This is a genomic window from Collinsella sp. AM23-17 (genome assembly GCF_003470945.1).
Classification (GTDB): domain Bacteria; phylum Actinomycetota; class Coriobacteriia; order Coriobacteriales; family Coriobacteriaceae; genus Collinsella; species Collinsella aerofaciens_O.
In genome coordinates, this window is the sequence record NZ_QRHU01000016.1 from 8,717 (window position 1) to 63,463 (window position 54,747).

The window sequence follows — 54,747 nt, forward strand, 5'->3', positions numbered from 1 at the left end:
TTGCTGCCCCGCAGCAGCAGCGCCCCGCCGCCATGCCCCAGCAGCAGCCGACGCCTCGCGCCGCCGCTCCCGACCCGCTTGCCGTGGCAGACCCCTTCGCGCCTAGCGTCCCCGACCCCGCCGCAGCACCCATCCCGGTGCCGCAGACCGTCTCGCGCGACGCGCTTGCCGGCATGGGCGGAGCCGCCGCGACCGGTGCCGCCGTGGGCCTAGGCGCCGCAGCCGGCATCGCCTCCAACATGGCGAGCACTCGCGCCCCGCAGCGCCCGCTCGCCCAGCTCGTCGACGTCGTGAGCGGCGAGAGCCATAGCATCACCTCCGCACAGGTGACTATCGGTCGCGAGCGCTCGGTTTCCGATATTGCCCTGCGCGACCCCAACGTGTCGCGCCGCCACGCCCAGCTCACCTTTACGGGCTCGGATTGGTCGATCGAGGACCTCAATTCCACCAACGGCACGCTCGTCAACAACCGCCGCATTACGCGCTGCCCGCTGCGCAACGGCGATCTGCTGACGTTTGGCCTGAGCACCTTTGAATTTAGGGGATAGTCGCTTATGAACATCGATATCGTCCTTTTTGCAGGCCGCATCGTCCTGGTCGCCCTGCTCTATATCTTCCTGTTCGCCGTCATGAAGACCGGCGTGGGACTTGTGCGCGGACAGCGCCGCGACTCGGCTATCTGGACGATCGATGTGGACAAGGGCCCGCGCGGCATCCGTGGCATCCACGTAGACATGCTCGGCCCCGTCATCGTCGGTCGCTCGCCATCTTCGGACATCTGCATCAACGAACCGTTCGTCTCGGCCTCGCATGCGCGCTTTTCGCTGCAGGGCCCGGCGCTCATCATCGAGGACCTCAACTCGCTTAACGGCACGCTCGTCAACGGCCGCCAGCTCGTGGAGCCCGCGACGCTGCGCGAGGGCGACGAAGTCCAGATTGGCGATGTGGTCATGAAGGTGAACCGTCGATGATCGACGAGGAGAACAAGTCCGCAACTATGACCGAGGCACCGGCCGCCGCCACAGCTGCGCCGGCCCACGCCGCTCCGGCGGGCTCCGCACCCGTGGAGCCCGAGGACACCGTGTTCTCCCTGCCTCTTTCGCATGTAACGCATGATATTTCGGATCTCGCCGATAACGAGGACGAAGAGGATGCCGTAGCGGCGCCCATCGGCGCACATGCTGCGGAACAGCCCACAGCGCCCGAAGCAGCCCCGGCGCCGGCTCACTTTGCAGAGCCCGTCGCCGCGGCAATTAACGAGAGCGCTGCGGTGTTTGCGGCACCCGAGCCCGCCGCGCCGGCGTTTCCCATAGCCCCGGCATCCGAGGTTGCGCCCGCGTCTACGCCGGCGCCCGAGCCTATAGACGTCAGCCCGCAAGACGACGAGTCGACCGCCCGCGTGTCCGAGGAGCCCGACTCCCCGGACACCGGCGATTCCGAATCAAACGCCGAGACCGACACCGTCTCTCCCGGTGACACAGCCGAAATCGACGTTGCCGCCGTTGAGGCCAAGCTCAAAGACCCCGGCTCGACCATGAGCTTTGAGCCCCTGACCGAGGAGCGCATCGAGACCGACTCGACCTATGATGCCGGCACCACCACGCAACTCATGTGGGGCGCCCGCTCCGACGTTGGCTGCGTACGCCCGCACAATGAGGATTCCTACCTGGTGCAGTCGCCGCTCTTTTGCGTATGCGACGGCATGGGTGGTCACGCTGCCGGCGAGGTGGCCTCTTCCATCGCCGTTGAGACTATTGCCAAGACGGCCCCGCAGTCCGCCGACGCAGCACGCCTGGCGGCAGCCGTCGAGGCAGCTAACGCCGCCGTAATCGAGGCGGCCCTGAACGGCCTAGGCAAGCCCGGCATGGGCTGCACAGCCACTTGCGCCTATATCGAAAACGACACGCTCGCCATCGCCCACGTGGGCGACTCTCGCGCCTACCTGCTCCACGAGGGCACGCTCATCCGCGTGACCCGCGACCACTCCTACGTGGAGGAGCTCGTGGACGCCGGCGAGATCACGGCAGACGAGGCTCGCGTCCACCCCAACCGTTCGGTCATCACCCGTGCGCTGGGCTCAGACCCCGCCATGTATGCCGACCACTTCACTCTGCATATCGAGGAAGGCGACCGCCTGATCCTGTGCTCTGACGGCCTTTCGAGCATGATTCCCGATAGCGATATCGAGAACATCGCCACGCAGTCCTCAACCGCGCAAATCTGCGTCGACAACCTAGTGGACGCGGCGCTTGCCGCCGGCGGCCACGACAACGTGACCGTAGTAGTCGTTGACCTGGTTGACGATGGCGTTATGCGCGAGGCGCAACGCGTGCGTCGCCGCAACATTACTATCGCCGCCATCCTGGCCCTCGTCTTTGTGCTGGCAGCTGGCATCTGGGCCTACACGGGTGTCACCGGCTCGTACTACCTGGGTACCCACCAGGGCAATGTCGCCGTCTGGCGCGGCCTGCCCGGCAAGCCGCTCGGACTCAAGCTTCACTGGCTCGAAAGCGAAACCAGTATTAAGCTGTCCGACCTGCCCGAAGACACGCAAAACCGCCTCAAGGCGGGCATTCCGCAAACAAGTGTCGACGATGCGCAGGACACGATATCCAAGTACCGCCACCAGATCGACGAGGAGCAGACCCGCCAGGTGATCGACGCGCAAACGATTCGCGACAACACCAATCAGGGATCGACCTCCGAATCAGATTCCGAGAAAACCGCCGAACAGTCCGCCGAGGCCGAAGCCTCCGAAAAGAACTAGAAAGGGAGTGCCGCTTATGAGTCGCCGCAACACCGAGCTGCTCTTGCTCATCGCCTCGGCGTTCCCCGTCATCCTACTGTATGCGATGTACGTCCTCACCGCGGGCGCTGCCATCTCCTTTGAGACGCTCGCCGTACCGATCGGCCTCTTTGCCGCCTTTGCCGCGGCCCACATTGCCGTGCGCATCTTGGCGCCCGGTGCCGACCCCGCTATCCTGCCCATTGTCTTTGTGCTTTCGGGCATCGGCATCACGTTCGTGACGCGTCTCGCCCCCGCTCTCGCCATCTCACAGCTCATCATCCTGTTTGTCTCGGTGGCGCTCATGGTGGGAACGCTCGCGTTGGTTAAGAACCTCGACGTAGTCATGCGCTACAAGTACACCTTTGGCATTATCGGCATCATTCTGCTGATGCTGCCTATCTTTATCGGCACCACGATCTCGGGCTCCAAGCTGTGGATTCGCATCGCGGGCTTTACCATCCAGCCCGGCGAGTTCGCCAAAGTCTTTATCGTGCTGTTCCTGGCCGGGTACCTGGCCGAGAACCGCGAGCTGCTCTCCATCTCCAACCGCAAGATCCTAGGCTTTAAGATCCCTCGCCTGCGACTGCTGCTGCCGCTGTTTGCCGTGTGGGGCGTGTGCCTACTCGTTGTCGTCTTCGAACGCGACCTGGGTTCGGCCGTGCTGTTCTACACCATCTTCTTGCTGATGCTCTACGTTGCCACGGGTCGATTCTCGTATGTCGTTATCGGCCTTGCGCTCTTGGCCGTCGGCGCCGTGGGCGCCTACAAGTTCCTGTCGCACGTTCAGGTGCGCTTCCAAGTTTGGGTCGATCCGTTTAAGGACGCCCAGGGCCAGGGCTACCAGATCGTCCAGTCGCTCTTCTCGCTTGCCGATGGCGGTCTGGTCGGTGTTGGCATCGGCAACGGCATGGCCAACAACATCCCTGTCGTCGAGTCCGACTTTATCTTCTCTGCCATCGGCGAGGAGATGGGCCTTTTGGGCGGCGGCGCCGTGCTCATCCTGTTTATGCTCTTTGCCGTGCGTGGCCTCACCACGGCTGCCCGCGCTAAATCCGACCTCGCCGCCTTTAGCGCCACGGGCCTTACGGCCGCCATCAGCTTCCAGGCCTTTTTGATCGTGGGCGGCGTTACCCGCCTGATCCCGCTGACCGGCGTCACCCTGCCCTTTATGAGCCAGGGCGGTTCCTCGCTGCTGGCGAGCTTTATCATCGTCGCGCTCCTGCTGCGCGCCGGTGACGAGGCGACCGGACGCGAGGCCGAGCTTACCGGCACCGGCACCATGGCTGCCATCACCGATGATCAGGTCGCATCTGCCGCCGCCCCGACGGGCACGCGCTTTGCCACCTCGTCTTCCTACGGCAGCGGCAGCCATTCCGTCGGCTCGCGCATGCGCCGTCGCCTGCTCGACACGCCTGAATCCGGTGTGCTCGGCCGCGTTGCGCTCGCCAACCGTCTAACCCGTGCGGTGCTCGCCTTTACGGCGCTGTTCGCCATCCTTATCGGCAACCTCACCTATGTCCAGGTCATCAAGGCCAAGGACTATCAGGATATGCCGACCAACAACCACACTATCGCCCGCTCCAAGTACATCCAGCGCGGTTCCATCATCACGTCCGACGGCGTGACGCTGGCCGAGTCGCTGCAGCAGGAGGACGGCACCTACGTACGCTCCTACCCCAACGGCAACCTGGCAGCGCACGTGGTTGGCTACGTGAGCCAGCAGTATGGCACCACCGCCATCGAGAGTGTCATGAACGACACGCTCACCGGTTCTAAGGACTACTCCAGCTGGAACAACGCCATCGCGTCGCTCGCGGGCCAGACCCAGCCGGGCAACACCGCCAAGCTCACCATCGACTCGCGCATCCAGACGGCGGCCGAGCAGGCACTCAAGGGCTTTAAGGGCGCTGTAGTGGTCATCGACCCGCGTACCGGCGCGGTGCTCGCATGTGCCAGCTCGCCCACCTACGACAACACCAACATCGACGCCCTACTGCAGACGGGCGGCGGCGAGGACGGCTCTATGTACAATCGCGCCATGGACGCGCTGTACACGCCGGGCTCCACGTTTAAGGTCGTTACGCTTTCCGCGGCACTCGAGACCGGCACCGCCAGCCTTACCAGCACCTACCAGGCGCCCGGCTCCATGGACATCGGCAACGCGCCGGTCACCAACTATGCCAACGAGAGCTACGGCACCATCAGCCTGCAGCAGGCCTTTGCCGTGTCCTCCAACGTCGTCTTTGGCCAGGTGGCAAACGAAGTTGGCGCAAACACGCTCGTGCAGTTTGCCAACGCCTTTGGCTACGGCCAAAAGCTCGGCCAGGACCTGACCTCCACAGCCTCCATCATGGCCGACCCGTCGCTCATGACCGAGTGGGAGACCGCCTGGGCCGGCGCCGGCCAGCCTGTCGGCATGGACCACACGCCCGGCCCGCAGACCACCGTCATGCAAAACGCCGTGATTGCCGCCGCCATCGCTAACAGTGGCGTGGTCATGGACCCGTACTTTGTAGCCCAGGTACTCGCCCCGGACGGAACTGTGGTCAAGACCACGCAGTCCCGCTCGCTGGGTCAGGCCGTCAGCTCCGCCACGGCCGACCAGGTCAAGCAGGCCATGCTCGCCGTCGTCCAGTCCGGTACCGGCACCGATGCCCAGGTCCCCGGCGTCAAGGTCGCCGGCAAGACCGGCTCGGCCGAGATCGGCGGCACCAACGTCAACTCGATGTTCGTTGGCTTTGCACCTTACGATTCACCCACGGTCGCCATCTCGGTGGCCTTGGAGGATTACGACAAACACGACGTCAAGGCGGCCAAGATTGCCGGCATCGTCCTGACCGCGGCGCTCGCCGCACAGGGAGCGTGATGCCCATGATCGAATCGGACACCCGAGGCGCGCCGCGGCCGAAGAGTTAGCGGCAACGCGCCACACGGCCCCAGCGGCCACATCGTAGGTACTACACACATCGTTGAGCGAATAGTTATGTTAGGAGCAGGAATGGAACAGAGGGTCCTCGGGGGAAGATACCTCCTCAAGGATAAGGTGGGGACAGGCGGCATGGCGACCGTCTACCGTGCACAGGACCAGGTCCTCGACCGCACGGTAGCCGTCAAGATCATGCTGCCGCAGTATGCTGGCGACGCAACCTTCGCCGCACGCTTTAAGCAGGAGGCCCAGGCAGCAGCCGGTCTCTCCTCCCCCTATATCGTGGGCGTCTACGATTGGGGCAAGGACGGCGACACCTATTACATCGTCATGGAGTACCTGCGCGGTACCGACCTTAAGAGCGGCATCAAGAGCCACGGCGCCCTCGACCCCAAGAAGGTCGCCCAGATCGGCTCGCAGATCAGCTCCGCGCTTTCGGTCGCTCACAAGCACGAGATCATCCACCGCGACATTAAGCCGCAGAACATCATGGTGCTGCCCGACGGCAACATCAAGGTGATGGACTTTGGCATCGCGCGCGCCAAGAACAGCCACCTCACGCAAGACAACAACGTGCTGGGAACCGCCCACTACGTCAGCCCCGAGCAGACCCGTGGTCAGGACCTCGGCCCCACCTCGGATATCTACTCGCTGGGCGTCGTGATGTATGAGTGCGCCACCGGCCGCGTTCCCTTTGACGGTGACGACGCTATCTCGGTCGCACTCAAGCAGGTCAACGAGCTGCCTATTCCGCCGAGCCAGATCAACTCCGGTGTCGACGCCGACCTTGAGCGCATCATCCTCAAGTGCATGGAGAAGGACCCGGCAAACCGCTTCCAGACCGCCGACGAGCTGCGTCAGGTGCTCAACAGCTACCTGTCGGGCCGTGCCGTCAACATCTCGGAGCCCACGCGCATCATCGGTGCCCCCGGTGAGCTGGGCGCCACCAAGACTCGCGAGCTTTCCGATCAGACGCGCGCCATGGTGCGTCCCGTCTCGGGCGTGAGCGGCCAGAATACCGCCCGTAGCTCGGTTTCGGGCTCCACCGGCTCCTACGAGGTCGAAAAGCCCAAATCCAACAAGAACAAGATCATCGCCGCCGTGGTGGCAGCCGTTGCCGTCATCGGTATCGTGGTGGCCTTTGCCACAGGACTCTTTGGCGGCGAGCAGGTCACCGTGCCCGATGTGCTAGGCAAGGACCAGCAGACTGCCGTCGAGCAGATCAAGGAAGCCGGCCTCGAGGTCGGCACCATCGACCAAAGCTACAACGACGATGTCGACGAGGGCAAGGTCGCCGAGCAGACGCCCAACGGCAACACCAAGAAGGCCAAGGGCACCAAGGTGAACCTGGTAATCTCCAAGGGCCCCAAGCCCTCCGAGAAGGTCGAGGTTCCCCGGCTGGTCGGCCTGACCAAGGACCAGGCAGAAGCCGCGCTGGCAAGCGTTGGCCTGAAGGGCAACGCCTCCGAGGAGGCCAACGAGGCCGATGAGGGCCAGGTCTTTGAGCAGGGCACCGAAGCCGGTAAGGAAGTCGAGAAGGGCACGACCATCTCGTACAAGGTCTCCAGCGGTCCTGACACCACCTCCGTCCCCGATCTGACCGACATGACCGAGGCCCAGGCGCGCAACGCCCTCGATATGGCAGGCTTTGGCGTCGACGTGAGCTACCAGGAGAACGATTCGGTTACCGAGGGCACCGTGATTAGCTGGAACCCCAGCGGCAAGCAGAAGCCTGGCGCCACGATTACCGTCGTCATTGCCAAGAAGTCCGGCAAGGCCAGCGTTCCGGGCAACCTGTACGGCAAGAGCATCTCCGCGGCCGTCACCGCGCTCAACAACGCCGGGTTCTACAACATCGCATTCTGCGATCAGAACGGCAACCCCGTGAGCGGCAATGAAAACGCCACCGTTACGGGCGTCTCCCCCACCGGCAAACAGTCCACCGACAGCACGATTACGCTGACGGTTGCACTTTCTGGCTCGGGTTCGGGTTCAGGCACGAGCACGGGCGACGATTCCGGTACGACCAACTAGTCGCAACCCAACCGCTCATTACGGCTCTCGCCGCAAACATATTCGCTCACAGGCGCCCGCTTGCTCCCCCAGCAAGCGGGCGCTTCGTTTTTGACATGGCATGAACCAGAAGAGCCCGGCACCGTGGCGGTGTACCGGGCTCGACAAATCTCTGGTGCCCCCGGGCGGATTCGAACCGTCGACACCCGCTTTAGGAGAGCGGTGCTCTATCCCCTGAGCTACGGAGGCATGCTGTACTAGTGTAGCAGATTTACGCCGCTGTAATGCAACGTATAGCCACTCTTCGAAGTTGCGGTGGAACAGCCCTCCGGAAAGTGCGTCCCACTATCCAGGCAAATTCTGGGTCAGACTTTCCCCATGAGACCTCGCTGGGAAACTGTGACCCAGAATTTCGGCTCGAAACGGGACACGGTTTCCCAAACGACCCCGTTCCGGAAACTACATCCCGGAATCGACGCTCGAACTGGGATGCACTTTCCCGATCGAGCCACATGGGAGACTGCGCCCCACTTTGAGGGGGCGCTCTTTAATGACTACTTGCCTTTGTGGAAAAGGTTTTTGATAACGGAGGGGATGCTCTTGGCGCCCTTGGCCGTCACATCGATAAAGTCGGGCGAACGAACGAGCTTGTCCTCGTCAATGTACTTACGCACCGCGCGAAGCGTTTCCTTGTCATTGCGCGTCGAAAACGTAAAGTGGCCATTCTCTTTGGTAAAGATGGCAAAACGCGTAATCTTCTTGGTGCCGCGCAAAACCTCGGCGGCAATATAGTCGACCTCGTCCCACGGGATTTGGATATAATCCTCGGGATTACGCTCGTTATAGTACTCAAACGCCTTATTGCCCACCATCACGTTACCGTGACTGGTAAGCCCCATCAGGCAGGTTGCCGGCGTTGCCAGATCGACCGTGCTGTTCTGAGATTGCGCCATACGCGCCTCGCCCTCCAATAAAAACAATCGGACCGCATCCAGTGTACCCACCGGGTGCGGTCCGTTTCAATGGCTCAAAAGCCCATGCCTAGCAACTCTCGGTCTTAAGCCGAAGCGTGCTTACATGAAGCCGCAGACGCGACCGATGATGCCGACGGCGAAGAGAGCCAGGATGATGACGATCGGGCTGACCTTCTTCTTGAGGAGCTTGCAGACCAGAAGGGTCAGGCACACGGCGGCAAGGCCGGGGATGAGCTGATCGAGGTTGGCCTGAAGCGTGGTGACCTTCACCGGGTCGAGTGCGTTGGCACCGACAGAGCTGTACATCGTCAATGCCTGCTTGATGCCCTCAGAACCGGCGGGCAGGTTGGCCCAGTCGATATAGGCGCCAGCGGACTGCGTGACCTTGGAGACGACCGGGGTGAAGGAGATGGACACCCAGCGCTCGACCAGGGCGCCGATGATGAACATACCCAGGATGGAAGCACCCTCGGTGACCTTGCCCATCAGACCGCCGGAGAGGTCCTTGGCGATGGAGGAGCCGACCTTGTAGCCAAACTCCTGCGTGTACCACAGGAAGGCGTAACGGATGATGTTCCACGCGAAGAAGAACAGCAGCGGACCGGCGATGCTGCCGGACAGGGCCAGGGAAGCGCCCAGTGCACCCAGAATCGGGCGAAGGGTGAACCAGAAGGCGGGGTCGCCGACGCCGGCGAGCGGGCCCATCATACCGACCTTGACGCCCTGAATGGCGACGTCGTCAATCGGAGCACCGTTGGCGCGCTCCTCCTCGAGGGCGAGGGTAACGCCAATGACGGGGGCGGAAACATAGGGGTGGGTGTTATAGAACTCCAGGTGGCGCTTAAGAGCGGCAATCTGGTCATCCTTGCTGGTGTAGAGCTTCTTGATCGCAGGGATCATTGCGAAGCACCAGCCGCCGTTCTGCATACGCTCGTAGTTCCACGAGCCCTGAAGGAACTGATGACGGAAGCAAACCTTCTTACGGTCAGCCTTGGTGAGCTGAATCTTGTTCTCTGCCATATGTATCACTCCCCTCCTACTCGTAATCGTTCAGAATGTCGCCGAGCGGGTCACCGGAGCCACCGCCCATGCCGCCACCCTGCTTGGCCAGATCCTTAAGGCCAAGGTAGATGAGGGCAAGGGAGATGCCGATGAGGCCAAGGGCGATCAGCGTGAGCTGAGGGATGGCAGCAAGGACAAAGCCGAGGATGAAGAACGGCCAGGTCTCCTTGGTGGCCATCATGTTGATGACCATGGCGTAACCGACGGAAGCGACCATGCCGCCGCCGACAGCCATGCCGCCGGACAGCCAATCGGGCATAGCGTTAAGCGCGTTGGTAACGGCCTCGGCCGGGATGATGCACAGAAGTACTGCCGGGATGGCGATACGAACACCCTGCATGAGGATGCCGGCGTACTGCCAACGCTCGATGCCGGCGAAGTCGCCCTTCTCGGCGCAGGCGTCCATGCCGTGAACCATAGCGGTAGCCAGGGTACGGCAGATCATGGTCAGGAACAGACCAGCTACCGACAGCGGGACGGCGACGGCGATGGCGGCGGTAACGGCCTTGGCCGAATCGGTGGCGCCGCCGTTGAGGGCGAGCACCATGATGATCGAAGAAGCGACCGAGGCCAGAGCGGCGTCAGGCGCGACGGCGGCGCCGACGTTAGCCCAGCCAAGGGCCATCATCTGGAGCGAACCGCCCAGGAGGATGCCCTCCTGAAGGTGACCGGTTACGAGACCGATAAGCGTGCATGCCACGAGCGGCTGATGGAACTGGAACTCATCCAGAATGCCTTCCATACCGGCAAGCAACGCGACAATCGCAACAAGCAGAATAGTGATTGCAGACATGTATCGGACCCTCCTTTACTATGCTTGAGCGGCCAGTTCGGCCTTAGCTTTCTTCAACATGGCGTCGAGATCCTCGGAGGAATCCGAAGGAACCTTGCGGACCTCGAACTTGACGCCCTTGGCCTTGAGAGCCTCGATGGTCTTGACATCGTCATCGCCCATAGCGACAGCGTTAGTGACGACGACCTTGCCCTTGGAGTGGGCCATGGAACCGATGTTGGCTTCCTTGATGTCGACGCCGGCCTCGATGGCCCTGAGCAGATCCTGCGGGTTCTCGAACAGCAGCATCGCCTTGGTGTCGCCAAAGCGCGTGTCCTTGACGACCTCGGCCATCTTCTTGATAGGCACGACGTTGGCGTGGACTCCCGGAGGGGCAGCCTGCTCGATCATGGTCTTGCGGAGCTCGTCGTGAGCAACGCCGTCGGAGACCACGATGATGCGGTTGGGGTTGATCTGCTTGGTCCACGTGGTGGCCACCTGACCATGCAGCAGGCGCGTGTCGATACGGACGTGGGCGATCTTGATGTGCCCGTCGCCGATCACCGTTCCCGGAGGAATGGCACCCGCAGGAGCAGCGGCGGCCGCAGCCGGCTTCTTCTCCTCGGGCTCCAGAGACTCGGGCTTGACGCGCACGCCGGCCTTAGCCTCAGTCACGAGATGTTTTGCGATCGCATGTGCAGTGTTCTTTGCGTCAAAGCGCTGCGAATATGCCTCGATGAGCATAGGCAGGTTGACACCGGTGACGATAGCCCAGGAATCGTGGCCCTCGATGAGCCCGCTGATCTGGTTGAACGGCGTGCCGCCCCACAGATCAACGAGGAAGAGCACCTGCTCCTGGTCCTCGAAGGAAGCGATTGCCTCCTCGACCTTGGCACGGAAGTCGTCGGGGCCCATGCTCGGCTCGAGCGAGACCACGGCAACAGACGGCTGATCGCCAAAGACCATCGAGCCCGTCTGCTTGATTCCAGCCGCCAAGTCACCATGGCTAGCAAGAACAATACTTACCATCACATAACCTCCTTTTTGTCTACGTAATTCCTACACGACAGTTATGGAGTATAGCTGCAAATACAGCAGAATTGTTTGAAAAACTGTAAAAGGTAGCATTATTTGTTTAAACGTCTTGTTTTGTTACAAGCTGATTACATTCCAGTATTTTGGCTGATTTGCTGCTGAGAATTGATAGCTGATCTATTTACATGACCGAATTGAGCACGCTGTTCATTATTGCCGGTTTTAAACAGACACAAATGTGCTCGGGTTGAGGCTATTTCGTTTAAACAGATGGTGCTTGACTAATGGTAAGGAATATGCTCTAGGAAAGTAGTCGTTGGGGACGTTCTTTAATGACTAGTCGTTTAAGAACGTCCCCAACGACTAAGTTAGGCGATGTGGAGGGGGTTGGCGGCGTCGACGGCATCGGGGGCATCGGATAGGCCGTCGGGGGCAGCGTCTGTCGGGTCCTCGTCGGGGGTCTCGATCTGCTTGATCATGACCTCCTGGCCCTGCAGCAGATAGGTCTCGCCGCTACCGCAATGGGGGCAGGTCTTGCCGTGCTCGACCGTCGCGTAGTCGCAGCCGCACGCCTCGCAATGCGTCACGGCCTCGACAGGCTCCACAATAAGCTCCGCGCCCTGCGTGATAGGCTTTTTATCTGCCGCCCAGCGCCAAGCATCAAGCAGCAGATCGGGAACGACGCCCGAGACCTCGCCCAGGAGCAGCGTCACGCTCGAAACGCGACTCACGCCATTGGCGCGCGCCACATTCTCGACATCGCGAATGATGTGATAGACGATTCCTAATTCATGCACTTTTTCTTCCGCCGTTCTAACGAACGGCGGTCGACTTGACGCTGCGCGAGCCCCAGACGGACGATCTGCCTTTCAATCGTCGGGCATGGGCAAAAGCCCTATGCCCTCCTCTTTCAAGGCACCTCGCCACGCCTGGGACTCGCTCACTGTCCAACCGTTCTCTACGCCGTTCTCTTGTTTGTTGCGTTTTTTATTTCTTCCCAAATTTGATTTTGATCGCACGCTTCAAAGCGTACTTACCCAGGCTTGGGAGCTTTTGCTCGTATTTGACCATCGTGGAGCACTCGGGGCGATCGCGATCCAGGTGGATGGCATCGAACGCGCACTTGGTGGTGCACAAGCCGCAGCCGATGCACTTGTTGGGGTCGACGATCGAGGCACCGCAGCCCAGGCAGCGGGCGGTCTCGGCGCGCACCTGCTCCTCGGTAAAGGTCTCGACGTACTCGCTAAAGGGTGCAGCCTTCTCGCGCTCGCGGTCGACATGCGCCACCTCGCGGCTCGCGTTGTCGTAGCTCTCGATCACGACATCGTCGCGGTCGAGCGCGGTGTAGTGGCGCTGGTTGCGGCCGATGGTGAGCGTGGATCCCGGCTGCACAAAGCGATGGATGGACACGGCGGCCTCGTGACCGGCGGCGATGGCGTCGATGGCAAAGCTCGGACCGGTGTAGACGTCGCCGCCCACAAAGATGTCGGGCTCAGCGGTCTGATAGGTCTGGGGGTCGGCAAGAGCACCCTGGCCGCGGCCGAGCTCCACCTTGGAGCCAGCCAGCAGGTCGCCCCACACAATGGACTGGCCAATCGACATGACCACGCGGTCGGCATCGACGCGGCGCAGATCGTTCTCGTCGTACTCGGGCGCAAACCGGCCCTCGTCGTCAAAGACACGCGTGCAGCGCTTGAAGGTGATACCGCACACACGACCGGCCTCGTCCAGGTGAACCTCCTTGGGGCCCCAGCCGCAGCTGATGTGAGCGCCGTCCTCAACGGCCTCGCGACGCTCCTCCTCGCTGGCGGGCATCTGGGCCTCGCTCTCCAGGCAGAACATCTCAACGTGCTCGGAACCCAGACGGCAGGCGTTGCGCGCGACGTCGATGGCCACGTTGCCGCCGCCCACCACGATGGTGCGGCCGGGCAGCGCGTCGATCTTGCCACTGTTGACCTCGCGCAAAAAGTCGACGGCCACGGTCACGTCCTCGGCATCCTCGCCCGGAATACCGGCGAAGCGGCCGCCCTGGCAGCCGATGGCAACATAAAAGGCCTTAAAACCCTGCTCGCGCAGCTCGTCGAGCGTCACGTCGCGACCGACCTCCACGCCATAGCGGAACTCGGCGCCCATCAGGCGAATGACCTCGACCTCGGCCTCGATAACATCCTTCTGCAGCTTAAAGCTGGGAATGCCGTAGGTGAGCATACCGCCCGGGCGCTCGTTTTTCTCGAACACGACGGGCTTGTAGCCCTTCTCGGCCAGATAGAAGGCGCAGGACAGACCGGCCGGGCCGGCACCGATAATGGCGATCTTCTGATCGAAGCCGCCAGCGCGCGTCGGCGTCACCACGGGCGGGACATAGCGGGTCGCGGCATCCAGATCGCGCTGGGCGATGAACTTCTTGACCTCGTCGATAGCCACGGCGGCATCCACGCGACCACGGGTGCAGGCGTCCTCGCAGCGGCGGTTGCACACGCGGCCGCAGATAGCGGGCAGCGGGTTCTCGCGCTTGATGAGCGCCAGCGCCTCGTCATAGCGGCCCTGCGCCGCGAGCTTTAAGTAGCCCTGAACGGCAACGTGCGCGGGGCAAGCCGTCTTGCAGGGCGCGGTGCCGGACTCGTGCGTCTCGATACGGTTATCGTTGCGGTAGTTGGGCGACCACTTGGTGTGGTCCCACTTGGTGGCATCGGGCAGCTCCTGGCGCGGATACTCGGGCACCTGTCCGCCGGCCTTTTTGCTGCAGAGCTTCTGGCCGAGCTTGGCGGCGCCGGCCGGGCACACCTCAACGCAGCGACCGCAGGCCACACACTTGTCCTTCTCGACCTTAGCGACATAGGCCGAGCGCGAAAGATTGGGCGTGTTGAACAGCTGCGAGGTGCGCAGGGCGTAGCACACGTTGACGTTGCAGTTGCAGATGGCGAAGATCTTGTTCTCGCCGTCAATGTTGGTGATCTGGTGCACAAAGCCGTTGTCCTCGGCCTGGCGCAGGATGTCGTAGACCTCGTCGCGGGTCACGTAATGACCACGATCGGTCTCGACCACGTAGTCGGCCATATCGCCCACGGCGATGCACCAATCGGCCGGGTCGTCGGCGCAGCCCTCTCCCATCACGCGACGGCTCGCGCGGCAGCTGCAGGTGCTAGCGGCATATTTGCCATCGTATTTGTCGAGCCAATGCTCGATATGCTCAATAGGCACCGAGGTGCTCGCGGCATCGATGGCCTTCTCGACCGGAATGACATGCATGCCGATGCCGGCACCTCCGGGCGGCACCATCGGCGTGGCCTTGGACAGCGGCCCCTTGGATGCCTGCTCAAAGAACTTGGCATAGACCGGATGCTCCTCGAGCTGGCTCACGCGCATGTTGAGGAACTCAGCAGAACCCGGCACCAGCATGGGCAGCACCCACTGCTTGGCTCGCTCGGGATTTTCCCAGTTGTACTCGAGCAGGCCCGTGTAGCTCATGTCGTCGAGCATCTTCTCGATCTGGGCCTCGGGCATGCCGGTGAGTTTGACCATCTCGGGCAGCGTGTAGGGACGGCGCATCTTCATCTTGCAGAGCACTTCGGCCTGCTCGTCAGTCGCGGCCTCGGCAAACGACCAGTACTCGTAGCCCAGCAGCTCGTCGCGATGCAGCAGGCGGTTGGTGCAGTGCTCGCACAGTTTGACGATGGCCTCGCGCGGATGCTCCGGCAGCGGCGGCACAAACTCCGCACCGATATCGGGCTCGGTGTAGCTAATCCCCGGTCCGTTGAGAATCATGGTCGTCCCTTCTCTTGCCACAGCCCGGCGAGACCGCGGCGCCCCTCTTTTTTTGCAGGCCGGGCATGCCCCCATGCCGTTCACCCGCCATTGTTGACATTGTGTCAAAAATAGTATTGACGAACCGTCAACAATATTCAAGACTGTTAGGCGAACGGTCAGGCAAAAGAGGATGAAAGGCGGCAAAACATGGGCAACAACGCAGCAGATACCTCTGTGGTCGATGCCGTCCCCGCATCCGATAGCGCGGCAAAGCGCCTGACAGGCGACGAACGCCGTCGCGAGATCCTCGATGCCGTGCGCACCGTAAGCTCCGAGCTGGGCGTGTCGCATCTTTCGGTATCGGCCGTGACCAAGCGAGCCGGCTGTACGCGCTCATTGTTCTACCACTACTTTGCCGATATGGACGCCGCCGTCACCGCCGTCATGGACGAGGCAATCGACGGTTTTATCTCCGAGCTCGAGCAGTGGAATGCCAGCCGCACGGTTGGCGACATCGAAGGCGCACTCGACACCGTCGCCCCGCTCTTCAAGCGTCTGGTCGTGAGCGGCCACGAGCTGCCGAGCACGCTCACCTCGAGCAGCGGTGCGCTCTACGGCGGCTTTTTGCACAACGTGGTCCAGCGCGTGGCGCAGTATATCTGCGACACCACCGTGGTGGATTTTGTCGCCCATCATGAGCTACGCATCGACCATGTCTACGAGACGTTCTACACCCTCATCATGGGACTGTTGATGTATATCCGCACGCACCCCGATGTGCCCGACGAGACGGTCAAGGAGATTATCGCCTCGACGCTCCACATCGAGGGCTATACCGCCAAGTATCCGGAGCGCAAGCCCCAGAACTGACGCCATTTGGCCAAACTGCCCGCGATCAGAAGAGGGGCCGCGGGCGTGTGAAAGGAGAGCAGCATGCTGTTCGATGTTTGGGGTAGCGATACCCTTATCCACTGGGCCGGCTGGGCCATGGTCTTTATTGGCCTGATCGTGCTCAACGAGGTCGGCCGCCGCACCAAGCTGGGCGCGGCAATCATCTTTGGCGTTGCTCCGCTGGCCATGACCATCTACTGCGTCGCCATCGCCGTCGGCGTTTCGCAGGGTGCCGAGTGGGCGCTCACCAACCCCACCCATGTGTACCAGAACAGCTGGTTCCACTACGCCAAGGTATACGCGGCGCTGGCCGGTTGCTGGGGCTTCATTGCCATTAAGTACCAGTGGGGCAAGATCGGCAAGGCGCATTGGTTCCGCGCATGGCCGTTTGTGATCGTCGCTATCAACATCATGATTGCCGTCGTGTCCGATTTCGAGAGTGCCTACCACTTCTTTGTCCTGGGCCAGTCCACCTGGGTCACCTCCGAGGGTGTCACGCAGCTTGCCGGCTGGAACAACGTGTTCAACGGCATCGCCGGTCTCATCAACATCTTCTGCATGACCGGCTGGTGGAGCGTCTACGCCTCCGAGGATCAGACCGATATGCTGTGGCCCGACATGACCTGGGTCTACATCATCGCCTACGATGTCTGGAACTTCTGCTACACCTACAACTGCCTGCCCACCCACTCCTGGTTCTGCGGCTTTGCGCTGCTGCTGGCGCCCACCGTCGCCGCCTTTATCTGGAACAAGGGCGGCTGGATTCAGAACCGCGCCTTTACACTTGCTATTTGGTGCATGTTTGCCCAGGTGTTCCCGTACTTCCAGGAGGAGTCCATCTTTGTGACCCACTCCACGCTCGACCCAGGCGCCGCCACCGCGGTCTCGATTGCCGCGCTGATCGCCAACGTCGCCGCGATCATCTACATCGCCTACCGCGCCAAGAAGCTCGGTCGCAATCCCTACAAGCAGGGTGTCTTTGAGGGCACCAGCGATTGGGAGAAGGCTACCGCTCGCCGCGCCAAGGTTGATTACGCGCACGCCGAGTAACGCGCCTGACGCAAACATCGCTTGAGTACGAAGCCGCATAACCGGCTCCGCGCAACTCAACGCATTGCAGGGCCCCCGGAATGTGATTCGTTCACGTTCCGGGGGCTTTTTGCTGCCGCGAGGATGCGGCTAAACGATGCACTCGGGTTAAATCGGATCTTATATTTCGCATGCGCTTTATATGGCTCCATTTTTGGGTACAGTGTTGAGCCGATATTGCATTGGGGGATATATGAGCGATGAGACGTATGGCCGCGAGGATGCGGCCCAGGATGCGGAAGCATGTGCCGAAGCCCTGGAGAGCCTTGACCGGATCGCGCTAGACGAGCTCTCGTTTAGCGATTCGGTCGTCGACGCGCAAGACGAGGTGCACGAAGACACTGAGGACGAAGGCGGCGACGCCAAAGACGCTCCTGACGAAGCCGAAGAGGACGATAGCGAGGCCGACGACCAGCCCGAATCCGACACGGGCGAGGAAACCGTCTTGCTCGACAGCTTACCGGCCGAAGATTCGCTGACTCGCGAGCTTCCTGGCCTGGGTTCCGCACCAGCCGTGGATGAGACCATCGCCATGGGCGATATTCCCCTGCCGTCCGTTCCCTCGGCACACGAAGCCGAGGTCCGCCATCGCAAGATGTCGCCCAAGCGCCGCAATCTGATGGTCGCCGGTGTCGTGGCCGTCGCGCTCGTCGCCGGCGGTGCAGGCTATGCTGCCTGGAACGGATATCAGCAAGAGCAGGCTGCCGCTGTCGCCGCCAATGCCCACACGATGATGTCGGTGCAGATTGGCGTGCATGCCGCGGGCCTCGACTGTTCCGCCGGCTCCAAGATTCCCGTACAAGTGAGTGGCCAGGATTCTGACGGATCCTCCGTGAGCGAAACACTCTATGTTGACGAGCACGGCCGTGGCATCAAACTGCTACCCGGTGACTACACGCTCTCCATCGCTGCCTCCCCCATCGCGTCCGACGGCACCGTCTATACCGTGCCGACCACCAAGGCGCAGGTCACGATCAAGAGCGACGGACAGGACCTAAGCAGCCAGGCCGCCTTTAAGCTCAAGGTGCCTTCGGCCGACACGGTAACCGACGACCAGATCGATGCCGCCGCCAAATATGCCGAGGAGGGAGGCGCGAGCTCCGCCGCCACCGCCAAGGTGCTCCAGCAGGCGGCAACCGCGCGGCGCGACGCCGCCGTCAATGCCGTGAGCGCGCAAAAGGCACAGGCAGCCCGCGATGCTGACGCTCGCCACAAGGCAACCGACCTCTACCAGCTCGATATCCCCGTCGAGTGGTACGGCAAGGTCGAGACTTGGCAAAATGGCAGCACGCTATGCATCTATCTTGCCGGCGACAGCGATACGCCGATTGTGACGCTCGTCGCGGTGCGCGAGGGCGAGAGCTTTACGCCCGATGAGGGCGATACGGTTTTGGGTGCGGCCAATCTAGGCAACGGTTATACCGTCTACGCCAGCGGCCCCGTCTATCCGTACGTGGTGCCCCAGACCATCAACGGACGGACGCAGAATCCCGTGTCAACCTACCCCATGGACACGGCCATTGAGCTTGTCGAGCTCACGACCGGTAACCGCTACACCTATAGCCAGATCAAGAACGTACTGGTCGGCAAAGACGGCAAGGCAGACGCCGCGACCAAACTCGAGACCGACTACCTCGCCCAGATTCTCCTGCCGAGCATCAAGGCCCAGGACTAGCGGACCATGACACCTGAGTCCTGGCCTCGCAAATCCATAGACGATTAGGAAAGGAGCCACTTCCATGCGGGCACAGCATGTACCACGCCGTGTTTGCATGGAATATCGGCCTGCTCATCCATGGTAACGATTACCGACTCGCCAAGATCAAACTGGGCCATCGCGGCATCGAGCGCGGCAATTTCGCGCTCGCGCGTTTTCTCGCTTGTCATATCCACACTTACCTGAATCAGGCCGTAAGCCTGCATGAGCAGTGCATCCCCAGCCACAAAGTCCACCTCATGGCTTTTATTCTTATCTTTAATCAGCAGGCGGCAAACCGAACCGGGCCGCACGGCGGGGGTCCTTCTTCTGAGCGCATTGAACACCGCGGTCTCGAGCCTCTGACCATGATCCAATGCCGATGCGGGGGAGAACGCTCCGAACATCGCAGGATCGACGGCGTAGACCTTAGACGCAGACCGCGTATTATTTGCAAGCGAACGCGTGAACTCCGGCACCGAAAACAGCAGGTAGGCGTCCTCGTAATACTCAAGTAAGTCGCTGAGCGTATTTCGACTGACGGATATCTGTCTGCTCTTGAACTCGTTGTACACTTTGTTCACTGACAGCTCTCGTCCCGAAGATGCCATGCACCGCGCCAGAAACAGCGAGGCCAAACGGGGGTTCTTGACGTCGTAACGTTCAACGACGTCCATGGCGACCGTTCGCGACGCATATTCCTGTAGCAGCTGAATCGCGTCTGCGGGCGTCTGCTCAAGTGTCGCGATGAATCCCCCTCGCTCGAGATATCCGACCAGATGGTGTCGGAGCAACGCTGCAGCGCTTGAGGAGAAGGGCGCGTTCGACTCAGGAACGCCCCCCGTCTTATATCGGACGTATTCCGAAAAACTCAACGGAAAAAGCTCTCGCACAAGAGAACGGCCCCTGAACTCGCTCTTAAGTTCTGAGGACAGCATCTTAGAAGAAGATCCCGTCACGTAAACGGTCGCCTTCTCCGTATCGACCACGCGTCGCAGAAACGCACCCCATTCGGGTATTTCCTGGATCTCGTCAAAGAAAAGGTAGGCGCCCTCGCCTCGAGCAGCAGGATATAGTGCATAGAATGTATCGAGCACGTCCGCTAGTAGCGATGGCTCATACGGACGCAAGCGCTCATCCTCAAAATTGAAATATAGCATCCGGTCAAGCTCGACGCCTTGGCCCTGAAGCCGCCGTATCTCCTGATACAGGCGATACGTCTTTCCACAACGACGGGCGCCCACAATCACATATACGATGTTGTCGCGCTTTGGCTCCTGCGGGTTGCCCAGATCAAGGTCGCGCTCAAAGACCTGCGGAATCCCCTGTTGCTCAAAGTCCTTTATTTTTTGAGCCACCAAGTCGTTGAATGCCATAATTCTCCAATCTTGCTCTCCTGCTAATCAAGATTATAACGATTCTTGATTAGCAGGAGAGCAAGATTATGCGTATCTTGATTAATGGATAAGCAAGTTTTCTATTAGTGGCCCCTCCCGGAGGATATCGAGCGGCCGAGGGGGCAGGCATGAACGCCTCTAGCCGAAAACAAAGTAGCTAAAAAAGCCCCGTCCCAAATGAGCTACTTAACGCCAGGGGTCGGCTTCGAAGAGGGGCTCGCGCTCGGGGCGACGATCGCTATAAGGATCGTAGCCGTCGTCATCCTCGTTCTCGGCACGGATATAGGGGTCGCGCGGCTTGGGCGCCGGTTTAGGCGCAGGCTTAGGTGCGGCGGGTGCGGCATCGGTCGCCGGCGTGTTCGTCTTGTTCTTGTCTGTCATCTGCATAGCTCCTTGCCATGTACTCACGTTCAACACCATCGATTGTCGCACGAAAAAGGGCGGCGGACCCGATTGGATCCGCCGCCCTTGGCGTTTTGCGATGAGGGGCGGTTTTAAAGCCGGCCCAAAATCTACTCGGCGTCGGGGACTTCGTAGGTGGCCGCCGGCGTGTTGTCGCACACGACGGTAAAGCCGCCGTCCTTGTCGACATCGACCGTCACCTGATCGCCCTCGCGCACCGTGCCGTCGATGATAGCGGCGGCAATGGCATCCACGACCTCGCGCTGCACGAGACGCTTGAGCGGACGGGCACCAAAGACCGGGTCCAGGCCGCCCACGGCGAGCATCTGCTTGGCCGCCGGGGTGATGGCCAGCGTCATGCGCTCCTTGGCCAGACGCGCGCGGACGTCGGCGAGCTGGATGTCGACGATCTTCTCGATCTGCGCCATGCCGAGCGGATGGAACACCACGATATCGTCGATACGGTTGAGGAACTCGGGGCGGAAGGTTTGAGCCATGGCCCCGTCAACCTGATGGCGCATCTCCTCCTCGTCCTTGCCGGACAGATCGGCGATAGCCTTGGAGCCCACGTTGGACGTCATGATGATAATCGTGTTCTTGAAGGACACTTGGCGACCCTGACCGTCGGTCAAACGGCCGTCGTCGAGCACCTGCAGCAGCACGTTAAAGACATCCGGATGAGCCTTCTCCATCTCGTCGAGCAAGATCACGGAGTAGGGACGACGGCGCACGGCCTCGGTGAGCTGGCCGCCCTCGTCATAGCCCACGTATCCCGGGGGCGCACCGATCAGACGCTGGACGCTGAACTTCTCCATATACTCGGACATGTCGATACGCACGAGCGCGCGCTCGTCATCGAACAGGCACTCGGCCAGCGCCTTGGCGAGCTCGGTCTTGCCTACGCCGGTGGGGCCCAGGAAGAAGAAGCTGCCGATGGGCTTGTCTGGGTCGGAGAGACCCGCACGGCTGCGACGCACGGCCGCGGCTACAGCGGAGACGGCCTCGTCCTGACCGATAACGCGCTTATGCAGCTCGCCCTCCAAGCCCTTCAACTTGTCGAGCTCGCCCTGCATCATCTTGGACACGGGCACACCGGTCCAGGCGCTCACGACCTCGGCGATCTCGTCGGAGGTCACCTGTTCGTTGAGGCCCTCGCCGTCCTGCTGCTTTTGCGCCTCGAGCGCAGCCTCGGAATCCTGAATCTGCTGCTGCAGACCCGGGATCACAGAATAGCGAAGCTCGGACGCACGGCCCAGATCGCCGTTGCGCGTCGCGCGCTCCTCTTCGCTCTTGGCCGCGTCAAGCTGGCCCTTAAGCTCCTGCACGTGGTCGATGGCGTTCTTTTGGTTGAGCCAGCCGGCCTTTTGCACGTTGAGCTTTTCCTGGACTTCGGCAATCTCTTGGCGCAGAGCCTCCAAACGCTCCTTAGAGGCGTCGTCGGTCTCTTTCATGAGCGCCTGTTCCTCGATCTGCAGCTGGGTGAGCTGACGCGTGGTGGCGTCGATCTCGACCGGCATGCTGTCGAGTTCCATGCGCAGGCGGCTCGCGGCCTCATCGACCAGGTCGATAGCCTTGTCGGGCAGGAAGCGGTCGGCGATGTAGCGGTCGGAGAGGTCGGCGGCAGCCACGAGCGCGCTATCGGTGATGTGTACGCCGTGGAAGATCTCGTACTTCTCCTTCAGGCCACGCAGGATTGAAATGGTGTCCTCGACGGTAGGCTCGCTGACCATCACGGTCTGGAAACGACGGGCGAGCGCCGCGTCCTTCTCGATGTACTTGCGGTACTCGTCGAGCGTGGTCGCGCCGATCGCGTGCAGGTCGCCACGAGCGAGCGCCGGTTTGAGGATGTTGCCGGCGTCCATGGAGCCCTCGGTGGCACCCGCGCCCACGATGGTATGGAGCTCATCGATGAACAGGATGACCTTGCCTTCGGATTTTTGCACTTCCTTGAGCACGGCCTTCAAGCGGTCCTCGAACTCGCCGCGGTACTTGGCGCCGGCGACCAGCGCGCTCATGTCGAGCTCGATGAGGTCGCGGTCGCGCAGGGTGCTCGGTACGTCGCCGGCCACGATTCGCTGAGCAATGCCCTCGACGATGGCCGTCTTGCCGACGCCCGGCTCGCCGATAAGCACGGGGTTGTTCTTGGTGCGGCGGGACAGAACCTGAATAGTACGACGGATCTCGTCGGTACGGCCGATGACCGGGTCGAGCTTGCCGGCGCGAGCCAGATCGCAGATGTTGCGACCGTACTGCTCCAACGCCTCAAACTGCGTCTTGTCCTCGGCAGACGTCACGCGGTCATCGCCGCGCAGTTCCTCGTAGACTTGCTCGATGCGCTCCTTGGTCACGCCGGCGTCACGCAGCACGCGACCCGCCTCACCCTTGTCCTCGGCAAGTGCCATCAGCAGATGCTCGGTCACCACAAAGCTGTCGCCCATCTTGGTGGCCTTTTTCTCGGCCTTCTCGATCACGCGAACGAGCTCGTTGGACAGGCCCATCTGCTGACCCTCGCCCGACACCTTGGGCGCATGGTCGATGGCATCTTGTGTGGAGCGTGCGAGCTGAGCCGGGTCGGCACCGATGCGCTCGATGATCACGGAGATATTGCGCTCGCCGGCACCGAGCAGGGCAGACAGCAGGTGGATCGGCTCCACCGCGCCGGCCTGTGCATCGGCAGCCGTGCTCATGGCGGTCTGCAGCGCCTCGCGCGACGTCATTGCTAGCTTATCGATTCTCATGGAATCACCTCTCTTGGGGCGGCCGCCCTACGGGGCGGCTTCACGTTGTTCGAGAAGTATTGTTGCCAGCTTTACGCGATCTTATACACAAATCTAAGTCTCTATATATAAGATTTTCTGAGTGAATTACGGATAGGGTACTGAGATGTCAGCCCGCCGCTGCCCAGGCGCGCTACCGTCTCGATCTGTAACATCTAGCAGCCATTTTTGATCCTAGATGTTACAGATCGAGACAGACCGAAAACCACCACAAAGAGGACAGGCACCTTTGTGGTGGTCGCGGTCTCTACTCCTTCGCCGAACCCGTACTTCCCGATTCGACGGTCCAGGGCATCTCATCCTCGAACAGCCATGTACGGGCAGACCCACTATCGCGTGCAGTCTGCGGGTCAGGCAAGCAGGTCTGTTTATAGGCATCTTGGATACACTGACCCATAAAATCGTTGAGCTCGGTCTGGTCGCCCTCCATGACATAGGCGACATCGCCGTCCATGATGTAGATGCCCGGACCCTCATTGCCCTCGTAGCCCGGATCGTACGAGACATCACATAACTTTGCGCCGTTTGCAGTGTCCAGCTCGATGGACGAGTGGCATCCGCCAACCATGTCGTTCGCTTTTGCCCGATAGGACGCATATCCGTACCAACGCTTAAATGTTTTGCCCTTGAGTAGCTCGGACGCCCTATCGATCAGGCTTGTATCCGTGGTATAGCGCATGGCCCCAAGCTGAATACGCGGATAATTGCTAATACCCAGCACAGCCGGCTGCTCATCAAAATCAACGGTAATGGTCTCGGGCTTGTCGTCGCCGGTCAGAAGTTCGACAGATTGAGTCACAGGCTTGACCACCGGCTCCGTCACCGCAGCAGGTAGAAATGCCATACCGACAGCGCCCGCGCCAACCACAGCGATCGCAAGCGCCAAGACAATCAATCCAATACGGGCAGAACGGCTCACGGCAAAACACCCCACAATGCAAACCTTCGCCACCTGCACTAATGATACCGCCAGCTAACACTATTACCAAAAGAAGCCGCGCGCTCCTCACCACCACAAAGGGGACAGGCACCTTTGTGGTGGTTTTCGACGCTAACGGTCGACCATCTCGCGCAATGAGATTAAACTTGAATTGCTCTCTGAACATATCCATTTCTGCCTATCCTCAACAGATCTTTGTCTCGAGGAGCGCATATGAAGCCGCCTCATTCCACCGGTCGCAACGTCATCGCCATTCTCGCCATACCCATCGTGATGCTCTTCCTTATCGTCATCACGCCCTTTTCCCTTGGTATCACCTCGCCCTTCGATTTATGCGGAATGGTCGACGCCGGCTCGCGTGCCACCTCGCTCTCCTTTATCTGTCGCGGCGTGTTTTACGAAGATGGAATTCCCACCGGAAGTTGGCAGTCAAAGTTGCCACTGCTCGGTCAGATCGACGGATGCTCCCCCTATTTCTGCCTTGGACCTCAGACGCTAAACTATCTAATCGACGACCAGCCACTCGACTTCATCACCCTCGCCTACGACTACGCACCAAACACCGATGAGCGCCACATGAACCAAGTCCTCGACAAGATGCTTGGACAGTGCGGGCTCACCGAGGAGGCCGGTCGAACCATCTATAGCAACCAGAAATTAAAGCGAACAGAACTCCGCCGTGTCGGAAAAATCAAAGGGCGAAACGGGGCCGCCTACTGGGATGCCTGGGCAAACACGCGACAAGGGCGAATTCGGACACAGCACCTATATGGTCACTGTCTACACCAAAGACGGAATTAAGGACAATGTTGACGATTTCGCGTCATCCAAACTCGGCATCCCCAAAACAACCAAACCCGCCAGCCCAGATGAAATTCTGTAGAGCCGCCCATTAACATGCCGCTCAACGATCACAACAACATCGAGCTCGTCCCCACCACCACAAAGGTGCCTGCCCCCTTTGTGGTGGTTTTCAACAAAAAGAAGCCGCCCCGATAACAGAGGCGGCATCAAGCAAGTCTATTTATTAGCGTCCCTCAAGACCCAACGAGAACGCAGAAATGTAGCCCGGGGCTTACCCTTTCCCGAACGCGGCCCTCGCGAAGCGCGTGAGCGGGCGGGAAAGGGTAAGCCCCGGGCGGACAATTAAGTGCGCTACTCGGCAGCGGCCTTGAACTTGTTGTAGTTGATCAGGCAGCCGGCCTTGACGATGGCACGCTCCTCTGCCGTCATATCGGCAATGTAGAGCTCAATCTGCTCGACCGCACCATCGGCGCGCACCACGTAGGCGGCGATGTCCTTCAGGTCGCCATCGAGCGCGGCACGGATACCCGGCACAAAGACGTAATCGCCCACCTCAAAGTTGGGCTCGGCCTCCATCTGGAAGGGCACCATGCCCCAGTTCATCACGTTGGAGCGATAGCGCTTGGTGGCGTACTCGTGGACGATGTTGGCCAGGCCGCCAATTACGCGCTGGCAGCTCGCGGCCTGCTCGCGGGCGCTGCCGTCGCCAGGCTTCTTGGCGTAAATCATGGAACCGAACTCGGTCGCCTTGGCATCGGCCGCGACACCCGCGCCGGCCAGCGCCTCAAACACACCGGCAAGCTCGGCATCGAACGCCGCCAGGTCGCCCGCGGACTCGCCGGCAACGCGACGCTTCTCCACAGCGTCGACCTCCTTGGAGCGACCCACGTAGGCCGGGTCGCGGCGGCTCAGCGTAAACTCAGCCAGGCCCAGCGGGTTGGAGCGGAAGGAGCTCGTCTCGCCCGAGGGAATGAGCTCGTCGGTCGTGGTGACCGGGTCCATGATCTTGGAGCAAACCTTGAGCAGGATGTCGTCGCCGAGCGGCTCCATCGCGGGCCACGGCTTGATGTTGGGGCCTTCGACCAGCTCGTCGGCAGGCTCCGCCTTGCCAAAGCCCCAGTACACGCGCTTCTTGTACGGCGCGTCGTCAAAGGTGTACTCGCAGGCCTCGTCCCAAGTGTCCTCGGGCAGGTCGGTCGCCGGCGTCAGGACGCCGCCGTTGGCAGCCGTTGCCGCAATGGAGCGGGCGTCCATCAGGGCCACGGCGCTCAGCTGGCCATTACCCGGCTTGGAACCCTCGCGGTTGGGGAAGTTGCGCGTGGTGTGACGGATCGAAAGGCCGTTGTTGGCGGGCGTGTCGCCGGCGCCGAAGCACGGGCCGCAGAATGCCGTGCGCACGATTGCGCCGGCCTCCATGAGGTCGTAGATGTAGCCGCGGCGTGTAAGTTCGAGCGCCACGGGCTGGCTCGTGGGATAGACCGACAGCGAGAACTCGCCGCAGCCGGTATTGGCGCCCTTGAGCACGCGGGCAGCCTGGACCACGGAGTCATAGTTGCCGCCCGAGCAGCCGGCGATAACGCCCTGCTGCACGTGCAGCTTGCCGTCGACGATCTTGTCGAGCAGGCTAAAGTGCGTCTTGCCCTCGCCGATCTTGGCGGCCTCGAGCTCCACCTCGTGCAGGATGTCCTCGAGGTTCTCGTTGAGCTCGTCGATCTCAAAGCCGTTGGAAGGATGGAACGGCAGTGCGATCATGGGCTTGATGCTCGACAGGTCGACCTCGACGCAACCGTCGTAGTAGGCGACATCGGCGGGCTTGAGCTCGCGATAGTCGTCGCCGCGGCCGTGCATGGTCAAAAACGCGTGCGTGTCCTCGTCGGTGGCCCAGATGCTCGACAGGCAGGTGGTCTCGGTGGTCATGACGTCAACGCCGTTGCGGTAGTCGGTCGTCATGCTCGCGATGCCCGGGCCCACAAACTCCATGACATTGTTCTTGACGTAGCCCTTGGCAAAGACGGCGCGAATGATGGCGAGCGCCACGTCGTGCGGGCCGACGCCGGGGCGCGGGGCGCCCGTGAGGTAGATGGCCACGACGCCGGGATAGGCGACATCGTAGGTGTCGCGCAGCAGCTGCTTTGCCAACTCGCCGCCGCCCTCGCCCACGGCTATGGTACCCAGGGCACCATAGCGGGTGTGCGAGTCGGAACCCAGGATCATCTTGCCGCAACCGGCGAAGTTCTCGCGCATAAAGGAGTGGATGACGGCGATGTGCGGCGGAACGAAGATGCCGCCGTACTTCTTGGCTGCGGAAAGGCCAAAGACGTGGTCGTCCTCATTGATGGTGCCGCCCACGGCGCACAGCGAGTTATGGCAGTTGGTGAGCACGTAAGGCAGCGGGAACTGCTCCATGCCCGAAGCGCGCGCCGTCTGGATGATGCCGACAAAGGTGATGTCGTGGCTCGCCATGGCATCGAAGCGAATCTTGAGTGCCTCGGGGTCGCCCGACGTATTGTGTGCCTGGAGGATCGAATACGCGATGGTGCCGCGCTTGGCATCCTCGGGTGTCTGCGTAATACCGCGCTCGGCAGCCTCGGCCGCAGGCACAACCTCGCTGCCGCCGCGCAGGTAGATGCCGTCCTCGTACAGCTTGACCATACTGTCTCCCACTCTGCCCAAAAGATTTGGGCGCATAGCATACATTCGTTCAATATCGTGCCATAGAACGGTTGCGAGTGGGTTACGAATCTCTGCGTTCACTTTATCTCAGTAAAGCAGAGGACGAGTTAGGTCCTGGGGAGGCAGACTTAGACGCTCAAATGACGAGAGTGGATAATCTCCCACTTTGAGCCTGCAAACAGGCAAAAAACGGGAGATTATCCACTCTCATTCTGCAGGTACTCATTTAAGTCTGTCCCCAATGAGTGCCTACAGGTCGCCGCCCGTGCCCAGCAGTTTGCGCATGACTTGCTCGGGGTTGACCGAGCCGTCGCGCGGGGCCAGGGCGGTGATCTTCTTCTGCATCTTATACTCGTGCAGCTCGTCCTCGAGCTGGCGCACGCGGGCACGGAGTTTTTCGTTCTCGCGCTCACGCTCCTCGGCACGCTCCTTCATATCGAGGATGCGCACCACGCCGGCAAGGTTGATGCCCTCGTCGGTCAGCTGGTTGATGAGCTCCAAGCGCTCGATATCGGCACGCGAATACAGGCGCGTGTTGCCGCCCGAGCGCTGGGGGTTCACCAGGCCCTTGGACTCGTAGACGCGCAGAGTCTGCGGATGCATGCCGGTCAGCTCGGCCGCCACGCTGATCATGTACAGCGGTTTGTTCCTATTGTCCTCGGCCATGCTACCTGACCCCTTTCCGTCTCGTTATCGTCCATCATAAGCCCGCGGGCGTGGTCGTGCGCCGCGACCGCCCTAGTACGTCGCCTTGTAACGATTGACCTTCTCGCGATAGTCGCGCGTGTCGGCCTCGCGCAGCTTGGTCATGGCATCGCGCTCGTCATCAGACAGGTTCGTGGGAACCTGCACCTTGATCTCGACGAGCAGCGCGCCCGTACGGCCACGGTGCTTAACGTCGGGCGCGCCCATCTCCTTAAAGCGGAACTTCTTGCCCGTCTGGGTACCCGCGGGCACCTTCAGACGAACCGTCGCACCGCCGGGCGTCGGCACGTCCACCGTGCAGCCGAGCGCCGCCTCATAGACCGAGACCGGTACCTCCATGGTCACGTCGGCGCCTTTGCGCTTGAACAGCGGGTGCTCCTCCACATGCGTGGTCACGACCAGGTCGCCGCGCTCGCCACCCGCAACGCCATACTCGCCGCGACGCTTGTAGCGTAGCTTGCCGCCATCGACCGCGCCCGCGGGCACCGAGACCGTGATGGTCTGCTGCTCGCCTGTCGAGGGAATGCGATAGGTGACCTTGTGCGTCACGCCGCGAAACGCGTCCTCGGCCGTCACATCGACGGTCAGCGATAGGTCGCCGCCCTTGCGAGCGCGGCTGCGACCCGCGCCGGCACCGGCAGCGCCCGCAGCCCCGGCAAAGCCCGAGCCCCAATCGCTACCCCAGGCGCCGTTGCCGCTAAAGATGCTGTCGAAGATATCGCCCCAGCCGCTGGCGCCCGCGCCGGCACCGTAGCCGCCGCCATACGCGCCACCCGCGCCCGGCATGCCGCCAAACATGAGCATCTGGTCGTATTCTTTGCGCTTCTTCTCGTCCGAAAGCGTTTCGTAGGCCTCGCTGATCTCCTTGAACTTGGCCTCGTCGCCGCCGGCATCGGGGTGATATTTTTGCGCGAGCTTGCGAAACGCGCTCTTGATCTCTTTGTCGGAGGCGCTCTTGGATACGCCCAGGATGTCATAGAAGGTTTTGCCTGCAGCCATCGTAGCTCCTCTCCTGTTACATCCGTCGCCCCTGCGGACGGCGGCTCATGCTGTCATATGGCACTAGGCCAGAAAGGGCCCCGGGTGTTGCCCCGGGGCCCTTCTCAATTACTCCTCGGTGCTCTCGGCCGTATCGGCCGCAGCATCCTCGGGCGCCGCTTTGGGCTCCGGTGCGGGGCGCTTCTCGCCACCGTAGGTCACCGTCACCATCGCGGAGCGCAGGATGCGGTCCGCCATGCGGTAGCCCTTCTGGTACACGTCGTTGACGGTCTCGTCGTACTGCGATGCGTCCTCGACACGCCCCACGGCCTGGTGCTCGAGCGGATCGAACGCCTCGCCCTTGGGGTCGATGGGCTCAACGCCCTCGTGCGCAAACACATCGAGCAGCTTGGCATGCACCGCATCAACGCCATCGACGAACTGCTTAAAGTCGTCGGAAAGCTCCTGGCTACGGGCATGGTCGATTGCACGCTCGATATCGTCAACCACCGGCAACAGCGCGGTGACAAGCTTCTCGGTCGCGCGCTCGCGCTCGGCGATACGCTCGCTGGCGGTGCGGCGACGGAAGTTCTCCCAGTCGGCCTGCAGACGGGCGGTACGCTCGGTGGCGTCCTTTGCCTTGTCCTCGGCGGCCTTCTGGGCCTCTGCCGCAGCATCGAGCTCGCTGCGCACGTCGGCAAGCTCCTTTTGGGCCTGCTCGAACTTGAGCTTAAAGTCGTTGTCGGCGGCTTCCTCACCGGCGCGGATAGCGGCTTCCACCATCTCGTCCTCGGTCATCGTCGCCTCCTTGTTGGAATCCTCTACCTGGTTCTCGGCAGCCTCGGCGGCCTCGGCCTCGTTGGCCTCGGTATCGTCGACGGCCTCTACGGGAATCTTCACGTCCTTCTCCTCAGAGTCAACGGGGGCGGCGCCAGCGGCGGCCGCCTCCGTGCGAGCTTTACGGGCGGACATGATTACTTGTCCTCGTCGTCCACAACCTCGTAGTCGGCGTCGACGACGTCATCGTCGGCAGGCTGGGCACCGGCGGCGCCGTCGGTCTGCTGCTGAGCGTCGGCGTAGACAACCTGAGCCAGCTCGTAGGCTACGGACTGCAGGGACTCGCCAGCGGCCTTGATAGCCTCGACGTCAGAGCCCTCGAGCGCCTTCTTGGCGTCGGCGATAGCAGCCTCGGCCTTGGACTTCACGTCGGCGGAAACCTTATCGCCCAGCTCGTTGAGGGTCTGCTCGGTGGAGTAGCACAGGCTATCGGTCTGGTTGCGGACCTCGACCTCTTCCTTCTGCTTCTTGTCCTCCTCGGCATGAGCCTCGGCGTCCTTGACCATACGATCGACTTCGTCGTCGGACAGAGCGGTGGAACCGGAAATAGTGATCTGCTGCTCCTTGCCGGTGCCCTTGTCCTTAGCGGAGACCTTGACGATGCCGTTGGCGTCGATGTCGAAGGTGACCTCGATCTGCGGCACGCCGCGGCGGGCAGCCGGGATACCGGTCAGCTGGAACTTACCGAGCGACTTGTTGTCGCGGGCAAGCTCGCGCTCGCCCTGGAGCACGTTGATCTCGACGCTGGTCTGGTTGTCGGCAGCGGTGGAGTAGACCTCGGTCTTGGAGGTCGGGATCGTGGTGTTGCGGTCGATCATCTTGGTCATGATGCCGCCCATGGTCTCGACGCCCAGCGACAGCGGGGTAACGTCGAGCAGCAGGATGCCCTCGACGTCGCCGGTGAGCACGCCGCCCTGGACGGCAGCGCCGTCGGCAACGACCTCGTCGGGGTTCACGGACATGTTGGGCTGCTTGCCGGTCATGGTCTTGACCAGATCCTGGACGGCGGGCATACGGGTGGAGCCGCCGACGAGGATGACCTCGGTCAGATCGGAGAGCTTGAGCTTAGCGTCGCGCAGGGCGTTGGTGACAGGCTGCTTGCAGCGCTCGAGCAGGTCGCGGGTGATCTTCTCGAACTCAGCACGGGTCAGCGTGTAGTTGAGGTGCAGCGGGCCGGACTGGTTCATGGTGATGAACGGCAGGTTGATGGTGGACTGCTGGGCTGCGGAGAGCTCCTTCTTGGCGTTCTCGGCGGCCTCCTTCAGACGCTGCAGGGCCATGGGGTCCTGACGCAGGTCGACACCGTTCTCCTGCTGGAACTTATCGGCCATCCAGTCGATGACGCGCTGATCCCAGTCGTCGCCGCCCAGGTGGTTGTCGCCCGAGGTGGACAGAACCTCAAACACGCCGTCGGCGAGGTCGAGGATGGAGACGTCGAAGGTGCCGCCGCCCAGGTCGAAGACCAGGATGCGCTGGTCGGTGCCCTGCTTGTCCAGGCCATAGGCAAGAGCAGCAGCGGTCGGCTCGTTGACGATACGCTTGACGTTGAGGCCGGCGATCTTACCGGCGTCCTTGGTGGCCTGGCGCTGGGCGTCGTTGAAGTAGGCTGGGACGGTGATGACGGCGTCGGTGACGGTCTCGCCCAGGTACTTCTCGGCGTCGGCCTTCATCTTTGCGAGCGTCATGGCGCTCACCTGCTCGGCGGTGTAGTCCTTGCCCTCGATATCGACGACGGCACGGCCACCCTGGCCCTCCTTGACCTCATACGGCACGGTCTTGATCTCGGAGGTGCACTCGGAGTACTTGCGGCCCATGAAGCGCTTGATGGAGAACACGGTGTTCTTGGGGTTGGTGACAGCCTGGTTCTTAGCGGCCTTACCCACAACGCGGTCGCCGTCGGCACGGAAGCCCACGACGGACGGGGTGGTGCGGTCGCCCTCGGCGTTCACGATAATGGTCGGAGAACCGCCCTCGAGAACGGCCATGGCGGAGTTAGTAGTACCAAGGTCGATACCAAGAATCTTACTCATTAGAAATTCCCTCTCTCTTTTGCGTTCGCGTCGCCTCGACGGTCTGTCGCGCGGCGCTTCGGCTTGTCTTTCAGGATGTAGTGTATCCCCTTATGGGCTGGAATATACAAAATCTAAGTCAATTCATATAAGATTTCTTATCTCCGAGAGTTTAGGTTCGCAAAATCGCAGGTAGAAGCGCTATTTGAGTTCTCGGCAAATCTACTGAGATCTATGTAGAGATGACTGAGGTTTGCGTCCGGGGGCGCCTGGGGCTGCCTTGCGGAAAGCTCGTCCCGGTTTGAGCGTGGATTCCGGGACACAGTTTCCTCTTGAAGGCTCAGCCGGAAGCTACATCCCAGTTTGAGCACCGATTCCGGGACGCAGCTTCCGCCGGGCGGTCCAACCGGAAACTAGGGCCCGTTTTTCGGCAAATTTATGGGATGCGCTTTCCGCAAGCGCGCTCAATAGCTCAATATTTCAAGTCACCTTTAGCTAACATTTACGCAGCTCAGCGGCCCCACCTGCGTGTTTTTTAGTAAACCTTGGCATACTCGGCGAACGGTATGAAGATGCCGGCCAGAGGGTATTGCAAACGGTCGCTCCCGTGGTATGTTTTTGCCCGAATCAAACCGACGCGCATCGCCTGTAGCGTCGGTCAACAGAGAGGAAACTACCATGGCTCATCCCGTAATTGATGCCGACGAGTGCATCGCTTGTGGCGTTTGCGTCGACTCCTGCCCCGCTGGCGTTCTGGAGCTCCAGGACGTCGCCACCGTCGCTGACGAGGACTCCTGCGTCGCCTGTGGCGCTTGCCAGGACGCTTGCCCCGCTGGCGCGATCACCGAGATCGTCGAGGAGTAACAACTCCCGCACTTGCACACTCAAAAGTACACCGTGCACAAAAAAGGAGGCCTCCGCATCGCCGCGGAGGCCTCCTTTTTTGCATTCGTGGGCAGCTAATTGGGGACGGTGTCGGGCTAGGACAAATCATCCTCGTAGGGCATTAAATCGGCAAGGTAGCCCTTCTCCTTGAGTATGGCCTCGATCTCGTCGAGGGTCTGCTCGTCCTCCGCCGCGATGCGATGGAAGTGGTAGCCGCTCGTCACCGTTAGTAGTGGAAAGCTCTTGCCGCTCTCGATATCGTGCAGGTAGCGCTCAACATCGCGACGATTGCGGATGTCCAGGTCGGCCGTGATCTTGCCGTACACACGATGGTTGACGATCACGTTGAGCACGGCGCCACCCGCGTCGACGATACTCGTAAGCTCGTCGCCCGCCTGCTCCACGCCGTGGCGCACCTTAACAAGACGCGTGGGCACGGCGGGGCTACTCGCGGCTTCCTGCAGCACGTAGCCGCGGTTGGTCGCCACGATATCGTGCCCATCGGCACGCAACAGGGCAATATCCTGAACCACGACCTGACGGCTCACGCCAACCTCGCGGGCAAGTGCGCTGCCCGAAACGGGCTCCTTGGCTCCTTCGAGCACGGCCATGATGGCACGGCGACGCTCGCGGGCGTTCATTATTTACCGTCCAGCAGACGCAGGTGCTTAAGCGAGAGGTCGAGGATCGGCGCAGAGTGCGTCAGGGCGCCCGAGCTAATATAGTCGACACCCAGATCGGCCAGGGCGCGAATGTTGCTGGCGTCCACGTTGCCCGAGCACTCGGTCTTGGCGCGGCCATCGATAAGCTCGATGGCGGCAGCCATGTCGTCGTGGGTCATGTTGTCGAACATGATGATGTCGGCGCCGGCTTCCACGGCCTCGCGCACCATGTCCAGGTTCTCGCACTCGATCTCGACCGTCGTGGTAAACGATGCATGGGCGCGCGCCATCTCGATCGCACGCATCACGCCGCCGGCGGCGTCGATGTGGTTGTCCTTGAGCATGACGGCCGTCGACAGGTTGTAACGGTGGTTGCTGCCGCCGCCGATCTCGACCGCGGCCTTCTCGAAGACGCGCATGCCCGGCGTGGTCTTGCGCGTGTCGACGAGCACGGTCTTGGTGCCCTCGAGCACCGCAGCCATTCTGTGTGTATAGGTAGCGATACCGCTCATGCGCTGCAGGTAGTTGAGCGCCACGCGCTCGCCCGAAAGCAGCACGCGCGCATCGCCGCGCACCTGGCCCACGTGGTCGCCGGCGTGCACCTCGTCACCGTCGGCAACATCAAACAGCACCGAGCTCTGCGAATCCAGCAGCTCAAAGGTGCGAGCGAACACATCCAGGCCGGCGATGATGCCATCGGCCTTGGCGATAAGCTCCACCGTGGCGGGACGCGCCGTGGGGCACACGCTCGCCGTGCTCACGTCCTCAAAGGTAATGTCCTCGCGCAGAGCCTGCAGAATCAGATCATCGACGACGAGTTTCATGGTAATGGGATTCATGGTCTACTCCTCCACGGCCTGCGTGCCGGCGGCACGGGCCAAATCATCGATTGCCAGGGTGTCGGCGCTCAGGGCGCGATGACGGCCATCGAGCACGGGATCGCCCGCCTGCTCCACGGCCAGCGACTCGCCGGTACGCATGTACCACGCGGCGCGACGACCCCAGACCAGCGCCTCGAGCAGGCTGTTTGATGCAAGGCGGTTCTTGCCGTGAACGCCGTTGCAAGCCGTCTCGCCCGCGGCGTAGAGCTCGGGCATCGAGGTGCGGCCGTCCTTGTCGACCCACACGCCGCCCATAAAGTAGTGCTGTGTGGGCGTAACGGGGATGGGCTCGTCCAAGATATCGCGGCCGTCCTCCAGGCAGCGTGCGCGAATGTTGGCAAAGTGCCCGGTCACCACATCGCGCTCGACGGGGGCAAAGCTCAGCCACTCGTGCTCGGTGCCGTCCTGCTTCATCTGCTCGCGAATAGCGGCGGCGACCACATCGCGCGGCTGAAGCTCATCGGTAAAGCGCTCGCCGGCGGCGTTGAGCAAAATCGCGCCTTCGCCGCGGCAGCTCTCGCTGATCAGGAAGGTGCGGCCCGGCTGCGGCGAGAACAGTCCCGTGGGATGGATCTGCACGTAGTCCAGGTGCTCCATCTTAATGCCATGCTCCTGAGCGATATAGCAGGCATCGCCCGTGAGCTGCGGGTAGTTGGTCGAGTGGTCGTATACGCCGCCGATGCCGCCCGTTGCCCACAGCGTATGGCGGGCATGGATCTTAAAGGGCTCGCCGGCATGCACGCCCTCGGCGGCATTTGTCAGCTCGTCGGCGGGACGAACCGAGTTGTCCTCGTCCACGGAAACGGCGACGACACCGGCACACACCGTGGCGCCGTCACGCTCGGCCGTCAGGATGTCGGTCATGGCCACGTGCTCCAGAATCTGCACGTTGTCCAGCTTGCGAACGGCCTGGAGCAGCCTGGTCGTGATCTCCTTGCCCGTAATATCGGCATGGAAGGCAATGCGCGGGCGGCTGTGCGCGCCCTCGCGGGTAAAGTCGAGGCTGCCGTCGGCCTTGCGCTCAAAGTCCACGCCCATGGCCAGTAGGTCGTTGATGACCGAGCGGCTCGAGCGGATCATGATGTCGACGCTCTCGCGGCGGTTCTCGTAGTGGCCGGCGTGCATGGTGTCCTCAAAGAAGGCATCGTAGTCCGAGCCCTCGGGCAGCACGCAGATGCCGCCCTGCGCGAGCATCGAATCGCACTCGTCGACGGCGCCCTTGGAGAGCATGATTACGCGCGTGCTCGTCGGCAGATTGAGAGCCGCATACAGGCCCGCCACGCCGCAACCGGCAATGACGACATCGCACTCCATATCGGGGTATTGTTTGGTTTCCACAGGAATCCTCTCCCTTGTAATGTGACATAAGGGATGGTCCCTCATGTCACATTGGCTTAGCGCGCCGCGTACTCGAGCATGCGGTCGAGCGTGAGCTTGGCCTGATCGGCGGCCTCGTCCGACACGCCAATCCGCACCTCGCCCTCGCCCGTCTCCAGGCAGCGCACGAGCTTTTCGAGCGTGATGAGATCCATGTTGACGCAGGTGGGCTGCACCGCAGGGAAGTAGAACTTCTTGCCGGTGCCCTGGCAGCGGCGCTCAAGTTCGTAGAGCACGCCGCGGACCGTCACGATGATGAACTCGCTCGCGTCCGACTCCTCGGCATACTTGATGATGCCGGCAGTAGACCCGATGTAGTCGGCCTCAGCCAGGACGTCGGCCTTGCACTCGGGGTGCGCTAGCACGAGCGCGTCGGGGTGCGCCTCCTGCGCGTCGACGATCTGCTCGACGGTGATGATGTGATGACGCGGGCAGTAGCCATTGTTGAGGATGACGTGCTTTTGCGGCACCTGCTCGGCTACGAAGCGGCCCAGGTTTTGATCGGGGATGAACAGGACATGCTGCTGCGGCAGCTCGGACACGATCTTGACGGCGTTGGAGCTGGTGACGCACACATCACTCCAGCTCTTGATCTCGACCGTCGAGTTGACGTAGCACACCACGGCAAGGTCGTCGCCGTACTCGGCGCGCGCCGCGTCGACCGTCTCGTGCTTGACCATGTGCGCCATGGGACAGTCCGCGCCCGGCTCGGGCAGCAGCACGGTCTTGGTGGGGTTGAGCAGCTTGGCGCTCTCGCCCATAAACTCCACGCCGCACAGCACGATGGTCTGCTGCGGCAGGCTCTTGGCAAGCTTTGCCAGGTAGAAGCTGTCGCCGACGTAATCGGCCACGGCCTGCACCTCGGGCGCCACATAGTAGTGCGCCAAGATCACCGCATCACGTTGGGTTTTTAGTTGCTGAATGGCCTCGACGAGCTCTGCGGGCACCAGTGCCGCGCGCTCCGTTGCCGTCGTTGCCGATGCTAGGCCGGCCGCGATATCGTGTGCAAGCTCCGACGCATCCATGTTCGCGCTCTGTGCCATCAAGGCCCCTCTCTTTTGGCGAATCTTGGGGCTTTAGTATGACACCTGGCTTTACAGCTGACAAGACAGCTGTAAACCTAGGTGTAAAGTTGAAATAAAGATTCAATCATGCGGCAGGTCCATTTTCGAACTGGCAAGCTGAGGATAGCCGAGCTCTCGATAGCGCAGGAGGCATCTTTGGACGGCCGCCGCGCATGGTCGACGGCATGCCCGTGACCCAGCATGCGGGCCACGGCTTTGGAACCAAGAGCATCAAACTTGCCGTGGAGCGCATGAACGGCAACTGCCAGTTCCGCATTAACGGCGATCGGTTTGAGCTGTGCGCTGTGATGTAGAAGTACGGCGCCGATCCTGCGGCGTGTCTTGCCCGCCAGGCAATCGCTCGCCGGCGCCAATCCGCTACAGCGGAGCGGCCGCCGGGGTCAGCTGCTTGATGTAGGCCCACATGCGCTGCTTGGCCGCCTTGTCGGTCAGCGCCGCCTCAAAGCCATCGAGCGCGAGCACGCGGCGACCCTGCACATGGGCGACCAGGCCGGGCTTGAGCATGGCGGTGTCGAAGTCATCAATCGCCACGAGCATATCGGCGTAGGTTTCGCGCATGACATCGGCCGCGCTGTTATCGAGCAGCAGCACCGCCTCGGGATCCAGAGCCTCCAGTGCCTCGCGGAACAGGTCGCACGGCAGGGCGTGGCCCACCGTCACAGCTCCGTCGCCCGCGCCGGCAACGCTTGCCAGCACGCAGAAATCCTCAGGCGCATAACCGATGGCCCCGAGTGCCTTGCGCAGTGCGGCGCCATCCGCGCCGGCGGCAAGCTCGCCGCCCAAACGCTCGGCCTCATCTAAATCGCCTTTGACCAGCACAATCGGCGAGCATGCATTGCCCGCGACACGCACGCCACGCGCCGCAAGCGACGCGAGCTCCTGCTCGGTGGCCTGTGCGATAGCTTCTTTTTTCTGGCTTTGTGACGTGGACATGCGCTCTCCAATCGTTTGCGTGCCCACCATTATATAAAAGAGCCGCCTGCGAGTGGTTGCATTGCGGGCCGTTGGGTATAAGCACGGTCGTACTGAGTTTTACGCGGCCGAGCCGCGTCGCATTATGGAGGTCACCATGGCTGACATTAAGCAGATTACCCCCGAGAACTTCGATTCCGTCGTTAGCGGCAACCTTCCCGTACTGGTTGATTTTTGGGCACCGTGGTGCGGGCCCTGCCGATCGCTCTCGCCCATCGTGGACGAAGTAGCCGACGAGCTGGCCGGCAAGCTTGCCGTTGCCAAGTGCAACGTCGATGACAATCAGGACCTGGCCATGAAGTTTGGCGTCATGAGCATCCCCACGCTGGTTGTCTTTAAGAGCGGCGAGGAGGTCGACCGCTCGGTCGGCGCGCTGCCCAAGGCAAGGCTGCAGGCATTGCTGGAGAAGCACCTGTAATACGCTGGTTACATTTTGGCGTCCTGCCGCCGTCCATGAGCGCTTTTGCACCGCTCGCCGGACTTCTGGGTGCACCGCGTGCGACCACGGATAGTATGGTAAATACAAACAGCCCCCAGTGAACGGGTGCGGGTCAGACGGACTCGCACCCGTTTTCTTATGCGGCGATGCGCAAAGCGGGCGTAGTAGAATCTGAACCACTGATTAAACCCGTACAAAAGGAGACTTTCCATGCATGACGTCGGAATGAACATGAGCCAGCTTGCCATGAGCGTCAAGCAGGTCGACGACACGATCGAGCTCGCCCACGAGTGGAGCCATCAGCTGCTGCATGCGACCGAGAACTTTGACATGGAACGCATTGGCGCCAAGCTCGAGGCCGCCATGGCGGCACTCCACGAGGCGCACGACGCACTCGAGGGCTACGAGGAAGCCATCGAGGCCGACCATAACTCCGTTGGCTCCGTAAAGCTGGTGTAGCGTGGCCGAGCACGAGCACGCCTGCGATCACGAGCACGAGCATCCGCACGGGCCGACCGGCGACATGGGCTGCCGTTGCAGCGGCTCCGCCTCAGAGCTGGTCCGTTTTTCAGTCACCGCGCCCGACGACCTGCTGCGCCGCTTTGACGAGCAGATCGCGCGCCGCGGCGACGTGGCCAACCGCTCCGAGGCAGTGCGCGACCTGATTCGCGCCTCCATTGCCAAGGAGCAGATGCGAACACCCGACGAGCAGGTCATCGGGTCGCTCACCATGATTTACGACCATCACACCGGCGACCTGACGCGCCGCCTGGACGAGGTGCAGCACGACTACACCGAGGAGATCGTATCGACCATGCACGTGCATCTGGATCACCACAACTGCTTGGAGATTCTGGCGCTTAAGGGTCGCGGCGAGCGCGTTTACGAACTGGCCGACCGACTGCTGGGCCTGCGCGGCGTTAAGCACGGCGAGCTCACCTGCGCCGCCACCGAGCAGAGCTTGGGGCTGTAACAGCACACATTTCAACGAAGGAGGGCCGCATGCGACATGCGCATATCCATGTAACGGGCATTGTGCAGGGCGTCGGCATGCGACCGTTTGTGTATCGCGAGGCCATGGCGCACGGCATTTGCGGCTGGGTGCTCAACGCGGGCGATGGCGTGCATATCGAGGCGCACGCCCTTGGCAAAGCACTCGACGAATTTGTCGACGCGCTTTCCGAGCATGCGCCTGCGGCGTCTCGCGTGGAGCGTGTCGAGGTTGTAGGCCTAGCACCCGGCGACTGGGACGCCGCCAACGAGCAGGGCTTTCGCATTGTGGCGTCGCAGGATCAAACTGCCCACACGACGCTCATCTCGCCCGACATCGCCACATGCGATGACTGTCTGCGCGAGCTGTTCGACCCCGCCGACCGACGCTTTCATTATCCCTTTATCAACTGCACCAACTGCGGACCGCGCTTTACCATCGTTCGCTCGCTGCCCTATGACCGAGCGGCCACCTCGATGGATCGCTTTCCCATGTGCCCCACCTGCGCCGCAGAGTATGCCGACCCGCTCGATCGGCGGTTTCACGCGCAGCCCGATGCCTGCTTTGATTGCGGACCGCATATTACGTGGCGTGAGGCCGATCGCGGCGTTACGCCAGCTGGTGTCGACGCGACGCCAGCCGTCGGCTCCACGCGTGAGGCCAGCGACGCCGTCATCGAACGCTGCGTCGAGCTGCTGGCAGGCGGCGGCATCGTCGCCATCAAGGGTCTGGGTGGGTTCCACCTGGCCTGCGACGCCACCAACGAACGAGCGGTATGCGAGCTGCGCCGTCGCAAGCGTCGCAGCAACAAGCCGCTTGCCGTTATGGTGCGCGGCCTTGCCGACGTCGAGCGCCTGTGCCACATCGATGGCGTTGAGCGCAACCTGCTGGCCGGCAGCGTTCGCCCCATCGTGCTGTTGCGCCGCCGCGCTGCCGGCAACGACGCCTACGGCTCCCCCGAGCTCGCGCCATCCGTCGCACACGACTTGCCCGAGCTCGGCGTCATGCTCCCCTACACCCCGCTTCAACATTTACTGCTCGCCGCGGCTGTAGCGCACGGTATGCACGCAATCGTCATGACCAGCGGAAACCTGAGCGAAGAGCCCATCGAGACCGACGATGCCCTTGCATGGGAGCACCTTGTTGCCGCCGGCATCGCCGACGCGCTGCTCGGTAACGACCGCGCGATCCTGTCGCGCTACGACGACTCCGTGGTACGCGTGGTCGACGGCGACGTCATGCTCGTGCGTCGCGCACGCGGATATGCGCCGCAGCCGCTGTCGTTGCCGGCGCTCAACGGCACCACGCCCTGCGTGCTCGCCTGCGGGCCGCAGCAAAAAGCCACGATTGCACTCACGCGCGAAGGGACGAACGGCGAGGCAGCCTGTTTTGTGTCGCAACATATCGGCGATGTCGAAAACGGCGCGACTTTCGATGCTTGGAACGCCGCGCGCTCGCGTCTGGAAAACCTCTTTGACCTGGCGCCTGCCGCCCTGGCATGCGACATGCATCCCAGCTATCTGTCGAGCCAATGGGCGCGCGAGCAGGCACGGGAGCACAATCTGCCGCTTATCGAAGTCCAGCACCATCATGCGCACATCGCGAGCGTAATGGCAGAGGCGATTGCCGCAGGCCGGCTTGCGCCCGATGCACGTGTCCTCGGCATCGCCTTCGACGGCACGGGTGCCGGCACCGATGGCACCATATGGGGCGGCGAGTTTCTTATCGCCCATCTCGCCGATTTTGAGCGCGTCGCGCATCTGCGCACCTGGGCGCTTCCCGGTGGCGCCGCATCCGTACACGATGCCCGCCGCAACGCCTTTGCCCTGCTCAGCGAGCTCAACCTGCTCGAGCACCCGGGAGCCGTGGGGCTCTTGAACAGCCTTGACGAGCAAACACGCAGCATAACGGCAACGATGATCGAGCGCGGCATCAACAGCCCGCGCACCAGCAGCATGGGTCGCCTGTTTGATGCCGCCGCCGCGATCCTAGGCATTTGCGGCCAGGCGACCTACGAGGGCGAACCCGCCATCGAGCTCGAAGCCGCCGCCTGGCGTGCACTGGACGGCGAAATCGCCCGTTTTCCCGACAACAACGTCGGCTATTTCGCATCTGGCCCATCGTTGTTAGACCAGAAAGCACTCTTTGAGGCACTTTTGGAGGGAATTGAAGCCGGAGCGCCCGCCGACAGGCTCGCACTCGACTTCCATGTCTCCGTCGCGCGCTCCTCGGCACGCATCGCCAGCGATATCTGCGCGTGTGAGGGCATCGACACCGTCGCGCTCTCGGGCGGCGTGTTCATGAACCGACTTCTGCTTCAGCTCCTCACCCGCGAGCTCAAAAGCGCAGGTCTTACTGTCCTTGTCCCCCACACCGTACCCGTCAATGACGGCTGCATCGCCTACGGTCAGGCGACGGTCGCAAGCGCTCGTCTTGCGCAGATCGCATCGCAGTAGCTCGCCCTCACACACCACTGTGCCCAGCCGTCTCACAGGCGTAACGCGTTTGCCCGCAAACCCCGCGAGCGCTACCATCAACTGATGGATTATTAAGCGCCCATCCAGCGCAAAGCGTATAAAAGGGGAACAATATGTGCCTTGCCGTTCCCGGCAAAGTAGTCAAACGCGACGACGACCTCAAGGCCACTGTCGACATGATGGGCATCGAGCGCCCCGTGTCGCTGCGACTCGTGCCGACGGCGCAGGTAGGCGACTATGTTCTCGTGCACGCCGGCTTTGGCATTCAGATTGTCGACGAACAGGAAGCGCAAGAAACGCTCGAGCTCGTTAACGCCATGGCCGAACTGGCCGAAGAAGACCAGCTAGCCAGCAACCCGGCCGAGGCATACTAGTGGCGGCCGGACAGCCGGCTCGCTCCGGTATCGACTTTTCGGCATTTCGCGACCCCAAGCTGGCTCGCGAGCTCATCGATCGTATTCATGAGCTTGTCGGCAACCGCAGCATCAACCTTATGGAAGTCTGCGGTACGCATACCGTGAGCATTGGCCGCTATGGCTTTCGCTCCATTATGCCGACGGGACTCAAACTGCTAAGCGGCCCGGGGTGCCCCGTTTGCGTCACCGCCAACCGCGACATCGATCACGCAATCGCGCTTTCCAACATGGACGGTGCCATCATCACCACCTTTGGCGACATGATGCGCGTGCCCGGATCGTCCACCTCGCTTGCCGCGCAAAAGGCAGCGGGGCGCGACATCCGCATCGTCTACTCTCCGCTCGACGCACTCGACATTGCCGAGCAAAATCCCGAACGCCCGGTCATCTTTATGGGTGTTGGCTTTGAGACCACAACGCCCACCATTGCCGCCGCTATCCTGGAGGCTGACGCGCGCGGGCTCCAGAACTTCTCGGCCTACTGTGCTCACAAGACCACGCCGCCGGCTCTGCGTGCGATCTCCAACGACCCCGAGACGACCATCGACGGCTTTATCCTGCCTGGTCACGTCGCTACCATCACAGGCCTGGCACCCTTTGGGTTTTTGGTCGATGAGTTCGAGACCCCCGGCGTAGTCACCGGGTTTGAGCCGGTCGATATCTTGCAGGGCATCTGCATGCTGGTCCAGATGATTGTCGATCACAGGCCCGCAATCGACAACGCCTACCGCCGTGGCGTCAATGCAGACGGCAATCCCGTGGCGCGCCAGCTGGTCGAGCAGGTATTTGAGCCGCGCGACACCACGTGGCGCGGGCTGGGGCCGATTGCCGGCTCGGGCCTCGTCATTCGTCCCGAGTTTTCGCACTTTGATGCCAGCATGCGCTTTGACGTGCCCATCGAGCCGACGGTCGAGCCACGTGGGTGCCGCTGCGGCGACGTGCTGCGCGGGGCCATTACGCCGAGCGACTGCCCTCTGTTCGGCCACGCTTGTACACCCGAGCATCCCGTCGGCCCGTGCATGGTGAGCTCCGAGGGCAGTTGCGCAGCATATTTCCGCTACCGAGGCTGTTAGGTTCCGCCGTTCTAACGAACGGCGGACCGGTCGACGCTGCGCGCCATTCAGGCGAGCGATTTGCCTTTCAATCGTCGGCTGCGGGCAAAAGCCCAGCAGCCTCCTCTTTCAAGGCAACTCACTTCGCCTGAATGGCGCTCGCTGACTTTTACTTAACATCGATTCTGCCACACTCAGCTATTGCCGACCCCCCACGATTGGAGTTTTCGATATGTCCCGTACTGCCACCGATAGCACTGTCCTGTTGGGCCACGGCTCTGGCGGCCAGATGATGAAACGCATCATCGATGAGGTCTTTTTGGATGCCTTTGGGTCGCCCGAGCTGCTCGAGGGCAACGATGCCGGCGTCGCCGCGCTGCCCGCAAGCGGGCGCATCGCCATGTCGACCGACAGCTTTGTCGTCTCGCCGCAGTTCTTCCCCGGCGGCAACATCGGCCGCCTCGCCGTGTGTGGAACCGTCAACGACGTCGCGACCTCAGGCGCTAACGTGCGCTACCTCTCATGCGGCTTTATCCTCGAAGAGGGCTATCCCATGGATAAGCTGCGCCAGATTGTGCAAACCATGGCCGAAACAGCGCGCGAGGCGGGCGTGGCGATCATCACCGGCGACACCAAAGTGGTTGAGCGCGGCGGGGCCGACGGTGTCTACATCAATACCGCCGGCGTGGGCGAAGTGCCCGCGGGCGTAGCGCTCAGCGGTGCCAACTGTCGGCCCGGCGATGTCATCCTGGTGTCGGGTACGCTAGGCGACCACGGCATCGCCATCATGAGCCAGCGCGAGGGCTTGGCGTTTTCGAGCAACATCGGAAGCGACGCTGCGCCGCTCAATCATCTGGTTGCCGACGTGCTCGCCGCTGCCCCCGACACCCGCTGCTTCCGCGACCCCACGCGCGGCGGCCTGGCATCCACGCTCAACGAGTTTGCCCAGGCCAGCGGCGTTGCTATGGAGATCGACGAGGATACCGTGCCCGTGCGCCCCGACGTGCAGGCGGCATGTGAGATGCTCGGCTACGATGTGCTGCAGGTGGCAAACGAGGGCAAGATGGTCGCCGTGGTGCCTGCTGAACAGGCCGATGCCGCGCTGGCCGCCATGCGCGCCGCCCGCTACGGCGAGAATGCCGCCATTATCGGTCGCGTGCTGCCGCTTGCCGAGGACGCCCGCCCCGCTGTGCGCGTGCGCACCGGCTGGGGATCGACCCGCATCCTCGACATGCTCGTAGGAGAGCAGCTGCCGAGAATTTGCTAGCGGCTGCTCTGCAAGCTGCTCAGCATCCGGCCACAATCGGCCCGCCCATTTTCACTGGGACGTTGGCCCACTCAAACTGCGGGGAGATGGAAGGGCCCTCCTGCCGAGCTGATCGGTAGGAGGGCCCTTCGCTTTGCAAGACCATACTCCTTGCAGTATTTACCTGGTAGGCAGAGGCTCGCTACGCCGCGCGGCGTTTGGTGTAGACAAACCAGCCGCCGACGGCCCCGATACCGACGATGCCCACGGCAACGCCAGCGATAGCAAAGCCGTTTGGACCCGCGTCCGCAGCCTTGTTGGCGGCGCCGGCGCTCAACGCGGCGGTCTTGCCGGACGTACCCGACTTTTTGCCGCTCTTGTCTGTCTTACCGGCGACGGAAGACTCCGTCAAATCCTTCTTGCCGGATTCAGCCTCGTCCTTGGAATCGCCAGCTGCCTTGGCGCCCTCGCGCGAGGAAGCACCGGCCATCTTGGCGGCCACAGGAGCCATTACGCCCGCAAAACCGCCGGTCCCGTTGCCGGCACCGCCGTCCGACCCGGCACCCGGCGTCAGGACGCCCGGCGCCACCGTGGGCTTCTGCGGGTCCTTGCTGCTCGAGCCCTTGCCCGCCGTCACGACCGTCTTCCAGGCAATCGTCTCTCCCGAGGAGACACGATATGTCGTGAGCGCGCGGAGCGCCTGCTCGGTCGCCATGGCGTTGGCCGCGCCGCCCTTGCTGTGCGCATAGCCGTTGCCGCCGTCCACGCGGTACAGGTCCAGCGCGCAGACCACGTTGGTCACAGCATTTGCACACCCGTTGACGGGGTTGGCCGGGTCTCGGTCGAGCGAAAGCAGCGCGAGGATCACCTGGGCATTGGCCTCGGCAGAGCCGAAGTCACAGGTACCCGCGCTCATCCTGCCCTTGAGGTAGGAGAGGCCGTTCTCGATGGCAGCATCGACCTTGGTGTCGCCCGCATAGGGCGCCACGGCCTGGATCGCCATGGCCGTCAGGTCCACGTCGCCCAGCCGCGTACCTTCCACAGCGTCGCCGCTACCGAGGAGCTCACAGACGGCGTCCACGAGGCTCGCGCGCGTCCAGGCGGAACCGGCGGGCGCATCCGAGCCGCTCGCATTGAGCGCCATCAGTGCGAAGATCTTCTCGTTGGCGCGCGTCATATCGGTGCGGCCGCAGATGAGCTCGACCAGGTTGACGCCGTCATAGTCGGTGATGTCCTCGCCGATGGCGGAGAGAGCAAGCGCCACACGCTCGGTCTCAGTCAGAGCGCAGGTCGCACTCCCCCACTCGGCCTTGTGCTCGGCCAGCGAGGCGCGGTAGTTATCGAGCAGTTTGGAATCGATCTTGCGGCCCACCTTGGCAAAGTCGTAGATCTCCCACTCGTCGCCATACTGGAAGGCGTCGGAGCTGCGGCGCGCGTCGATGAACGCAGCGGCAGCATCGATGCCCGCCGAGGCGGACTCACTCGTGGCGGGGCTCGCGGCCACACCGGCCACGGTGATGGTAAGCGTCACGGGCTCGGCACCGGCAGTCGTGTCCACCGGCGTACCCGTCGCGACCACCGTGCCGGCCGAAAGCGCCGTCACCATGTAGTCGCTCGAGGCCACGTACAGGCCGTCATCGGGAGCGCCGTCGACGTGCTTCCAGGCGCCCTTCTCGTTGCGGTCGATGCTCACAATACCCGTGGCGTCCTTGTCGTCGAGCGTCTTGAACGACCAGGTGAGGCCGGGCTCGGTCACGCTCCAGCCATCCGCGTCGTTCTTACCGGTAAAGGTCAGGTCGAGCTTTTGCGCCGAGCCGGCCTTGAGGTAGAGGCTGCCCGTACCGGCCGTCACGCTCGTAAGCGGATTTTGGTAGGCATAGGTCACGTCGCACGACGCGCTGATGGCCTTGCCCTCGGCGTCCGTGTCGGGCAGCGTCGCGGTAAACGTGGTGGCGCCGGCCTTGTACGCCGTGTAGCCAATCTCGCCCGCGGTGGTGTAGGCTGCTACGGCAGGGTCGCTGCTCGTCACGGTAAAGTTGTCGCGGTTGGTGGCGTTGTCGGGCGTCACCACCGGGCGCGCGTGATCGGTCAAAAACGCGCCGCGCTCGGAGAGTGGGCTGCGGCCCTGCAGGTAGACGGTGGCGCCGTCCTCGTTATAGCCCATCGAGATGGACGTGGCGGCCACGGCTTCGGACGTCAGCGTCACGCTCTTGGAGCCGGCGCCCGCAGATGCGGCGTCGCGCGGGGTAACGGTGATCGTGGCACTGCCGGCATGCTTGAAGTAAAAGCAGGCCGAGTAGTCGTTGCTGTAGATGGTCGTAGGATCGCTCGAGGCAAAGTGGAAGCGGCTGAACGAGACGGGCACGTACTCGCCCTTATCGGCGTCGACGTAATGCACGCGAATCTCGAGGTTGCGCACCTCGGAGCCCTGGACGGTAGCCGCACCATCGGTCACGTTGCTCACGGTGCCGTCGGAGGCACGATACCACAGCTCAAAGTCGTCGAACTGTTTGGCCTTGGCCTTGATCTTGATGGTAGCCACGGTCTGCTCGGAGCCATCGGCCTTGTGCTCGGTGGCGGTCACCGTGCCGGTAGCGTTGTCGTAGACATAGAGCTCTCCCGTGGACTCGTTGATGCCGATGTTGCCGCGGTTGGCGTCATCGGTGCCCCAGGTGATGGTGCTCGTGGCCGGGACGCCCTTAAGTGCAAAGACGCCAAGTTTGCGGTAGGCGTCCACAGCATCAGGCGAAACCTCGAGCATATGGCCGGCAACCGTCTGGCTGGTGCCGTCGTTGGCCGTGAAGCTCACGGTGTAGGCGTCCTCGGGCGTGGTGTCCTCGGGCGCCTGGTAGCTGTTGCCCGAGCCAAAGACCGGCGTGCCATTTTTATCGATACCCCAGCTGCTGCCGTTGGCGCCGCAGTTGGCGTTGATAAGATCGGCGAAGGCATCGGTGGCCATGTCAGCGGGGTCGACAGCATAGGAGTTGACGAGCGCCGAGGCGGGAGCGCCCATCTTGTTGGTGAGGAATGCGCCCCAGTAGGTGTTGACGAGCTGGCCCGCGCTATAGGTCGCGAACAGCGCGCCCGCCGTGCCCTTGGAGGTCGAAACGCAGTTGGACACGATGCCGCCGTCGAGCGTGCGCGCAAAGCCCGCTACGCCCTTGCCGGTCACGCTCGTGGAGCAGTTGAGCACGGCGCCCTGAACCTTGTTGCCCAGGGGGCCGAACGCCTTGCCGTCCGTCGCTTGCTTCAGTTTGCCGGCAAATGAGATGTTCTGCACCACGCCCGTGGAGGCAACTCCGCCCATGAGCGACTTCACGCCACCGCCGTTGGCGAAGGTGATGATGTGGCCCTGGCCGTCGAGTGTGCCCGCGAGTATGCCCATGGGGGCAAAGAAGTACTCGTCATCGATGGTAATGTCGTTGTCGAGAACGTAATAGGCGTCGGCGTCGGCGGGTTTGAACTTGTTTTCGAGGTCGCTCTGCGAGCTCAGGTGCACTACGTTCTGTGGCTGAGCCACGGGCTCGGTGGGCTTGGGCTTCTCGAGCGCGGCAATGGCATCGGTGAGCGTCTTGGTTGCGGCGTTGACCTCGGCCTGCTTGGCGTCATCGTTGGCGTAGACGTCTTGAGCGCTCACAAGGGCCTCAGCGAGCTTCGACCAGCTCTCGGCCGTGTAGTCGTTCTCGATCTTGGCGTTGGCATCGTCAATCGCAGCCTTGAGGGCATCCTTGTTCACGACGACCGCAGCGTCGCCCGAGATCAGCACAGGCAAACCGCCCTGCGCAGACCAGGTAAAGCCGGTGGCAGGGGCATCGGTGTTGAGCTTATCGACCGAGGCCTGGGTCTTGAGCTCGTCGGTTGAGATTTTGCTACCGAAGGAAGAATCATTGCCAAAACCGCAAGCCTGGTCGCCCGCGGTGAAGAGGTTGTTGACCATAGCACCGGAGCTATACCGGCAAACGAGACCATGAGCGAAAAAGCCCGACATCGATCCGGAAACATAGGAGTTGATTACAGACCCACCGTTGAGCGTTCCCACCAGGCCGCCGTAATCGGCCCAAGAGCCGCCATCGCTCAAAGTGACCGTCGACCAGCACATCTGCACGGTTCCCGAGCAATTGATCGCAAGGGCGCCCTCATAATCGCCCATGGTTGCCCGGCCCGTCACGCCCAGATTCTGCACTGTACCGGTCACGCTCTTCGCCAACGCCTTGCCGTTGAGCACGATGCTATGGCCCTGGCCATCGAGCGTACCAGCCACGGTCTCGATCTGTTGGTCAGCCTCAAGGCTGATATTCGCCGCGAGCTTCACGGCAGCCCCGGCCTCGATGATGGTGGGCAGCTCATCGGCAGAAGAGACCATCACAGTCTCGCCGGCCTTGGCGACACGCACGTCACGTGCCTGCTGAGCATCGGCATCCTCGTCGTCGATGTCCGCCGCGGCAGCAAGGCTCTCATCGGCAGACGAAGCGGCCTCGGAGCTCGCCTCGTCCGCCGATGCCTCGGCGCCTTCAGCACCCGTCTGCTCGTCCGCAGTGAAACTCGACTCGTCGGCATTCTCGGCAGCATCCGCCTGCTGCGAGGCCTGGGCCTGCGCCTGCACAGCGATCTCTGCCACGCCCTCGGCAAATGCCGACGTACCCGGCATCGACCAGACTAGCAGCACCGAGAAAGCAGCGGCCCCCAGGCGCTTGAGCATAATGTTGTTTCGCGTCACCCGTTCTCCTTCTTTCGCGAACCTGCAATAGAGCCATGGCGAAGAAGGCGGGACAGGCGATACCCCGGCAGCACAAAGGCGCACGTCAGCCACCCTATCGGCAGCAAAACACACGCTCAGCAGCACCCCTTGTAGACCGGAATCCAGCGGCAAACAGAAAGGCCCTCGGTTTCGAGAAGAGCGCGGGCAGGTAATCTGGCTCGCGGGCGCGCCCGCACACAGTAACCGCCTTGCTCGGGATTCTCACCCGATTCCCCTTTATGCGTTCGCGCGCACCCGTGCTCCGGCTTCTATTTTTTAACGGAGGAAGTGTACGTTACCGCAGGTAAATCGGTCAATGCACTACACAAAAACCGCCATATCCGAGCCATACGGCTCCCGAATGGCCACCTATAGGCAGCCTCTATCGCCACCAGGCCGCTGACGAACCAAACCCGCCCACAAGATTGAGCGGCCCGAATGCCCCCGCGGGACTTTTGACCCGCCCATTCCCGGCTGGGCGGCACGCGCTATTATGGTTGCCGTTTGCGTGAGCTATATAGATGGGAGCGTACCTATGGCAGCTTTTTCCACCGTGATCTTTGACCTTGACGGCACTATCCTCAACACGCTCGAGGACCTGGCAGCCGCCGGCAACCACACCTGCGAGATGCACGGCTGGCCCACGTTTGCCGTGGACGAGTACCGCTACAAGGTGGGAAACGGCATGCTCAAGCTGGTTGAGCGCTTTATGCCCGCCGAGTATGCGGGCGACGGCCGTATGTTTGAGCAGACGCTTGCCGAGTTTAGGGCTTACTACGGCGAGCACAAGGAGGACCACACCGCCCCCTATGCCGGCACGATCGAGATGCTCGACCGCTTGCGCGCCGCGGGTGTGCAGCTTGCCGTACTCACTAACAAGGACCACGTCTCGGCGGCTCCGCTTATCGAGAAATACTTTGGTTCCGAGCGCTTTGCGCTGGTGCAGGGCCGTGTCGATGCGTTTCCGCCCAAGCCCGAAGCACCCGTCACGCTGCATGTGATGGAAGAGCTGGGTGCCAATCCGGCAACCACGCTCTATGTGGGCGATTCCAATGTCGATATCCTGACCGGCCACAACGCCGGCCTTAAGAGTGCGGGCGTCAGCTGGGGCTTCCGCGGCCGCGCAGAGCTGGAAGCCGCCGGCGCCGACTACGTGGTGAACACCCAGACAGAGCTCGCCGCGCTAATTCTGGGCGAGTAACCGCTCATCCCTCCCACGGGCAGCTAATGTGGGACGGGACTCTTTTAGCTGCCCCCCCGCACCAAAGAAATGTCCCCAACTGCCGGCAGAAAAGGAACGTCCCCAAGTGCCGCCCCAATGACTACCATGGCAACGCCGCAGGTAGAGGACGGACAGCGAGCGGGCACCAGAGCGAACAAATTGGCATGAAAAGAGGACGGCATAGACCTTCTGGTCATGCCGTCCTCTTTGAATGACAAGTTGTCGCTCTGGTGCCCGCGTAACTCCCCTAGTTCATCATCGCATTCATCATCTCGGTGGTTGCGGAATCGTCGGCAGACCACTCGTTATCCTCGTTGGCGGAATACTTAAAGGTGACCTTGGTGTCCTTGGTCTTAGCGGCCTTGGTCACGTCGACCATGACCTGGCCGGCCATCTTGTACAGGTCGTCCTCGGAAGGCATCGTATCGAGCGCCGCGATCTTCTCCTGATACTGGGTGGCGAAATCTTCAACGATCTTGTTCATGGACTTGCAGGTAATGGTGACATCGGCAGTCGCGGTGCCCTTGTCCTCGTCGACCGTCACATCGCCGATCTTGTAGTCAAAGCCCTCGAGATAGCTCTTGGCATACTCCTTGGGATCGATACCCAGCTGCTCAAACTCGTCGCCCGAAGCCTCTTCCAGACCGGAAAGGAAGTCATCGCCGCCGTTCTTGATCTCGTCGAACTGGCTCGTAAGGTCGTTGGTGATGAGCTCCTCCACCGAAGGCCCTCCGCAGCCGGAAAGCAGGACCACGCACGCAACCAAGACGGCCATGAGGGGCGCAAGCAGCAGCTTCTTTTTCATGTTGTTCCTCCAAACAAGCGGCGCCGCGTTCCCTGCGCAGCGCACGTCGTAACAGCAAGTCCATATTAGCGGCCAGGCCCAACCCCCTGCGTCACAAAAGCGCAGGCGGCTCAATTTGACGAACGAACGGCCTATAAAGCAAGCCCCCTGCAATAAAATGCGCCCACTCGGCCCATTAAAAAAGGGCGGCCGGATAACCCGACCACCCTTGCACATCCTTATGTTGTCGCAGTTTACTTGCGGACGACCTTAACGATGGCGTCGCCGGCGGCGACAGCGGAGTCGGCCTCGACGGCGAGCTCAACGTCGGCAAACTCGGCGGTGTTGGACACGGCCACGACGACGCAGTCCTTGTAGCCGGCAGCGGCGATCTTGGCGCGGTCGATCTTGAGCATGGGCTGGCCAGCCTTAACGACATCGTCGGCCTTGACGAAGCCCTCGAAGCCGTCGCCGTTCATGTTGACGGTATCGACGCCAACGTGCACCAGAACCTCGATGCCGCTATCGGACTGCAGGCCCACGGCGTGACCCATGGTGACGGTCACCTTGCCGTCGCAGGGAGCGTAGACCAGATCGTCCTCGGGCCACACGGCGCAGCCCTTGCCCAGAACCTCGCCACCAAAGACGGGATCGGGCACGTCGGCCATCTTGATGACCTTGCCCTTGACGGGCGAGCACAGCACGTCGGCGCCGGCAGAAGCAGAGATGGAGGCCGGAGCAGCGGCAGCCGCGGGCTCAGCCTTCTTCTTGAACATGTCAAACAGACCCATACGTTTTCTCCTCTTGATTCAGCGCAACGTTATGCGCATGCCTATGGTGATTATAGTGCCAAATGGCCAAAATACTAAGGCGAGGGCTCGAATCGCAAGCCCTTTCAAGCCCTTCCCAAAACCTTTTCCCCAGTGGTTCTCATATTGTCGATTAACCCTCGATAAGCCGAGTATCGTCTGCGCACGGAACGGGCAGAAGCGGGCGCGCCAAACCCGACACTTCTTTTCGCGCCCACGGACCGCCGCCGCCCCGTCCCTGACACTTCCTGATACCGACCGAAACGTGCCAAAATAAACCCGTTCCTTTTTGCCAGGTTTGGCAAGTGTGGGAGTTCGCATGGATATCAAACGCAAGATTACCGAGGCGCAGGGCCTCACCCCCACCGAGCAACAACCCGGCATTGCGGCCCTTGCCATCGGCGAGGACATCCGCGGGCTTTCTATTAAGGAATTTGCCGCGCGCACCAACGTTTCCGTTGCGAGCGTGCACCGTTTTTGCAAAAAGCTCGGCCTCGAGGGCTTCAAGGATCTCAAGGTCGAGCTTATTCGCTTGACAACTGAGGCGGGAAACCGTCGCGACGTGGACATCGACTTTCCCTTCGATGCTACGTCCACCCCCGCGCAGGTCATGGAGCGTATGGAAGGACTCTACCAGACTACGCTGGCCGAGACGCAGGAGCTGCTCGACCCCGCACAGCTCGACTACGCCGCCAAGCTCATCGCGAACGCCCGACAGGTCGATATTTTCACGGGCTCGCACAACCTCTATCCAGCAGGAATGTTCCGCGATCGCCTACTCTCCGACGGTAAAAGTGCGACGTGCCACGACAATGCCGAAGCCCAGGTGCGTACGGCGCTCGCCTCGGGCCCCGACCATGTGGCAATCGTTATCTCCTACAGCGGCCTTGCCCCCAACCTCAGGGAGATCTTGCCAATCCTCAGCAGTCGACATGTCCCGGTCATCGTCATCGGCACACCGTACTGCGCCCGCATTCACCCCGGCTTTGCCGCCTATCTCACGGTAAGCGACCACGAGAGCATGACGCACCGCATCACGCAGTTCGCCAGCCATATCGCCGTGCAATACGTACTCGATTCGCTCTATAGCAGCTACTTTGCCAAAGATTACGCCCGCTGCTCCGAGTTCTTAGAGCGCTCGTTTCCCTACACTCGCCTCCCCGGGCTCAAGTAGCGACGAGCGTGGATTTTTGGACACTCAGATAACGAGCGTGGATAATCTCCCACTTTGAGCCCGCACACAGGCCAAAACCGGGAGATTATCCACGCTCATTTTGGGTCCCCCGGGAACGCGTGAGGAGGGCGGATAGACAGCCGTTATTTGCGAGGCGTCAGCGACGTAAAGAGTCCGTGTTGGTTGCAGTAAAGATATATCCTGCCGCGCCCGGTAATATGGAAGCGCGGCTGCACCGATTGCTCTGGATAGAGCTTCTTAAAGCAGATGCCGTCCATAGTCGCATATGCCACAAAGCTAATGTAGTGATCCTTGGTCATGGGATGATCGAGCGTGACGTACCAATCGTCCTCGATGCGCTCGATGGAAAAGGCGTGGTCCGCGTCCGGCTCTTCGGCCTCCTGGGGAAACATCGTGGAGCCACAGCAGCTAAAGCTGCCTTCTCCGAGCGCGTGCACAACGTTTCCGCAGATAGGGCAAACGTAAAAGACGCCTTTGAGCATATTGCCTGCACGGTTGGCGTTGGCCCGAATGTCACCAGCCAAAAGCTCAGCCACGCTTATGCCGAGTCTCTGGGCCAAAGGCTCAACGAGGGAAATGTCGGGAAGGCCGCGGCCGGATTCCCACTTGCTGACGGCTTTATCGGTCACGCCAAGGCTTTCCGCCAGGGCGCGCTGGGTGAGGCCGCGCTCTTCGCGCAGCTGCTTGATGGCATGCGCTGCCAAAAAAGTATGGGAGGCATTGGTTTGCCGTGTCTGGTTCATGGGCTGTCCAATCAAATTGAAGAAATGGAGTGAACCGGTTCGACAGTCAGTATCCATTTGAAGGCCAGGCTCGACAACCTACGCTGCGTAGACATGCGCCAATCGAACGAGCGCGGTTTTTTGGACGCTCATCTCGAGCAGTCATTTAAGAACGTCCCCAATGACCACCGCATCCGGAGCAAGACAACGCCGCATGTAGAGGACGGACAGACACTATGACCCAATCCAGGGGCACGGAAACGACAGGAGCCCCCGCTC

The 54,747-nt window shown here is 61.9% G+C and carries 44 protein-coding genes, 1 tRNA gene and 1 riboswitch; of the genes, 20 read left to right on the plus strand and 25 right to left on the minus strand.

What is annotated here, in order from left to right; translation table 11 throughout:
• The 5 genes from DW645_RS10110 to pknB all read left to right on the plus strand — a co-directional run.
• The coding region (locus DW645_RS10110) for an FHA domain-containing protein (RefSeq protein WP_233540734.1) at positions 1-548 on the plus strand (548 nt) is incomplete at its 5' end.
• A 6-nt stretch (positions 549-554) separates the two neighbouring features.
• A complete protein-coding gene (locus tag DW645_RS07015; protein WP_006235180.1) occupies positions 555-971 on the plus strand; it encodes an FHA domain-containing protein in 417 nt (138 codons plus the stop codon).
• The gene (locus DW645_RS07020) at positions 968-2,767 is read left to right on the plus strand and encodes a Stp1/IreP family PP2C-type Ser/Thr phosphatase (protein WP_118227034.1); all 1,800 of its coding nucleotides are present in this window, start codon (positions 968-970) and stop codon (positions 2,765-2,767) included. The genes DW645_RS07015 and DW645_RS07020 overlap by 4 nt, the downstream gene beginning before the upstream one ends.
• Positions 2,768-2,783: 16 nt before the next feature.
• Positions 2,784-5,654: an FtsW/RodA/SpoVE family cell cycle protein gene (locus DW645_RS07025; protein ID WP_117855102.1), complete on the plus strand. Its 2,871-nt coding sequence runs from the start codon at positions 2,784-2,786 to the stop codon at positions 5,652-5,654.
• Positions 5,655-5,786: 132 nt separating this feature from the next.
• Entirely contained in the window at positions 5,787-7,748 is a 1,962-nt protein-coding gene (gene pknB, locus DW645_RS07030; protein WP_117759854.1) for a Stk1 family PASTA domain-containing Ser/Thr kinase, read from the plus strand.
• 152 nt (positions 7,749-7,900) lie between these two features.
• On the opposite strand, the gene DW645_RS07035 is transcribed toward pknB, so the two are convergent.
• The 7 genes from DW645_RS07035 to DW645_RS07065 all read right to left on the minus strand — a co-directional run bounded on the left by DW645_RS07035 (position 7,901) and on the right by DW645_RS07065 (position 15,335).
• A tRNA-Arg gene (locus tag DW645_RS07035) sits at positions 7,901-7,976 on the minus strand.
• Positions 7,977-8,281: 305 nt separating this feature from the next.
• Complete coding sequence (locus DW645_RS07040) at positions 8,282-8,680, minus strand: DUF956 family protein (protein ID WP_117716162.1); 399 nt, start codon at positions 8,678-8,680, stop codon at positions 8,282-8,284.
• 120 nt (positions 8,681-8,800) lie between these two features.
• The gene (locus DW645_RS07045) at positions 8,801-9,721 is read right to left on the minus strand and encodes a PTS system mannose/fructose/sorbose family transporter subunit IID (protein WP_117564942.1); all 921 of its coding nucleotides are present in this window, start codon (positions 9,719-9,721) and stop codon (positions 8,801-8,803) included.
• A 16-nt stretch (positions 9,722-9,737) separates the two neighbouring features.
• Positions 9,738-10,556 carry a PTS mannose/fructose/sorbose transporter subunit IIC gene (locus DW645_RS07050; RefSeq protein WP_089573274.1) on the minus strand — a complete coding sequence of 273 codons (819 nt, stop codon included), beginning with the start codon at positions 10,554-10,556 and terminating at the stop codon, positions 9,738-9,740.
• Positions 10,557-10,574: 18 nt separating this feature from the next.
• Positions 10,575-11,564, minus strand: a complete 990-nt coding sequence (locus DW645_RS07055) for a PTS sugar transporter subunit IIB (protein ID WP_089573275.1) — start codon at positions 11,562-11,564, stop codon at positions 10,575-10,577.
• A gap of 374 nt (positions 11,565-11,938) precedes the next feature.
• Entirely contained in the window at positions 11,939-12,367 is a 429-nt protein-coding gene (locus tag DW645_RS07060; protein WP_117583629.1) for a hydrogenase maturation nickel metallochaperone HypA, read from the minus strand.
• Positions 12,368-12,557: 190 nt separating this feature from the next.
• The gene (locus DW645_RS07065; protein ID WP_199576453.1) at positions 12,558-15,335 is read right to left on the minus strand and encodes an FAD-dependent oxidoreductase; all 2,778 of its coding nucleotides are present in this window, start codon (positions 15,333-15,335) and stop codon (positions 12,558-12,560) included.
• 189 nt (positions 15,336-15,524) lie between these two features.
• On the opposite strand from DW645_RS07065, the gene DW645_RS07070 reads away from it, so the two are divergent.
• The 3 genes from DW645_RS07070 (at position 15,525) to DW645_RS07080 (ending at position 18,972) form a co-directional block, all read left to right on the plus strand.
• The gene (locus DW645_RS07070; protein WP_118227036.1) at positions 15,525-16,187 is read left to right on the plus strand and encodes a TetR/AcrR family transcriptional regulator; all 663 of its coding nucleotides are present in this window, start codon (positions 15,525-15,527) and stop codon (positions 16,185-16,187) included.
• Positions 16,188-16,250: 63 nt separating this feature from the next.
• The gene (locus DW645_RS07075) at positions 16,251-17,258 is read left to right on the plus strand and encodes a DUF5692 family protein (RefSeq protein ID WP_118227038.1); all 1,008 of its coding nucleotides are present in this window, start codon (positions 16,251-16,253) and stop codon (positions 17,256-17,258) included.
• Positions 17,259-17,490: 232 nt separating this feature from the next.
• Positions 17,491-18,972 (plus strand): hypothetical protein, encoded by a 1,482-nt coding sequence (locus DW645_RS07080; protein ID WP_117736759.1) that lies wholly within the window; start codon positions 17,491-17,493, stop codon positions 18,970-18,972.
• Positions 18,973-19,016: 44 nt separating this feature from the next.
• Here the strand turns inward: DW645_RS07080 and DW645_RS07085 are convergent, their stop codons facing one another.
• From DW645_RS07085 to DW645_RS07100, 4 genes are all read right to left on the minus strand, one after another.
• Positions 19,017-20,369 carry an ATP-binding protein gene (locus DW645_RS07085; RefSeq protein ID WP_117767166.1) on the minus strand — a complete coding sequence of 451 codons (1,353 nt, stop codon included), beginning with the start codon at positions 20,367-20,369 and terminating at the stop codon, positions 19,017-19,019.
• 207 nt (positions 20,370-20,576) lie between these two features.
• Positions 20,577-20,771: a hypothetical protein gene (locus tag DW645_RS07090; RefSeq protein ID WP_232049598.1), complete on the minus strand. Its 195-nt coding sequence runs from the start codon at positions 20,769-20,771 to the stop codon at positions 20,577-20,579.
• Positions 20,772-20,902: 131 nt separating this feature from the next.
• Positions 20,903-23,530, minus strand: a complete 2,628-nt coding sequence (clpB, locus tag DW645_RS07095; RefSeq protein WP_117583633.1) for an ATP-dependent chaperone ClpB — start codon at positions 23,528-23,530, stop codon at positions 20,903-20,905.
• Positions 23,531-23,816: 286 nt separating this feature from the next.
• Positions 23,817-24,488, minus strand: a complete 672-nt coding sequence (locus DW645_RS07100) for a hypothetical protein (protein ID WP_147329350.1) — start codon at positions 24,486-24,488, stop codon at positions 23,817-23,819.
• 234 nt (positions 24,489-24,722) lie between these two features.
• Between DW645_RS07100 and DW645_RS07105 the strand changes: the two genes are divergently transcribed.
• Positions 24,723-25,310, plus strand: coding sequence for a hypothetical protein (locus DW645_RS07105; protein WP_118227040.1), 588 nt, complete (start codon positions 24,723-24,725; stop codon positions 25,308-25,310).
• Between the two features lie 354 nt (positions 25,311-25,664).
• Here DW645_RS07105 and DW645_RS07110 read toward each other — a convergent pair whose 3' ends face one another.
• The 5 genes from DW645_RS07110 to dnaK all read right to left on the minus strand — a co-directional run bounded on the left by DW645_RS07110 (position 25,665) and on the right by dnaK (position 32,536).
• Entirely contained in the window at positions 25,665-27,965 is a 2,301-nt protein-coding gene (locus tag DW645_RS07110; RefSeq protein ID WP_117583636.1) for a hydratase, read from the minus strand.
• A 270-nt stretch (positions 27,966-28,235) separates the two neighbouring features.
• Positions 28,236-28,652, minus strand: a complete 417-nt coding sequence (locus tag DW645_RS07115) for a heat shock protein transcriptional repressor HspR (protein ID WP_055250809.1) — start codon at positions 28,650-28,652, stop codon at positions 28,236-28,238.
• Positions 28,653-28,724: 72 nt separating this feature from the next.
• On the minus strand, positions 28,725-29,690 hold the full coding sequence (locus DW645_RS07120; protein WP_055285310.1) for a DnaJ C-terminal domain-containing protein: 966 nt from the start codon (positions 29,688-29,690) through the stop codon (positions 28,725-28,727).
• A gap of 108 nt (positions 29,691-29,798) precedes the next feature.
• The gene (locus tag DW645_RS07125) at positions 29,799-30,641 is read right to left on the minus strand and encodes a nucleotide exchange factor GrpE (RefSeq protein ID WP_118227042.1); all 843 of its coding nucleotides are present in this window, start codon (positions 30,639-30,641) and stop codon (positions 29,799-29,801) included.
• 2 nt (positions 30,642-30,643) lie between these two features.
• A complete protein-coding gene (gene dnaK / locus DW645_RS07130; protein ID WP_117564548.1) occupies positions 30,644-32,536 on the minus strand; it encodes a molecular chaperone DnaK in 1,893 nt (630 codons plus the stop codon).
• Positions 32,537-33,193: 657 nt separating this feature from the next.
• Here dnaK and DW645_RS07135 point away from each other — a divergent pair.
• Positions 33,194-33,379: a DUF362 domain-containing protein gene (locus DW645_RS07135; RefSeq protein ID WP_006235216.1), complete on the plus strand. Its 186-nt coding sequence runs from the start codon at positions 33,194-33,196 to the stop codon at positions 33,377-33,379.
• Positions 33,380-33,495: 116 nt separating this feature from the next.
• On the opposite strand, the gene DW645_RS07140 is transcribed toward DW645_RS07135, so the two are convergent.
• The 4 genes from DW645_RS07140 to nadA are packed head-to-tail and all read right to left on the minus strand — an operon-like array spanning position 33,496 to position 37,363.
• Positions 33,496-34,041: a transcription repressor NadR gene (locus DW645_RS07140; protein WP_118227044.1), complete on the minus strand. Its 546-nt coding sequence runs from the start codon at positions 34,039-34,041 to the stop codon at positions 33,496-33,498.
• Positions 34,041-34,901, minus strand: coding sequence for a carboxylating nicotinate-nucleotide diphosphorylase (gene nadC / locus DW645_RS07145; protein ID WP_118227046.1), 861 nt, complete (start codon positions 34,899-34,901; stop codon positions 34,041-34,043). The genes DW645_RS07140 and nadC overlap by 1 nt, the downstream gene beginning before the upstream one ends.
• A gap of 3 nt (positions 34,902-34,904) precedes the next feature.
• Positions 34,905-36,281, minus strand: a complete 1,377-nt coding sequence (locus DW645_RS07150) for an L-aspartate oxidase (RefSeq protein ID WP_233540735.1) — start codon at positions 36,279-36,281, stop codon at positions 34,905-34,907.
• A 56-nt stretch (positions 36,282-36,337) separates the two neighbouring features.
• Positions 36,338-37,363 (minus strand): quinolinate synthase NadA, encoded by a 1,026-nt coding sequence (gene nadA / locus DW645_RS07155; RefSeq protein WP_118227048.1) that lies wholly within the window; start codon positions 37,361-37,363, stop codon positions 36,338-36,340.
• Between the two features lie 206 nt (positions 37,364-37,569).
• Between nadA and DW645_RS07160 the strand changes: the two genes are divergently transcribed.
• Positions 37,570-37,698, plus strand: a complete 129-nt coding sequence (locus DW645_RS07160) for a GHKL domain-containing protein (RefSeq protein WP_147356637.1) — start codon at positions 37,570-37,572, stop codon at positions 37,696-37,698.
• A gap of 64 nt (positions 37,699-37,762) precedes the next feature.
• Here DW645_RS07160 and DW645_RS07165 read toward each other — a convergent pair whose 3' ends face one another.
• A complete protein-coding gene (locus tag DW645_RS07165) occupies positions 37,763-38,338 on the minus strand; it encodes a hypothetical protein (RefSeq protein ID WP_118227070.1) in 576 nt (191 codons plus the stop codon).
• A 136-nt stretch (positions 38,339-38,474) separates the two neighbouring features.
• On the opposite strand from DW645_RS07165, the gene trxA reads away from it, so the two are divergent.
• The 7 genes from trxA (at position 38,475) to hypE (ending at position 45,019) form a co-directional block, all read left to right on the plus strand.
• The gene (trxA, locus tag DW645_RS07170; RefSeq protein ID WP_118227072.1) at positions 38,475-38,795 is read left to right on the plus strand and encodes a thioredoxin; all 321 of its coding nucleotides are present in this window, start codon (positions 38,475-38,477) and stop codon (positions 38,793-38,795) included.
• Positions 38,796-39,026: 231 nt separating this feature from the next.
• On the plus strand, positions 39,027-39,275 hold the full coding sequence (locus DW645_RS07175; RefSeq protein ID WP_006235225.1) for a hypothetical protein: 249 nt from the start codon (positions 39,027-39,029) through the stop codon (positions 39,273-39,275).
• A 1-nt stretch (position 39,276) separates the two neighbouring features.
• Positions 39,277-39,789 carry a nickel-responsive transcriptional regulator NikR gene (gene nikR, locus DW645_RS07180; protein ID WP_233540736.1) on the plus strand — a complete coding sequence of 171 codons (513 nt, stop codon included), beginning with the start codon at positions 39,277-39,279 and terminating at the stop codon, positions 39,787-39,789.
• Positions 39,790-39,818: 29 nt separating this feature from the next.
• Positions 39,819-42,263, plus strand: a complete 2,445-nt coding sequence (hypF, locus tag DW645_RS07185; RefSeq protein ID WP_118227052.1) for a carbamoyltransferase HypF — start codon at positions 39,819-39,821, stop codon at positions 42,261-42,263.
• Between the two features lie 134 nt (positions 42,264-42,397).
• Positions 42,398-42,658, plus strand: a complete 261-nt coding sequence (locus DW645_RS07190) for a HypC/HybG/HupF family hydrogenase formation chaperone (RefSeq protein WP_118227054.1) — start codon at positions 42,398-42,400, stop codon at positions 42,656-42,658.
• Positions 42,658-43,773, plus strand: coding sequence for a hydrogenase formation protein HypD (hypD, locus tag DW645_RS07195; RefSeq protein WP_233540737.1), 1,116 nt, complete (start codon positions 42,658-42,660; stop codon positions 43,771-43,773). Before DW645_RS07190 ends, hypD begins: the two co-directional genes overlap by 1 nt.
• Positions 43,774-43,984: 211 nt before the next feature.
• Positions 43,985-45,019: a hydrogenase expression/formation protein HypE gene (gene hypE / locus DW645_RS07200; RefSeq protein WP_118227056.1), complete on the plus strand. Its 1,035-nt coding sequence runs from the start codon at positions 43,985-43,987 to the stop codon at positions 45,017-45,019.
• A 181-nt stretch (positions 45,020-45,200) separates the two neighbouring features.
• Here the strand turns inward: hypE and DW645_RS07205 are convergent, their stop codons facing one another.
• Positions 45,201-49,715, minus strand: coding sequence for an FIVAR domain-containing protein (locus tag DW645_RS07205; protein ID WP_118227058.1), 4,515 nt, complete (start codon positions 49,713-49,715; stop codon positions 45,201-45,203).
• 167 nt (positions 49,716-49,882) lie between these two features.
• A riboswitch (cobalamin riboswitch) is annotated at positions 49,883-50,010 on the minus strand.
• A gap of 261 nt (positions 50,011-50,271) precedes the next feature.
• Between DW645_RS07205 and DW645_RS07210 the strand changes: the two genes are divergently transcribed.
• Entirely contained in the window at positions 50,272-50,937 is a 666-nt protein-coding gene (locus DW645_RS07210) for an HAD family hydrolase (protein WP_199576454.1), read from the plus strand.
• A 268-nt stretch (positions 50,938-51,205) separates the two neighbouring features.
• On the opposite strand, the gene DW645_RS07215 is transcribed toward DW645_RS07210, so the two are convergent.
• Positions 51,206-51,763, minus strand: coding sequence for a hypothetical protein (locus tag DW645_RS07215; protein WP_118227062.1), 558 nt, complete (start codon positions 51,761-51,763; stop codon positions 51,206-51,208).
• A gap of 233 nt (positions 51,764-51,996) precedes the next feature.
• Positions 51,997-52,533 (minus strand): PTS glucose transporter subunit IIA, encoded by a 537-nt coding sequence (locus DW645_RS07220; RefSeq protein WP_055310775.1) that lies wholly within the window; start codon positions 52,531-52,533, stop codon positions 51,997-51,999.
• A gap of 337 nt (positions 52,534-52,870) precedes the next feature.
• Between DW645_RS07220 and DW645_RS07225 the strand changes: the two genes are divergently transcribed.
• Entirely contained in the window at positions 52,871-53,725 is an 855-nt protein-coding gene (locus DW645_RS07225; RefSeq protein WP_117640720.1) for a MurR/RpiR family transcriptional regulator, read from the plus strand.
• Positions 53,726-53,868: 143 nt separating this feature from the next.
• Here the strand turns inward: DW645_RS07225 and DW645_RS07230 are convergent, their stop codons facing one another.
• The gene (locus DW645_RS07230; protein ID WP_055250846.1) at positions 53,869-54,489 is read right to left on the minus strand and encodes a helix-turn-helix domain-containing protein; all 621 of its coding nucleotides are present in this window, start codon (positions 54,487-54,489) and stop codon (positions 53,869-53,871) included.
• Positions 54,490-54,747 lie beyond the last annotated feature (258 nt).

Bases quoted from the DNA above. Each gene is read 5' to 3' on its own strand.
- DW645_RS07080 (WP_117736759.1), top strand. From the start codon at position 17,491: ATGAGCGATGAGACGTATGGCCGCGAGGATGCGGCCCAGGATGCGGAA.
- DW645_RS07105 (WP_118227040.1), top strand. From the start codon at position 24,723: ATGAAGCCGCCTCATTCCACCGGTCGCAACGTCATCGCCATTCTCGCC.
- DW645_RS07020 (WP_118227034.1), top strand. From the start codon at position 968: ATGATCGACGAGGAGAACAAGTCCGCAACTATGACCGAGGCACCGGCC.
- DW645_RS07120 (WP_055285310.1), bottom strand. From the start codon at position 29,690: ATGGCTGCAGGCAAAACCTTCTATGACATCCTGGGCGTATCCAAGAGC.
- trxA (WP_118227072.1), top strand. From the start codon at position 38,475: ATGGCTGACATTAAGCAGATTACCCCCGAGAACTTCGATTCCGTCGTT.
- DW645_RS07190 (WP_118227054.1), top strand. From the start codon at position 42,398: ATGTGCCTTGCCGTTCCCGGCAAAGTAGTCAAACGCGACGACGACCTC.
- DW645_RS07050 (WP_089573274.1), bottom strand. From the start codon at position 10,556: ATGTCTGCAATCACTATTCTGCTTGTTGCGATTGTCGCGTTGCTTGCC.
- DW645_RS07175 (WP_006235225.1), top strand. From the start codon at position 39,027: ATGCATGACGTCGGAATGAACATGAGCCAGCTTGCCATGAGCGTCAAG.
- DW645_RS07135 (WP_006235216.1), top strand. From the start codon at position 33,194: ATGGCTCATCCCGTAATTGATGCCGACGAGTGCATCGCTTGTGGCGTT.
- DW645_RS07045 (WP_117564942.1), bottom strand. From the start codon at position 9,721: ATGGCAGAGAACAAGATTCAGCTCACCAAGGCTGACCGTAAGAAGGTT.
- DW645_RS07165 (WP_118227070.1), bottom strand. From the start codon at position 38,338: ATGTCCACGTCACAAAGCCAGAAAAAAGAAGCTATCGCACAGGCCACC.
- DW645_RS07110 (WP_117583636.1), bottom strand. From the start codon at position 27,965: ATGGTCAAGCTGTACGAGGACGGCATCTACCTGCGCGGCGGCAGCGAG.
- DW645_RS07040 (WP_117716162.1), bottom strand. From the start codon at position 8,680: ATGGCGCAATCTCAGAACAGCACGGTCGATCTGGCAACGCCGGCAACC.
- DW645_RS07025 (WP_117855102.1), top strand. From the start codon at position 2,784: ATGAGTCGCCGCAACACCGAGCTGCTCTTGCTCATCGCCTCGGCGTTC.
- DW645_RS07065 (WP_199576453.1), bottom strand. From the start codon at position 15,335: ATGATTCTCAACGGACCGGGGATTAGCTACACCGAGCCCGATATCGGT.
- DW645_RS07070 (WP_118227036.1), top strand. From the start codon at position 15,525: ATGGGCAACAACGCAGCAGATACCTCTGTGGTCGATGCCGTCCCCGCA.
- DW645_RS07090 (WP_232049598.1), bottom strand. From the start codon at position 20,771: ATGACAGACAAGAACAAGACGAACACGCCGGCGACCGATGCCGCACCC.
- DW645_RS07220 (WP_055310775.1), bottom strand. From the start codon at position 52,533: ATGGGTCTGTTTGACATGTTCAAGAAGAAGGCTGAGCCCGCGGCTGCC.
- DW645_RS07140 (WP_118227044.1), bottom strand. From the start codon at position 34,041: ATGAACGCCCGCGAGCGTCGCCGTGCCATCATGGCCGTGCTCGAAGGA.
- pknB (WP_117759854.1), top strand. From the start codon at position 5,787: ATGGAACAGAGGGTCCTCGGGGGAAGATACCTCCTCAAGGATAAGGTG.
- DW645_RS07230 (WP_055250846.1), bottom strand. From the start codon at position 54,489: ATGAACCAGACACGGCAAACCAATGCCTCCCATACTTTTTTGGCAGCG.
- hypF (WP_118227052.1), top strand. From the start codon at position 39,819: ATGCGACATGCGCATATCCATGTAACGGGCATTGTGCAGGGCGTCGGC.
- nadA (WP_118227048.1), bottom strand. From the start codon at position 37,363: ATGGCACAGAGCGCGAACATGGATGCGTCGGAGCTTGCACACGATATC.
- DW645_RS07125 (WP_118227042.1), bottom strand. From the start codon at position 30,641: ATGTCCGCCCGTAAAGCTCGCACGGAGGCGGCCGCCGCTGGCGCCGCC.
- DW645_RS07015 (WP_006235180.1), top strand. From the start codon at position 555: ATGAACATCGATATCGTCCTTTTTGCAGGCCGCATCGTCCTGGTCGCC.
- dnaK (WP_117564548.1), bottom strand. From the start codon at position 32,536: ATGAGTAAGATTCTTGGTATCGACCTTGGTACTACTAACTCCGCCATG.
- DW645_RS07055 (WP_089573275.1), bottom strand. From the start codon at position 11,564: ATGGTAAGTATTGTTCTTGCTAGCCATGGTGACTTGGCGGCTGGAATC.
- clpB (WP_117583633.1), bottom strand. From the start codon at position 23,530: ATGAGAATCGATAAGCTAGCAATGACGTCGCGCGAGGCGCTGCAGACC.
- DW645_RS07160 (WP_147356637.1), top strand. From the start codon at position 37,570: ATGCCCGTGACCCAGCATGCGGGCCACGGCTTTGGAACCAAGAGCATC.
- DW645_RS07115 (WP_055250809.1), bottom strand. From the start codon at position 28,652: ATGGCCGAGGACAATAGGAACAAACCGCTGTACATGATCAGCGTGGCG.
- DW645_RS07225 (WP_117640720.1), top strand. From the start codon at position 52,871: ATGGATATCAAACGCAAGATTACCGAGGCGCAGGGCCTCACCCCCACC.
- DW645_RS07215 (WP_118227062.1), bottom strand. From the start codon at position 51,763: ATGAAAAAGAAGCTGCTGCTTGCGCCCCTCATGGCCGTCTTGGTTGCG.
- DW645_RS07075 (WP_118227038.1), top strand. From the start codon at position 16,251: ATGCTGTTCGATGTTTGGGGTAGCGATACCCTTATCCACTGGGCCGGC.
- nadC (WP_118227046.1), bottom strand. From the start codon at position 34,901: ATGAATCCCATTACCATGAAACTCGTCGTCGATGATCTGATTCTGCAG.
- DW645_RS07085 (WP_117767166.1), bottom strand. From the start codon at position 20,369: ATGGCATTCAACGACTTGGTGGCTCAAAAAATAAAGGACTTTGAGCAA.
- hypE (WP_118227056.1), top strand. From the start codon at position 43,985: ATGTCCCGTACTGCCACCGATAGCACTGTCCTGTTGGGCCACGGCTCT.
- DW645_RS07210 (WP_199576454.1), top strand. From the start codon at position 50,272: ATGGCAGCTTTTTCCACCGTGATCTTTGACCTTGACGGCACTATCCTC.